32 protein-coding genes (1 of these 32 cut by a window edge) are annotated in these 42,440 nt (G+C 56.1%); 16 read left to right on the top strand and 16 right to left on the bottom strand.

Annotated features, from left to right (window positions below; all coding sequences use genetic code 11):
* The coding region (locus tag RDV48_00795) for an alpha/beta hydrolase-fold protein (GenBank protein MDQ7821307.1) at positions 1-1,269 on the bottom strand (1,269 nt) is incomplete at its 3' end.
* Between the two features lie 302 nt (positions 1,270-1,571).
* On the opposite strand from RDV48_00795, the gene RDV48_00790 reads away from it, so the two are divergent.
* The 4 genes from RDV48_00790 to RDV48_00775 are packed head-to-tail and all read left to right on the top strand — an operon-like array spanning position 1,572 to position 5,584.
* Positions 1,572-2,288: a thermonuclease family protein gene (locus RDV48_00790; protein MDQ7821306.1), complete on the top strand. Its 717-nt coding sequence runs from the start codon at positions 1,572-1,574 to the stop codon at positions 2,286-2,288.
* An 18-nt stretch (positions 2,289-2,306) separates the two neighbouring features.
* Entirely contained in the window at positions 2,307-3,266 is a 960-nt protein-coding gene (locus RDV48_00785; GenBank protein ID MDQ7821305.1) for a DUF2950 domain-containing protein, read from the top strand.
* 41 nt (positions 3,267-3,307) lie between these two features.
* Entirely contained in the window at positions 3,308-4,609 is a 1,302-nt protein-coding gene (locus tag RDV48_00780) for a DUF3300 domain-containing protein (protein ID MDQ7821304.1), read from the top strand.
* A 15-nt stretch (positions 4,610-4,624) separates the two neighbouring features.
* Positions 4,625-5,584 carry a DUF2950 domain-containing protein gene (locus RDV48_00775; protein ID MDQ7821303.1) on the top strand — a complete coding sequence of 320 codons (960 nt, stop codon included), beginning with the start codon at positions 4,625-4,627 and terminating at the stop codon, positions 5,582-5,584.
* A 4-nt stretch (positions 5,585-5,588) separates the two neighbouring features.
* Here the strand turns inward: RDV48_00775 and RDV48_00770 are convergent, their stop codons facing one another.
* From RDV48_00770 to RDV48_00760, 3 genes are all read right to left on the bottom strand, one after another.
* On the bottom strand, positions 5,589-10,667 hold the full coding sequence (locus RDV48_00770; protein ID MDQ7821302.1) for a response regulator: 5,079 nt from the start codon (positions 10,665-10,667) through the stop codon (positions 5,589-5,591).
* Between the two features lie 54 nt (positions 10,668-10,721).
* Positions 10,722-11,900, bottom strand: a complete 1,179-nt coding sequence (locus RDV48_00765) for a SpoIIE family protein phosphatase (protein ID MDQ7821301.1) — start codon at positions 11,898-11,900, stop codon at positions 10,722-10,724.
* A gap of 101 nt (positions 11,901-12,001) precedes the next feature.
* Positions 12,002-12,970: a tetratricopeptide repeat protein gene (locus tag RDV48_00760; GenBank protein ID MDQ7821300.1), complete on the bottom strand. Its 969-nt coding sequence runs from the start codon at positions 12,968-12,970 to the stop codon at positions 12,002-12,004.
* A gap of 223 nt (positions 12,971-13,193) precedes the next feature.
* Between RDV48_00760 and RDV48_00755 the strand changes: the two genes are divergently transcribed.
* Positions 13,194-13,586, top strand: a complete 393-nt coding sequence (locus RDV48_00755; protein MDQ7821299.1) for a zf-TFIIB domain-containing protein — start codon at positions 13,194-13,196, stop codon at positions 13,584-13,586.
* Positions 13,587-13,629: 43 nt separating this feature from the next.
* Positions 13,630-15,219 carry a Tim44-like domain-containing protein gene (locus RDV48_00750; protein MDQ7821298.1) on the top strand — a complete coding sequence of 530 codons (1,590 nt, stop codon included), beginning with the start codon at positions 13,630-13,632 and terminating at the stop codon, positions 15,217-15,219.
* A 1-nt stretch (position 15,220) separates the two neighbouring features.
* Here the strand turns inward: RDV48_00750 and RDV48_00745 are convergent, their stop codons facing one another.
* The 7 genes from RDV48_00745 to RDV48_00715 form a co-directional block, all read right to left on the bottom strand.
* Positions 15,221-15,961 carry a hypothetical protein gene (locus RDV48_00745; protein ID MDQ7821297.1) on the bottom strand — a complete coding sequence of 247 codons (741 nt, stop codon included), beginning with the start codon at positions 15,959-15,961 and terminating at the stop codon, positions 15,221-15,223.
* 13 nt (positions 15,962-15,974) lie between these two features.
* Positions 15,975-17,648, bottom strand: a complete 1,674-nt coding sequence (locus tag RDV48_00740) for a TolC family protein (protein ID MDQ7821296.1) — start codon at positions 17,646-17,648, stop codon at positions 15,975-15,977.
* Positions 17,645-21,697 carry a multidrug efflux RND transporter permease subunit gene (locus tag RDV48_00735; GenBank protein MDQ7821295.1) on the bottom strand — a complete coding sequence of 1,351 codons (4,053 nt, stop codon included), beginning with the start codon at positions 21,695-21,697 and terminating at the stop codon, positions 17,645-17,647. Before RDV48_00735 ends, RDV48_00740 begins: the two co-directional genes overlap by 4 nt.
* Complete coding sequence (locus RDV48_00730) at positions 21,697-23,049, bottom strand: efflux RND transporter periplasmic adaptor subunit (GenBank protein ID MDQ7821294.1); 1,353 nt, start codon at positions 23,047-23,049, stop codon at positions 21,697-21,699. Before RDV48_00730 ends, RDV48_00735 begins: the two co-directional genes overlap by 1 nt.
* 96 nt (positions 23,050-23,145) lie before the next feature.
* Positions 23,146-24,579: an adenylosuccinate synthetase gene (locus RDV48_00725; protein MDQ7821293.1), complete on the bottom strand. Its 1,434-nt coding sequence runs from the start codon at positions 24,577-24,579 to the stop codon at positions 23,146-23,148.
* A 4-nt stretch (positions 24,580-24,583) separates the two neighbouring features.
* A complete protein-coding gene (locus RDV48_00720; GenBank protein MDQ7821292.1) occupies positions 24,584-25,531 on the bottom strand; it encodes a hypothetical protein in 948 nt (315 codons plus the stop codon).
* Between the two features lie 16 nt (positions 25,532-25,547).
* Entirely contained in the window at positions 25,548-26,696 is a 1,149-nt protein-coding gene (locus tag RDV48_00715) for a hypothetical protein (GenBank protein ID MDQ7821291.1), read from the bottom strand.
* Positions 26,697-26,964: 268 nt separating this feature from the next.
* Here RDV48_00715 and RDV48_00710 point away from each other — a divergent pair, with 268 nt between their 5' ends.
* Positions 26,965-27,861, top strand: coding sequence for a class I SAM-dependent methyltransferase (locus RDV48_00710; GenBank protein MDQ7821290.1), 897 nt, complete (start codon positions 26,965-26,967; stop codon positions 27,859-27,861).
* 66 nt (positions 27,862-27,927) lie between these two features.
* Here RDV48_00710 and RDV48_00705 read toward each other — a convergent pair whose 3' ends face one another.
* Positions 27,928-28,731, bottom strand: coding sequence for a histidinol-phosphatase HisJ family protein (locus RDV48_00705; GenBank protein MDQ7821289.1), 804 nt, complete (start codon positions 28,729-28,731; stop codon positions 27,928-27,930).
* Positions 28,732-29,058: 327 nt separating this feature from the next.
* Between RDV48_00705 and RDV48_00700 the strand changes: the two genes are divergently transcribed.
* From RDV48_00700 to RDV48_00675, 6 genes are all read left to right on the top strand, one after another.
* Complete coding sequence (locus RDV48_00700) at positions 29,059-30,288, top strand: 2-hydroxyacyl-CoA dehydratase family protein (protein MDQ7821288.1); 1,230 nt, start codon at positions 29,059-29,061, stop codon at positions 30,286-30,288.
* A 49-nt stretch (positions 30,289-30,337) separates the two neighbouring features.
* Positions 30,338-31,360 carry a hypothetical protein gene (locus RDV48_00695; GenBank protein ID MDQ7821287.1) on the top strand — a complete coding sequence of 341 codons (1,023 nt, stop codon included), beginning with the start codon at positions 30,338-30,340 and terminating at the stop codon, positions 31,358-31,360.
* Between the two features lies 1 nt (position 31,361).
* A complete protein-coding gene (locus RDV48_00690; protein ID MDQ7821286.1) occupies positions 31,362-31,904 on the top strand; it encodes a hypothetical protein in 543 nt (180 codons plus the stop codon).
* Complete coding sequence (locus RDV48_00685; protein ID MDQ7821285.1) at positions 31,904-32,959, top strand: 4Fe-4S binding protein; 1,056 nt, start codon at positions 31,904-31,906, stop codon at positions 32,957-32,959. Before RDV48_00690 ends, RDV48_00685 begins: the two co-directional genes overlap by 1 nt.
* A gap of 168 nt (positions 32,960-33,127) precedes the next feature.
* Entirely contained in the window at positions 33,128-34,417 is a 1,290-nt protein-coding gene (locus RDV48_00680; protein MDQ7821284.1) for a PAS domain S-box protein, read from the top strand.
* A gap of 176 nt (positions 34,418-34,593) precedes the next feature.
* Positions 34,594-36,231 (top strand): hypothetical protein, encoded by a 1,638-nt coding sequence (locus RDV48_00675; protein ID MDQ7821283.1) that lies wholly within the window; start codon positions 34,594-34,596, stop codon positions 36,229-36,231.
* 6 nt (positions 36,232-36,237) lie between these two features.
* Here RDV48_00675 and RDV48_00670 read toward each other — a convergent pair whose 3' ends face one another.
* The 3 genes from RDV48_00670 to RDV48_00660 all read right to left on the bottom strand — a co-directional run bounded on the left by RDV48_00670 (position 36,238) and on the right by RDV48_00660 (position 38,284).
* A complete protein-coding gene (locus RDV48_00670) occupies positions 36,238-37,296 on the bottom strand; it encodes a radical SAM protein (protein ID MDQ7821282.1) in 1,059 nt (352 codons plus the stop codon).
* Between the two features lie 12 nt (positions 37,297-37,308).
* Positions 37,309-37,746: a hypothetical protein gene (locus RDV48_00665; protein ID MDQ7821281.1), complete on the bottom strand. Its 438-nt coding sequence runs from the start codon at positions 37,744-37,746 to the stop codon at positions 37,309-37,311.
* A gap of 232 nt (positions 37,747-37,978) precedes the next feature.
* Positions 37,979-38,284, bottom strand: a complete 306-nt coding sequence (locus RDV48_00660; protein MDQ7821280.1) for an RNA-binding protein — start codon at positions 38,282-38,284, stop codon at positions 37,979-37,981.
* A 268-nt stretch (positions 38,285-38,552) separates the two neighbouring features.
* Between RDV48_00660 and RDV48_00655 the strand changes: the two genes are divergently transcribed.
* The 3 genes from RDV48_00655 to RDV48_00645 are packed head-to-tail and all read left to right on the top strand — an operon-like array spanning position 38,553 to position 41,703.
* Positions 38,553-39,269 carry a DUF4253 domain-containing protein gene (locus RDV48_00655; protein ID MDQ7821279.1) on the top strand — a complete coding sequence of 239 codons (717 nt, stop codon included), beginning with the start codon at positions 38,553-38,555 and terminating at the stop codon, positions 39,267-39,269.
* 1 nt (position 39,270) lies between these two features.
* Positions 39,271-40,398 (top strand): hypothetical protein, encoded by a 1,128-nt coding sequence (locus tag RDV48_00650; protein MDQ7821278.1) that lies wholly within the window; start codon positions 39,271-39,273, stop codon positions 40,396-40,398.
* A gap of 9 nt (positions 40,399-40,407) precedes the next feature.
* Entirely contained in the window at positions 40,408-41,703 is a 1,296-nt protein-coding gene (locus RDV48_00645; protein MDQ7821277.1) for an ankyrin repeat domain-containing protein, read from the top strand.
* 3 nt (positions 41,704-41,706) lie between these two features.
* On the opposite strand, the gene RDV48_00640 is transcribed toward RDV48_00645, so the two are convergent.
* Positions 41,707-42,440: the 3' portion of a hypothetical protein gene (locus RDV48_00640; GenBank protein ID MDQ7821276.1), read on the bottom strand. 208 nt of this gene lie beyond the right edge of the window; 734 of the gene's 942 nt are visible here — the last part of the coding sequence; its start codon lies off the right edge, out of view; the stop codon is at positions 41,707-41,709.

Raw genomic sequence — 42,440 nt, 5'->3', positions numbered from 1 at the left:
GGGAGCCTTTGGCGCGGGAGCCTTTGGCGCGGGAGCCTTTGGCGCGGGAGCCTTTGGCGCGGGAGCCTTTACCGCGGGAGCCTTTACCGCGGGAGCCTTTGGCGCAGGTGCCTTTACCGCGGGTGCCTTTACCGCGGGTGCCTTTAACGCGGGTGCCTTTACTACGGGAGCCTTCTCCTGCTTCGCAGCTTGAGCTCCTTCAATCATTGATTGAGGGAATGCGCGCTTCATATGGGTCCTCCTCACCCTTCCTGCGAAGAGCTGGAACGGGATATGAAGCCTTGAGGCCCAGGCGTTCTCGTCATGGGCGGCCATCGGGAATGCCAGGTGGATTACCTGCCCGAGCCTGAAGCCTCTCCCCAGCATGGTGAAAACCATCCTCGCAGTCCTCTCGTAGTTGTCGCCGGGCCACCCGCTGTCCATATAAACTCTCAGGCCCGCCCTGTTCTCGATGGGATCATTTTCAACGCGCTCAAAGAGATTGTCTTTCCATCCGAAGGTGCTTGACAGGCACACGGCAGCGCCGAAGACTTCCGGGTACTCCCAGCCCAGGTAAAAGGAGACCACGCCACCGAGCGACGAGCCCATCACGCAGTTGTTCCAGGGGTTGCTGCTGGTGCGGAAGTTCTTGTCGATCCAGGGCTTCACCTCCTGGACAAGGCTTTTGCCATAGCTCTCATAACCGGGCTTCGTGTACTCAAACTCCCTGTTGCCGGCATAGACACCTACGACTATAAACGGCTCAACAAGGCTCATCTTGTTGAGGAGCTCCAGGTTCTCATCGACGGTCCATTCTCTTCCCAGGAAGGCTTCCTGGGGGAAAAAGAGGTTCTTGCCGTCGTGCATGTAGATGGTGGGATATCGCGTGAGGGAGTTCTCCTCGTAGCCTGCGGGGAGGTAAAGGCGCAGCAGCACGTCCCTTCCGAGAATTTTTGAAGGCACCTTGAAAATCTGGGTGATGGAGCCGCTGGCGCGGGGAATAAACATGGGATAGACATCCTCTATGATCTCGCCATCAAGCATCGTCACCCTGTTGCCGCCGTGCTCCCACTTCATCTCGTGCCCTTCCCTGATGCAGGGCTTATACACAATATTGTTGTGGTCGTTGGTGACGGTAAATTCATAGGTGTGGTTTTCCCTGTCTACATGGTCAGGCTCGATATCGCTGTTCCAGTCCTTCTCGGTCCTCAGCACTATGGTCCCCTTCTCGAGAGGATAGTGCACCCTGATTACTCCTGAATACGTCGCTTCTTTCACTTTTGTTGCCATCGTCTTCTCCTTTTCTTATGGATTTATAATAACATCTTATTGCATGGGCGCTGCTTCTCGTCGCGTATGCCCCCCGGGCTGGTTCGTGGGAGGGTCTGTATGGGCTTCCCGGTGGATTTACAGAAAGGATTCTCTCTTTTCAATGACTCTCCTCTTGGAAATTCCCCCTGAGAAATGTCAAGAAGCGAGATGGTCAATGCATGCTACCTGGACCAAGGTCCAGGTAGCCACGGCAGATATCCAAAAGGATTTCACCATTGTCTTCCCTAATTTTACAAAGAGAGAGAAAAGGAGGGATTCACTTGAAAAAAGCTGCTCTGTTGATTTTTGTTTTTCTGATCGTTCTCACCTTTCCCGCCTGTGCCCAGTATTACACAGGGAAAGTCATAGCGGTGACGGGCACCAGCGACATTTCCGTCACCTCCGATAAGGGCGCGGCTACCGTGAAGCTGAACTGCGCGGCGAGCCCCGTCGCCGGGCAGCCCTTTGCTGCCGAGGCCCAGAAGAGTCTTGAAGATCTCATACTCAACAAGAGTGTGGAAGTCCAGGTGGCGTGGATGGATCACAGCAACCGGCAGGTAGCAAAGCTTCTCGTTGACGGCAAGAATGTGGGCGCCCTCCTTGCCGCCCAGGGACTCGCATGGTATGACAGCCGCCACGGCCAGGACGCTGATATCGCCACGGCTCAGGCCCAGGCGCAGGCCGGTAAGCTCGGAGTGTGGTCGCAGCCCAATCCCGTTGCCCCCTGGGACTTCGTGACAGCCCAGAGGGGTATCATCCCCAATACCTCGGGCTCGCCGGTAGGAGCCTCAAGCGGCGGCTACGGCTTCAATCCTCTCCAGAATACCGGCGATGCGGGAACCTCGTGGGACAGCGGCACCGACGTTCTCAGCACAAGCCCCTATTATGGCGGCGGCTATTATGGCGGTGGCTGGGGAAGCTACGGCAGAGGAGCTGTCGTCAATGCCGCGAGCAACAGGGGTGCGGCAGTCCGGGGCGGCGGCGGTGGAAGGCGATAAGAGAAAGGAGATGACCTCATGAGAAAGATTTGCCTTTTCATAATGATATTCTGTGCATCGACAATATTTGGAGTGCTTCTGACCGGGGCACCGGGCCCGGCAATGGCCCAGGGACAGCAGAAAATGTTTTCCTCTCCCGATGAAGCAGCCCAGATGCTGCTTGAAGCATGCAGAAACGACGATGAGAAGAAACTCATCGAGTTCTTCGGTGAAAAGAACAGGGATCTCATGGTCACCCAGGACAGGGCCATGGATACCTATATCAGAAAAAAGCTCCACCGCTTTGCATCGGAGAAGCTGGTGAAACAGGAGAAGGGAAAGGATACCATCATATTTGTGGTGGGAAAGCTTGAATGGCCTTTCCCCTTTCCCCTTGTGAAGGAAGGCGCGAAATGGCGCTTCGACAGTGTGGCGGGGAGAGAGGAGATTATAAACCGCCGTGTAGGCCGCGATGAGCTCAACGCCGTCGCCCTCTGCCGCCACTATGTGCAGGCCCAGCGGCGCTATGCGGAAAAAGCAAGGGAAGGTGACGACATCATCCAGTACGCCCAGAAGTTTGGAAGCTCGCCGGGAAAGAGGGACGGCCTTTACTGGTCAGCTGATCCTTCCAAAAAAGATGATATAAGCCCTCTGGGGCCCGCTCTTGCGGAATCCCAGGAATATGCTTCCAGCCGTAAGCAGGGTGAGCCTTTCTGGGGCTATCATTACAGAATCCTCACAAAGCAGGGTAGAGAGGCCCCGGGAGGAGCTTACAGCTATATCATCAACGGCCATATGGTCGCAGGCTATGCCTTGATAGCCTATCCCTCCGACTACGGCACCTCGGGCATGACCACCTTCATAGTGAATCAGAGCGGCAAGGTGTACGAGAAAGATCTCGGGAAAGACACCATAAAGGCTGCCCAGCAGATAACTGAATACAATCCCGATAAGACCTGGAAACTTGTCAAGGAGGAAGGTATTCTCGCAACCGATTAGGAGGAATTCAGAATTTCTAAATACTGCGGGAGGTGACTATTTTGAGACAGCACTTTATCTGTCATGGCAGGCTTTGCCGGCCTGCCCTTATTGCCCTTCTCCTGCTCTTGCTGGGCTTCGGTGCCATGCCTGCGGTATGGGGTCAGGAGGCGGCTTCTCTCAACCCGACCCAGCTTGAAAGCATTGTTGCGCCCATTGCCCTCTATCCCGATGACCTGCTCACCAATGTCCTCACGGCGGCGACGGTTCCCGGCGAGGTGAACGAGGCAGCCCAGTTATTGAAGTCGAGCGGCGGGAAGGTCTCCTCAATGCCCGACAACGACTGGGACCCGAGCGTGAAAGCCCTGCTCTCCTTCCCCGATGTGCTGAACAAGATGAATGACGATCTCAACTGGACGCAGAACCTTGGGAATGCAGTCATCAACCAGATGAATGATGTCATCTCGGCGGTGCAGGCTTTCCGCAGCAAGGTGCTGGAGGCAGGGAATCTCAAGTCCACCGAGCAGCAGAAAGTATCGCAGGATCAGAGCATCATCACGATTGAGCCCACAGACCCTGAGGTAATCTATGTGCCTCAGTATGACTGCAACGAGGTCGTCAATACGGGCTACCCGGGACTCGCCTTCGCGTCAGGCGTCGCCGTGTCGAACTGGTGGCGCTACAGGAGCATGGACTGGGTTAACCACGGCATTAACGCTTATCCCCCCTATTTAAGCCACTATAACTACCGGCCGGGGGGCTATTACTACAACAATTTTGTCCCACGCCCCGGCTATACCGCGCCGGGCACCTGGCGCCCCGTTGCCACCCCTTATGGCGCAGGAAATGCTTACAGAGCCGGGAACGCTTACAACGCAGGCAACGCTGTAAGAACAGGAAATGCTACCCGGGCTGGAAACACCGTCCGTGCCGGGAACGATGTCAATATCAATACCGGCGGCAACAGGGCCGATTTCAACAGGAACACGGCGAATACGGCAAACAGGATGAACCAGTCATCCACAAGGATCTCCACGTCCGATCTCAACGCGCAGCTCAAGCAGGGCTTTCAGAATACGGGGGGAAGCGCCAGCGCCAGGATAAATTCCGGCAATTTTTCGGGCTCAGGGCTGCAGCGCCCGGGAGCGGGAGGCGCGGGGATTCAGAACACGGGATTTTCGGGCTCCCACAGCGGCTTCAATTCTGGCGCTTTCGGGGGCATGAACAGCGGATCCTCGGCGCGTCTTGACAGCGCAAGGGGAGCCTCAAGCAGGTCTTCGTTCCAGTCGAGCGGCGGCTTCTCAGGCGGCTCCCGCGGTGGCTTCTCAGGCGGCTCCCGCGGCGGCGGCGGCAGAAGGCGTTAGGAAAGGAGAATTACAATGAAACGTTTTATCAGGATATTCCCATTCACACTTCTTGTTCTCATGGCGATAGCACTGGTTTTCATAATCTCAGGACCGTCGCCACTCTGCACCGAGCAGGGAGCGAAAATATTCATCTCGCCCGATGAAGCCTCAAAGGCCCTCGTTGAAGCCTGCAATGCCAATGACGAAAAGGGCCTTCTCGAGATCCTGGGCCCCGCGGGGAAGGTCATTGTCGTTACTTCCGACAAGGCTGCCGATGAGACGGTGCGGAAGAAATTCAGTGAAGCCGCGGCCCAGTACCTGTACCTGGAAAAGGCAGGGGCCTCCAAGATGACAATGGTCATCGGGAAGAACAAATGGCCCTTTCCCGTGCCGATTGTCAAGAACAAGGAAGGATGGAGCTTTGACGCAAAAGCGGGACGTGAGGAGATAATAAACAGGCGTATCGGGCACAATGAGCGGAACGCCATTGCAGTATGCCATGCCTATGTCGATGCCCAGAAGCAGTACGCCAGCAAGGATCGCATGGGCAAGGGGATATTCGAGTATGCTCAGAAAGTGGCGAGCTCCCCCGGCAAGAAGGATGGCCTTTACTGGCCGGCCTTGGAGAATCAGGAACCGAGCCCCTTCGGCCCCTTTATGGCGACCTCATCGGAGTACCAGGCGGCACGCAGGCAGGGTGAGCCCTATTACGGCTATTATTTCAGGATCCTGAAAGCCCAGGGCCCCAAGGTTCCCGGCGGCGCTTTCAATTATGTCATCAACGGCCACATGCTGGCCGGATTCGCTCTCGTAGCCTATCCCGCCGACTACGGCACCTCGGGAGTAATGACCTTCGTGGTGAACCAGTGGGGCAAGGTCTATGAGAAGGACCTCGGAGGCGACACGGCCCGCCTTGCAGGCGAAATGAAGGAGTACAACCCTGACGGGACATGGAGCGCCGTGAAAGATCCCGGTTCCCTTGCCACGGAATAGACCCTCATCTCAGTGTCTCCAGCAGGCGTTCCACAATAAGCTGGGCTTCCTTGAACTTGTAGCTGTCCAGGGCCTTGCCCAGAGTGGTCATATCGCCGGCATATTCCGCAGGCCATGAATACCCCGAAAGCATGGCTTTCATATCCTTGCATGGCTTTGCCTTCTGCTTCTGCACATGAGGCTGAAGCTCCCGGAGAAGCTCGCCCAGTTTCAGGGCAGTGCCCTGAGGCAGCTCTCCTTTTTCCAGCACGGGCTTTAAAATCTCAGCGATCTCCAGGAGGCGCTCTTTCAATATCTCCAGGGCACTAGGCAGTGCCTCCTTATTGTCCTTTGCGATGGCGTTCTCCGCCTCAGCGGCGGCAGTGAAAACATCTGAAGCCCCTATGTTTCCTGAAGTCCCCTTTACGGTATGGGCCAGGCGCTGCGCGAGCTCGCGGTCATTCGCACCCAGGGCGTCAATGATCTGCTGGTGCACTCCGGCTGTATCCCTGACGAATTTTCCAAGAAGCTCGCGGTAGAGCCGCGCATTACCGCCGACCCGCCTCAGGCCCCCTTTACTGTCGATGCCTGGCAGCTCCAGCAGGCCTTCATCTTCGCTCTGCTTCTTTTTCTCCCCCAAGCTCTCCATGGAACCCTCAGGGGCCTCTCTTTCACCAGGTTTCAGCCATCGCAGAAGGGCCGAGAAAAGCTCATCAGGATCTATCGGCTTGGTCACGTGGTCATTCATCCCGGCTTCCAGGCTTCGCTCCCGGTCACCCGCCATGGCATTTGCAGTCATGGCGATTATGGGGAGCTTATCAATACCTGCCTTTCTGATCTGGCGCGTTGCCTCAAAGCCGTCCATCTCGGGCATCTGGATATCCATCAGCACGAGGTCATATTCATCCTTCACCGCGGCCTCTTTCCCCTCGCGGCCGTTAACCGCTATGGAAACCCTGAGGCCCGCACCCTCGAGGAGCTCTGATGCCACCTGCTGGTTAATCTCATTATCTTCCACGAGGAGGATCCTGGCATCCCTTATGGGCTTGAGCGATTCCCTGTCGAAGCCGGTCTTCCTTTCCTTCTTCCGTGATTTCTTTTCCTCATGGCCCATGACGCCTATGATGGTATCAAAGAGTATGGAGTTGCTCACGGGCTTGATGAGGAACCCCTGGATTCCCGCTTCTTCAGCCTCTTTCATGACCTCTTCTCTCCCGTATGCGGTGACCATGATGAATTTCGGGAGAGGGGAGACACGCTTCTTTATCTCCTTTATCGCCTCAGTCCCGTTCATTCCCGGCATTTTCCAGTCCATCAGGACAATATCATAGGCATGCTTCTCAAGTTCCGCTATTGCCTCGCGGCCTGAAGAGACTGCCGTTGCTTCAAAATCAAGGGAGCTGATGGCATTAATAAGGATGTCACGGGCAATCTTGCTGTCATCAACGATCAGTGCCCTCGTGCCGCGCAGGTCGGGGACAGGGGAGAGTCGCGGGGCCCTGGGCTGGGTGGAAATGCCAAAGACCACGGTGAAAATAAAACTGCTCCCTTTCCCGGGCTCGCTTTCAACCCATATCCGGCCGCCCATCAGCTCGCTCAGGCGCTTGCAGATGGCAAGCCCCAGGCCGGTGCCGCCATATTTGCGCGTTGTCGAGCCGTCAGCCTGGGAGAATGACTGGAAGAGGCGCCCTATCTGCTCCTTTGTGAGCCCGATGCCCGTGTCGCGGACAGAAAACTGCAGAGTCACCTTATCCTTCACCTGCTCCAGCAGCTCTATTGCGACGACCACCTCGCCCTTCTCGGTAAATTTCATTGCATTGTTGGTAAGGTTGATAAGAATCTGGCCCAGCCGGAGGGGGTCCCCCACGAGGGAGTCCGGCACGCCGGGGCCACGGGTGAAGAGCAGCTCAAGCCCCCTCTCCTCTGCCTTCAATGCCGCCAGGCTGCTCAGCTTCTCCAGCACATCATCAAGGTCGAACTCCACCGACTCAATATCCAGCTTTCCCGCCTCAATCTTTGAGAAATCAAGGATGTCATTGATTATCCCCAGCAGTGAAAGAGCCGATTGATGCACCTTGGTGATATAGTCAAGCTGTTTTTTATTCAGCTCGGTCTGAAGGGCAAGGTGGCTCATCCCGATTATGGCGTTCATGGGGGTGCGGATCTCATGGCTCATACGGGCAAGGAACTCGCTCTTTGCCCTGTTGGCCTCGTCAGCGACCTCCCTTGCTGCGGCGAGCTCAGCGGTGCGCTCCTTGACAAGCTCTTCGAGGTGATCCCTGTAGGCCGCCACCTCTACCCGCGCTTTTTCCGCATCCTCGGCAAGGCTCATGGCCGCCACCCGCTGCTGAAGCATTTCGTCGGCATGGCGTTTCAGCCTGTAATGGGCGGCATCAGACCGACGCTGCTCGATGGAAACCGAGGTGATCATCTTTGCAAAGTCTGTAAGAAACTGGAGAATGATCGGCAGTTTTTTTTCATCCATGACCGGTGCTTCACTGACGGCTTTCAGGTATTCGTCCTGGGGGAAACCGTATTTTGCCGCCTGCGCGCGGAAGAATTCAAGGTCCGGCGCATCGATATGGAACTGCCCGATAAAGACATTGGCGAGATGCCGGCCTTCTATTATGATCGGTGAGGCGCAGTCGGTCAGGCCGTTCTTGCAGCGGTACATCGAAAATTCCCGGCCCCTGGTGAGATTGACCGCGAGGTCCGTATCGCTCTCAATGCAGAGGGCACAGGTGGCTTCGTTGACTCGGTGAAAATCGGTACAGCATCGCTGCCAGCGTGAAGAGACCAGCACCTTGCCTTCAATGTCTATAATGGCAGCAGCCACACCCACGGATTCGCAGAAGTTCGAGAACAGGGTCTGCAATTTGCCAAGGTCCACCAGCTCGGCAAGTGCCAGCGGTGTATCGTTCTCAAGAGCTTCCACTTCTTCTGCATCAAAATCATCGATGCTGTCAAGCACTTCTGCGGCTTCCGGCGCTTCAAAGACCTTTGCCTTTCCCGCCCCGAGGGCCAGCTCATTAATCTGCCGCTTGAGCTCTGTGATGCGCTGCTCCCGTCCCTGGGCCAGTCGGTTAAAGCGCTCCACATCGACCATGCGCTCACGGAGCGCGAGGCTCTCCTGCAGCGCGCGCTCGGCCTTTTTGCGCTCAGTGATGTCGAGCAGCCATCCCAGCACGCCGCTCCGGCCTTCGTATTCCGTCTGCAGGTAAGTGGCCAGTATGTCACGCACTTCGTGTTCCGGGCTGTACATCTGTAATTCGAATCCATGCTTGATACCGTGCTTTTTCAGATCCGCCACGATTACCGCTCTGTCTTCTGGATTGACATAGCTGTCATTCACTTCCTTGCCGACCCTGAGATCGACGATCTCGGCGAACCGCGGGTTGTGAAACTGGATAATGCCATCCACTGAAATTCCCACACCAACCGGTGAGGTATCCAGAATCTCCTGCAGTTTCTGGCGTTCCTTCGCGAGCGTTTCACTCGCCTTCTTGGCCTCGGTGATATCAGAGAAAGCGACTACGGCGCCAATCACTGATCCATCCTGCAGCATGGGACTGCAGATTGCATTGACAGGAAAAGAGGTGCTGTCAGCGCGCCAGAACAGTTCATCTATGATGTTGCGGGCTTCGCCCGATTCCAGGGCCTGGCGCAGGGGGCACTCGCTCGCGGGATAGGCGCTGCCATCAGCACGGGTATGATGAAGCAGCAGGTGATTATCCCTGCCAAGGAGCTCTTCTTCTGACGGGTAGCCGAGGAGTAAGAGCCCTGCAGGATTGCAGAAGGTGATGCTGCCGCTTTGATCAACGCCAAAGACTCCCTCACCGAGGGAATGGAGGATTTTGCGGGTGCGCTCTTCAGTGCTTGTTACCTTGTCGAAGGCCTCCTTGAGCCGTTTTTCTTCACGGGCAAATACCATGGACGTCGCAATCGTGGCGGCTGCCTCTTCCAGCCATGCCACTTTATCGGCGGAAAGAGCCGATTCCGCGGCAACCTCTATGACCGCCACCACCTGATTGTTGTAAGCTGCAGGAATATGGTGCACCGCTCCCAGGGGGAGCGATCCGAGACCGCATTGGACTTCATATTCCCTCCCCGTGAAGGTGGTAATAAGCGTCCTGCCGCTCGCCGCCGATTGTCCTACGAGTCCCTCATTCAGGCGGAAACGAGGGGAATTTTTCTTTTCAACATGATATGCATAGGCGGCCAGCAGCTCGTAGCACGGATCACCGCCTTCGGCAGCATCGACGAAAAGAGCGGCCATGGGAACGTTCAGAAAGCCGGCGACGGTGTCAAGGGCTCTCCGCGCGATATCATAAGGGTCTTTTTCGCCATGGAGGGCGTGAGAAAGGGTGTTCTGCGCCTGCTCGAAGCGCGCCCGTTCCTCCGCCCCCTCCGTAAGCTTGTGGAGTTCCTCCGTACGGGCGGCAATGCGGGTTTCCAGCTCGGCATTGGAAGCTTCTATTCTCTTTCCCAGGTTCATCTGCCTTGCCATGTCGGTCCGCATGCGCCGGGAAAACGATACCCCGGCGAGGAAGACCAGCACAAAACCGAATACGCGAACCACAAGAGCTCCCTCCTGGATTTTTTTCATTCGGGCTTCGGAGATGGTGAAGTCGCTGATGATGCTCTCCTCTGCTTTCTGTATGCCGGCCCTGCAGGCTTTTTCCACCGACTGGTAAGTGCTGCCGACTATGAGATCCTGGGCCTTTTTCCAGTTCCCTCCCCGCATAAGCTCGACTGCCTCATTTCCCATGTTCATGAGTTGTTCCCGGGCAGTATCGGCAAGGGATAGTCTCTCCGAAACCACCTGGCTGCTGGAATCCCTTACCTGCTGCGTGGTCTTGCGAAGATCCCGCACTGCCTCATCATATCCATGAACCTGCTGGATGTCCTGTGAGATAAGGGCGGAGTTGAGCATGGCATCTATCTGCATGTCCACCTGATTAATCTTCTTCAGTGCGAGCCGGGTCTCAAGATACTTGCTTTGCATGGCCTCGGAGCTGCTTACAAGGAAATAGTTATGAACGGCAATAAGTGCCAGCAGGACCACGGTCACATAAAATGCCTGGATACTGGTAAAGATTCTCATGGATCACTCCTCCGGGTATTCATAGCCCTGCATGGCTGCCAGGCATAGATTGAATCAATCACTCTTTTCAGAAAAATTGATTTCAAGCAGAGAGAAGTCATCGACAAAGTGCTCCGAGCCCTGGAGGGCGCATACGGAGCTCACTATTTCATCGATTCCCCGGGGGTGCCCCGCCGGTACTCCAAGCAGCTGCACGAATTCATAGTAGGTGAGCATGGCGCCCGCGGGCTTCTTTATCTCGTATACCCCGTCACTGAAGACATAAAGGCGGGCGAAATCGTCGCACTGGCAGGAGTCATTCTCATAGACGCTCTCAAGCTCCCAGCCAATGGGCTGCCCGGGTGCCCTGAGCTTATGTACGAGGGCTTCTTTTTCTGAGGGCCCGTTGAAAAGCACGGGGGGAGGATGTCCGGCGTTTCCATAGGTGAGGAGCCCTGTTTTGCTGTGGTACACGCCGTACCATGCGGTAAAATACTTGTCGTGCTGGGTGTCCATCTGGAAGCGCTTGTTCAGGGCATCGAGCACTGCCGAAGGATCAGTGAAATCCGTCCCAGGAAGGCTCCCTGAGCGAATCACGTTCATGATTGAAATGGAGAGCAGGGCTGCACCGACGCCATGGCCGCAGACATCGAGGAGGAAGATCACAAAATGCTCATCATCGAGCCAATAGTAGCCAAAGGCATCTCCGCCGAGATGAGTGGAAGGTATGAAGCGCCACCTGGCGGCTACGGACCCCGATAAAGGCTCGGGGAGAAGGGATCTTACATATTCGGCAGCTTCCTTGAGATCGTCATTGAGGATTTCCTGGGTCTCCATAATGGTGCGCAGATAATCCTGCTCGGCATCATGAAAGCGCTTTTTTTCAAGTGATGCGCGAATACGGGCCCTGAGAAGCACCGGCTCAAAAGGCTTTTGCAGGTAATCCTCTGCGCCATGCTCGATGCAGTGCACGACGGTCTTCATCTCGTCCACGGCCGAGATCATGATAACGGGGATATGGCGAAGATGCAGATCATTTTTCAGCTTTTCAAGTACTTCGATGCCGCTCATACCGGGCATCATGATGTCCAGAAGGACCAGGTCAGGCGCCTGGTGCGCTATCTGCTCCATGGCGCTCAGGCCGTCCATGGCAACACGGACATCATATTCGTCTCCCAGCAGCTCCAGCAGAATATCAACATTTGTCTCCGTATCATCAACAACCAGCACGACAGGCTCCACGGTATCGCTCATCCTTCACCTCCGGTGTATTATTCCGCTTCAAGGAAGGCAACGCGAAAAAGCCGGTCCCGTACCGGGAGGCCGGCTCTTTTCGCTGTCTGGAAAGGCTGTCCCTATTTTGCTTCAAGGGTCCCCTTCAGTTCATAGAACACCATCTTCATGATCGCCGCCATGACAAAGAGCTTGTTCTCACCTTTCTCTGCGAGATCGAGGTACTTTTTGCTCTTCTCCTTGTCGCCCTTGATCTGATAATAGGAGGAGACAAAGAACTGGGCCTGCTGGATCATGGTGCCTCTCAGCTTGGCGGGCTCAGACTTTTCGGCGGTTTTCAGGCACTCATCGGTGGTAACCTTGCCAAGCATCATGCCTATGAGCTGGTAAACCATCTTGTCTTTTTTCGCGGCATCCTGGCCGTAGAATTTTGCAAGGTCATCGGTGGAAGGGTCGCCGTTTATCGCCTTCGCGGTGTAAGCGAGGAGCTGGTAATAGGCATTGGAGGGATCAATCTCGATGCCTCTCTTGAAGTCTCTCACCGCTGAATCGTAACTCTTCTTTTTCCAGTAGCACAGGCCTCTTATCACGTAGGGCTCTGCTTTCCTGGGGTTGGCGGAGATGGACTTGCTCACGTCGGAGATGGCGTCGTCAAGCTTGGCAATACGGAATGAGGCGATGCCCTTGAAAAGATGGGAGTAGGCGTTTTCAGGCTGTTTTCTCAGCACCCCGGAGAAATCAGGGATTGCCGACTTTGAGTCTCCTGCCATCAGGTATGAGGCTCCCCGCCAGAAGAGGGCGGTGGCGTTCTCGGGATCGCGCTGAATGGCCATGTTGAAGTCTTCAATGGCTTTCTTGTGGTTGTCGAGCATGAAATAGCACAGTCCTTTTCCCACGTATGCTTTCACAAACCCTTTGTTGAGGCCGATTGCTTTTTCGAAATCCTTGATGGCTTTCTCAAACTGCCTGTCCTGGATTTTCTTGACGCCGGCGACGTACAGCGTCTGGGCATCCTCAGCGTAGCATGCCGCGGTGAATGCAAAGAGCAGAATTACCGCCATTGCCGTCAAGATCATTGCCTTTCTTTTCATAACAGTACCTCCTTTAATTTGCTGGCACAAGCCAGATAAAGTATATTTTAGCAGGGTATGGGCCTTTTGTCTACTGGGACCTTGGTCCTATTTTCATCACCCGGCATACTGCCTGAGAAGGAGCACCGAGGGAGGGAGATGCCATTACCTCAAAGAAGTATATACTTCAGGGATGATCTGCCCCGCGGCGAAGTCCCCAAGAGAATGCAGGACAGGGGGAGCAATGAAACACGACGACCAGTACTATTCCCATACCAAGGCCTTCAAAAAGCTGGAGTCCGAGGACCGTTACTTCATGGAGCAGGACAGGGAGTACATCGAGGAGCAGAAAAAGGAGATCGAGCTTGAGCAGGAGCGCGAGGAGGAGTTTAAGAAGCGCCAGCAGGAGCTCCAGAAGCTCGAGGAGAGAAAACAGCTCCACTACATGAAATGCCCTAAGTGCGGCGCTGACCTCGAACCAAAGCCGTTCAGCAAGATCACCATAGACCGCTGCACGGAATGTTTCGGCATCTGGCTCGATATGAAAGAGCTTGAGAGAGTGAGAGAGAAGGGTGCCATCCTTGTGAAGGCACTCCTGAAGAACTTTTTCGACAGCTTAGGGGTAAAAGAGGAATAGAATTCTCCTCCAGGGCATTTTGTTGAGAGAAAGAGGCGCTCCCATGAAGATTTCCCGCCAGTTCATCAGTCTGTTGCTTATCGCAGTGATGGCCCTCCTGCTCTTCGCATTTTTTGCCGAGGAGGCCGACGGGAGAGCCGGAGGCGGCCACAGTTACAGCGGCTCTAAAAGATCGAGCGGGGGATCGTCCTCGCGCCGGTCGAGCGGCTCGAGCGGATCCCGAAGCTCAAGCGGCTCCCACAGTTCAGGAAGCAGCCATAGCACAGGCGGATACAACAGCCATAGCCGCAGCTCCTCGTACACCGGCGGGAGCTCCGGATCGGCAGACTGCTTCACCTGCTTTATCACGCTCATTGTGTTTGCCGTTATAATTGCCGTCATCGTCATCGCTGCGAGGAAAGGCATAAAATCCGTCTCGACGGGAGGCTCGGTGTTCTTTACCCCCGCGCAGAAGCTCAGCCTGGCGGAGCAGATTAAAAAGCTCAAGGAGAGCGACAGAAACTTCTCAAGACCCCTCTTCATGGATTTTATCCATGTCCTTTACGCCAAGTTCCAGACAGCGCGGGGCACAAAGGAATGGGGAGAGCTCCCCTCCTATATTTCCCGGCCCCTTCTCGAAGAAGCGGGAAAGTCATCCTCTTCGGTGTCCGCCGTTGACAACGTGGTGACAGGCGTTTCCGACATCCTGGAGATTGACCAGTCCCGGCCCGACGCCGACGTCATCAAGGTGCTTTTCGAGGCCAATTACACCGAGCATGGGGGAAGCGGCGCAAAGCCTGCCATTTATTATGCCAGGGAGCAGTGGATCCTTGAGAGGAAAAAGGGAGTGCTCTCAAAGCCGCCTGACCAGATTGCGTCCCTTCACTGCCCCTCATGCGGGAGCCCCGAGGAGCCCAGGCCCGACGGAACCTGCCCTCATTGCGACAGCGTCGTGAACAAGGGTGATTTCCACTGGCTGGTGACAGGTGTGGAGGTGATTGAAAAAATCCCCCGACCGCCTCTTGAGCTGTCAGGAGGCGGGGTAGAGGAGGGCACCGATGAGCCCACGGTGTACCAGCCGGGCCTTGCGGCAGAGAAGCAGGCCTTTGAGGCGCGGAACCCCTCGTTCTCCTGGAATGAGTTCGAGCAGCTTGTGAAGTCAACGTTCATTGCCATCCAGGATGCCTGGACCTCCTGCGCCTGGGAGAAAGCGCGGCCCTATGAGACCGAGCACCTCTTCTCGACTCACCGGTACTGGATCGACCGTTACCGGGCTGAAGGGCTGAGAAATATGCTGGAGGATATCCAGATACTCAAGGTGGAGACAGCCAAGATTGAGCCTGACGCGTACTATGAAAGCATCACGATGAGGATCTGGGCACGCATGAAGGATTACACCATAGATTCACAGGGAAAAGTTGTAGACGGGAACAGGAATACCCCCAGGAAGTTCAGTGAGTACTGGACATTCATCAGAAGAAGCGGCGTCGGCGCAGGGGAAAAGGCCCGCCATGAAGGATTCTGCCCCAACTGCGGCGCCGAGCTCAAGGTGAACATGGCGGGCATCTGTGAATTCTGTGAGAGCAAGATTACCTCAGGCGAGTTCGGCTGGGTTCTCTCGTCGATTGAGCAGGATGAGGCCTATGCCGGGTAGCTTATAACCTTGAATATCCCTGTATGGCGCTGTTCTGGAAGATGACCAGGTATTTGGGAGAGTCGCCCGGCGGGATGTTGAAAGTCACTATGACGACCTGCTTCTGCCCCGGCGAGAGCATGACCCTTGAATCGAGGGTATTGTCTCCATAGACAATCTCGTACTTCATGTTGTTGATGCTTGCGTACCTGCTGCCGCTCGTCCCTATGAGAAGAATATCGTAGTAGTTGAGCACGTACGGCTTCTGGGAGACGTTGACGAGGCTCACGCGGAAGAGCTGCGACACGGAGTTGACAGGCTCCGAGGAGACCCCCTGTTTCCTGGTGAGGATCTCCATTCTGATCGGCGGATTCTCGGGGACGCTCACGCCCTTTACCTGCTCGCGCTTGTCCACAAAGACTATCTCGAGCTTTTCCCTTATATACTTTGGCACCAGGTTGAGAGCCCCGGCAAACTGCCCGGTATCCAGGTAAAGATGGTTATAGTAATGGTAGATGTTCACCGCTTTGCCGTTGACCATATATGTGCCTTTCCCGGAATCGGAGATGTTTGCACGGGGGAAGAGGGTCCTTATGGAGTCGATTGAAAGATAAGGGTTCCCGTTGACCATCATCACCTGGCCCGGGATAGTGTAGTTGTTATAATAGAGATTCACGTTTATGGGGCTTTCCTGGGCACATGCCCCATGGGGTGCCGTCAGAAGGCATAAGGCGAGAAGGGTGATGATTCCTGAGAGTTTCATGGAGCCTCCTTGGTTATTTTGAAGGTGCGGGCGTTGGCGAAGACGATGAGGACGGTATGGATATCGGCGTTATTCTTGCAGTCGGCATAGGCACGGGCTTTGTCGGTGAAGGCGCCGCTGATTCTGTCGGTGTTGGTGTGGGTGCCGCCGTTGTCGGTGAGGGCGATGCTGCTGTTGTTGGCGCAGATGACGCAGGTGCAGCTGATGCAGAGGGTGTCGGGAGAGGCGATGGCAGCGGCGTTGGCAAAGGCGCCCCGGCCTGGTTCCATCCCCCGCCCAGGGCCGCGTATATGTTGACAATGTAAAGAAGCTCGTTGAGCTGGGCTTTTGCCAGGGCAAGCTCGGCGCTGAAATAGCGTGTTTCCGTGTCAAGGACCTCGAGATAGCTCGAGACACCTCCCTCGTAACGCATGTTGGCAAGATCGGACTGGTTTGAAAGCGTTGCAGTCTGCTCCTCCATCTGTTTTCTGTATATTTTTGACTGCTGGTAGGAGACAAGGGCATCCGAGACCTCTTTGAATGCGTTTAACACTATCCTCTGGTAGGTGAGAGCCGCCTGGCGCTTCACCGATTCAGCGATCTGCACGTTCGATTTGATCTGGCCCGCGTTGTAGATTGGCTGGAGGAGTGCAGCTATTCCGCTGGTGTTATAAGAGTTGACAAGGAACAGGTCGGTGAGCTGCTTGGTGAGGGACCCGCTCTGGGCCGTAAGGCTGATCTGGGGAAAGAACAGGGCCCTGGCGGCGCCGATCTGCAGGTTCGCCGCAACGATCTGAAGCTCAGCCTGCCTTATGTCGGGCCTGTTGATGAGCAGCGATGAGGGGAGGCCCGGCGGTATTGGCTCACCTTTCAGCTGCTCCAGCAGCGTTTTCCCCCTTGGGATATCCCGGGGGTTCATCCCGAGGAGGAAGGAGAGGTAATCCTCAGTGATGGCCTGCTGCTGCTGGATCTGGGTGATGGTGGCCTGGGCGGTGATGACGAGAACCTTTGCCTGGTCCACGTCGAGCATGGTGGCCACGCCGCCTTCCTCGCGGGCCGTCACAAGGGCGAGGGACTGCTCGCGGGACGTGAGGGTGCTTTTCGAGATCTCAAGCTCCATGTCCAGCTCGAGGAGCTGAAAGTATGCTGTTGCCACCTGGCTTACCAGGGTGAGAAAGACCACGTTTCTCGCCTCTTCCGTCGCCAGCAGGGTGGCCCGCTGGGCTGCCGTGGCATTGCGGTACTGCCCCCAGAAATCCACCTGGTAGCTTGACTGGAGCCCGATGTTGAAAGAATCCGACGCTGACTGGGCGCCATGGGCGGTCCATGTGGGCGAATATTCAGAGTACTTGTAAGTCGAATAGTTTACCACGCCTGACAGGTTGGGATACTGGGCCGAGCGGGCCAAGCCGACCTGGGCTCTTGCCTGCTCAATTTTCTCGGCGGCGAGCTTCACGTCATAGTTTTTCACCAGGGCCGTCGCGATGAGGTCCTTGAGGGTCTCGTCCTGGAAAAAATCCCACCAGAAGAGGTCCCCCATATAGGCCTTCACCTCGGCAATCTCGGCCTTCTCTGGCCCGAAGCGGAAAGTGCCCGGTATGTCCAGAGGAGGGCGCACGTATGCGGGGCCGTCATTGCAGGAGGTCAGGGTGAGCCCCAGAGTGGCAAGTAATAATGCAAGGGAAAGAACAGTCTGCCGGAGCCTCATTGCCTTTTCCCCCCCTTGCCTTCATCGGAAGAAGGCTTCTGGGGCTTTCCCTGCGGAGGCGGCGCCTTCTCTTCTCTTGCGGGAGGAGCGCCCTGGGCAGGCCCTTCAGGCTTCTTGGCCTTATCCTGGGGAGGTTTCTCAACGGTCCCGGGCGCAGATGGTTTTCCAGCCGTCTCACCGGCGGGTCCATGCATGGTTTCTCCGGCTGCCTTTGGGGGCTCCTGGGAAGGTTTCTGGCCCACGTTTCCGGCAGGCCCTTTTCCCTGTGCTTCCTGTGATGATCTCCGGTGAGTATCAGGCATCTCTGCCTTTTTCACCTGCTGTGGCAACTGACTTGCATCCGTAGCCTTTCGCGGGTCATAGAAAGGCTGAGGCTCAGGGCTTTTCACGGGCGCCTGCGGCTCATGGGGAACCTCTTCTTCATGGGCAATCTTCTGGATAAGCCCCTCGTAAGATTTCCTGAGGGCAGTGCCTTCGGGAAGGGGAGGCTTCTCCGCGGCCAACGGCGCCTTCGGGGGCACCTCGGCCTTTGCCGGCGCCTTCTCGTGAGGCGGCGTTTTTGCCGCTGGCTCAGCGGGTTTTGCTGCCTGCTCAGCGGCCCTGTCGGTCATCTTCACCGGCGGCTCAGGGGCACGCTCCGGCGCCTTGGCATCGGGCTGCTCTCTTGTGGCGGCTTTGGGAAGGGGCGCCGTTTCTTTCGGCGGCGGTGCCGTTTCCATGAGCACTGGCTTCTCCGCCGTCGGTGGTGGCGGCACAATTTTCACGGGAGGCGCTTCTTTGGGCACAGCAGGAACAGCAGGTGCCTCTTCCCGGGGAGGAACCTCATCACGCTTGATAATATCAACTGGAGCAGGAGCGGGCTCCGCAGCGGGCATTTTTTGCTCCGTAGCGGCTTCGGCATGAGGCTCAAGGGCTTCAGACTTCTTGTCTTTTTTCTTTCCCTTTGAGCCGAGCTCGGCGACTTTCTGGGCAAGCACATAGAGAAGAGGGATGAAGAAGATGCCTATGGCAGAAGCGGCAGTCATGCCGCCGAACACTGCGGTGCCCAGAGAGCGCTGCGAGCCAGCCCCGGCACCCGTGCATGTGGCAAGGGGCAACACACCCAGGATGAAGGCGAAAGATGTCATCATGATGGGCCTGAATCGGATCCGGGCGCCTTCCACGGCGGCATCGAAGAGGGACATGCCCTCCTTTTCGTAACGCTCCTTGGCAAACTCCACGATGAGGATGGCGTTCTTCGCTGCCAGGCCCAGGAGCATCACGAGGCCGATCTGCACGTAGACGTCATCGACGATTTTCACCGCATTGATGGCCAGAAAGGCTCCCATTACCGCCACGGGAAGGCCGAAAAGCACTGAGAAGGGTATTGCCCAGCTCTCGTACTGGGCGGCGAGGAACAGGAACACGAAGACGATTGCGAGGATCATGATGTAAATCTGCGCCGATCCCGCCAGTTTCTCCTGGAATGCCGTGCCGCTCCATTCAAAGCTCCATCCCTGGGGAAGAATCTCCTTCGCGATGCGCTCCATGGCTCCCATGGCCTGCCCCGATGAGTAGCCCGGTGTCGAGGAGCCTATGATCTCCGCCGTGGGATAAAGGTTATAGCGCTGCACCAGTGAAGGCCCCGAGCCCTCTTCAATCTTGGCGAAGGTGGAGATGGGGATCATTCTGCCGTCCGGTGACTGCACATAGAGCCTCTTGATGTTGTCGGGAATCTGGCGGAAGTCGGGATCGGCCTGGATTGACACCTTGTACACGCGGTCATAGAGGTTGAAATCATTGACAGGCACACCGCCCAGGTAGATATTGATGGTCTGGAACACGGAGTTGAGGGGGATGCCCAGGTTCTTAATCTTGTCGCGGTCGAGCTGCAGGTTGATCTGGGGCACCGTGGTCCTGTAGCCTGTATAGAGGCTCATCAGGGCCGGGTCCTTGCCTGCCGCGGCGATGAACTTCTTTGACATGCTGTCGAGCTCATCAAGCCCGTGAGCCTGGCGATCCTCGAGCTCGAACTGGAATCCCCCGGCGTTCCCGAGGCCGGGAATGGGCGGCGGGAGAATGACGACGCCCAGGGCGTCGGGAAACTGCGCCACATAGTCGCGGACATGCTTCATGATGTACCTGATGCTCTTTTCCTTTGTCTTGCGCTTCTCCCAGTCTTCGAGCATGACCACGAGGCTTGTAGTGTTGGAGTTCATCGTGTTGTTCGTGATGTTCATGCCGCCCAGGACGGTCACGTATTTCACGCCGTGGAGCGTTTTAGCGAAATCTACGACCTTCATGGTGAATTTTTCGTTCCGCTCATAGGAGGCGCCGTCAGGGAGGGTGAGGGACACGAAGAAATAACCCTGGTCCTCGTCGGGCACAAAGGCCGTGGGAGTCTTTGTCGCCAGGTGGAACACGGCATAATATATTCCTGCAAGAATGAGAAGAGAGATGGGGGCTATGCGGATGACGAGCTTCACCGTGCCCACATAGAGCCGCGTCACCACGGCGAATACCTTGTTGAAGGAGCCGAATATGAAGCCGAAGATGCCTTTCATGTCAGAGCGGTGCTTCAGGATCATCTTGCAGAGCGCAGGGGTGAGCGTGAGGGCGACGCCGGCCGAGAGGCACACTGAGACGGAGAGCGTGAGGGCAAACTGCTTGTAAAGCTGGCCCGTGATGCCTCCCATGAAGGCTACGGGCACGAAAACTGCGCAGAGCACGAGGGCAATGGCGATTACCGGCGCTGTCACCTCATCCATGGCCTTTTCCGTTGCCTCCAGCGGGCTCATCCCCTGCTCGATGTGACTTTCGACGGCTTCCACCACCACGATGGCGTCATCCACGACGATGCCCACGGCAAGCACAATGCCGAAAAGGGAGAGGGTATTTATTGAGAAGCCAAGGACAAGAAATGAGGCGAAGGTGCCGATGAGGGACACGGGGACGGCAAGCATGGGGATCAGGGTGGCCCTGAAGCTCCCCAGGAAGACAAGGACCACGATGAGCACGAGGATCACGGCGTCCCTCAGGGCCTCGAGCACTTTTTCTATGGAGACGATGATAAAGTCGGTAGTGTCAAGGGTGACCTCGCATTTGAGGCCCGGGGGCATGTCTTTTTCCTTCTCCTTGAGAAGCTTATACAGCAGCTTCGTGGTCTCGACGGCGTTCCCGCCGGGGAGCTGGTAGACGATGATAAGGGCCGCCGGGCTGTCGTTCAGCTTGCCAAAGCTCGTGTAAGTCCTTGCGGCAAGCTCCACCCTTGCCACGTCGCGCATGCGGAGCACCGAGCCGTCAGGCAGTGATTTTATTATCATGTTGTTGAACTCTTCCACCTCGATAAGGCGCCCCTTCATGTTGACGGTGTATTGAATCTGCGTGCCAGTGTTTGCCGGCGGTTGGCCGATGGAGCCCGCAGGGGCCAGCACGTTCTGCTCGTTTACCACGGTGGAGATATCGTTGGCGGAGACGCCCAGCTTGGCGAGTTTCTCGGGGTCAAGCCAGAGGCGCATGGAGTAATCGCGCTGCCCTACGATTTTCGTATTGCCCACTCCCTTGGTCCTTGCGATGGGGTCAACCATCTGGATGGTCGCGTAGTTGCTCAGGAACACGTCGTCATAGACCCTGTTCGGCGAGTAAAGGGCGATAACCATCAGCATGTTGGGAGACTGCTTGGTGATGGTAATGCCCTGGCGCACGGCATCCTGGGGGAGCTGAGCCTGGGCCTTGCTGACGCGGTTGTTCACGTCCACGTTGGCCATATCGGGGTCCCTGCCTACGGCGAAGGTGCACGTGAGGTTATACTGGCCGTCGCTTGTGCTGTATGACGACATGTAGATCATCTGTTCGGCGCCGTTCACCTGCGACTCCAGGGGGATGGCGATTGACTGGGCGACCGTGGCTGCATCGGCGCCGGGATACTGGATGTTCACCTGCACCGAGGGCGGGGTGATATCGGGGAAGCGGGCGATGGGGAGCACCAGAATTGCAATGCTGCCGGCGATGAGGATGACAAGGGAGATGACGATGGCGACGATAGGGCGGTGTATGAAGAACTTGGCCATTACTTCACCCCTTTTTCGGGGGTGACAGGGCCCTCGGTGGGTTCCACCTCCATGTCAGGATGGACCTTGAGCATGCCTTCCACAATGACGCGCTCGCCGGCCTTGACGCCCTTGCGGACTATCACGTTGTTTCCTACCTGATCCCCCAGATCGAGGCTGCGCATTGCCACAATGTTCTTCTTGTCAACGACATAGACCACCTTGGCGTTCTGGTAGGTGATTATGGCCTTCTGAGGCATGAGGATGGCATTTTTCGCCTGAGCGATAGGGAGCCTTATTCTCCCGAACATACCCGGTCTCAGGAGCCGCTGGGGGTTGGGGAAGTCGGCCACCAGATTGAGGGTGCCCGTCTTGGGATCGATGGTAGGCTCGGTGATGGCGATCCTCCCATTGTAACGGTATTTGGTCCCGTCTGACAGGAAAAGCTCGAGGGGCGGCAGTTTCTCTCTCGATATTTTTCCGCCATGTATGAAGTTTTTCATTATCATGATATAGTCGGTCTCGCTGATGTTGAAGTTCACCCTCAGCGGATCGAGGTCCGTGACGTTGGTGAGGAGCGTCGCTTCACCATGGCCCACGAGGTTGCCCGGCGAGACAAGGCGCTTCCCGGCGATGCCGTCGATGGGGGAGGTGACGGTGCAGTAGCCCAGGTTGATCGTTGCCGTGGCAATCTGGGCTTTCGCTGACTCTATCTCGGCCTTGGCCTGCTCTATGGAGACCTTCTGCTGCAGGATGGTGTTTTTCAGGTTCGCCTGGGCCACCGCGAGGTTGGCCTCCATCACCCGCTCGTTGGCAAAGGCGTTGTCGTAATCCTGCTGGGGGACGGCTTTTTTCTCGGCCAGGGGCTTCTGGCGGTTCAGCGTGATAACGGCAAGGTTCAGGTTCGCTTTCGCTGACTGCACATTGGCCTTTGCACTTTCCACGACTACGGTGTCCACGGCCATGGTGAGATCGGCCTTTCCCTTGTCCAGGGCTGCCTTGGCCAGATCGAGATTGGCCTGGTAAGTGCTGGGGTCCAGCGAGAAAAGGACCTGCCCCTTCCTCACCTCCTGGCCTTCTTGAAAGTGCTGCTTGATAAGCAAAGCGTCAACGCGGGCCCTTATGTCAACTATCTCGGCGCCAGTAGTGGGATCGACTGTGGCCACGTATTCGCCGAAGATAGGCACCGTCTTCTGGATGATGGTCTGTACCTCGACGACAGGGGCCTTCGTGGGAGGCCCCGGGTGGATCGACTTGCCCTGGCCCTCTTTTTCCTTCTCGCAGCCGCCGAGAAAGGTGAATATGAGAAAAAGTGACGCCGTGACGGCAAAAGCTCTTTCAAGAAGTTTCAGGAACTTAGTCCAGGTGCCCATTAGATAGCCTTTATCTCTAACAAATACTTGTATTATTATGATGGAAATGACATGATTCTCTGCCTTATGGGATATTCCTTCCGTCATCAAGGGGAATTATGAGGTGAACTTGTGATCTGCCGTAGGGCCTGAGGATATTATCCTCACCGGAAGTGAGAGGCCATCGGGGGACTCAATATATTCTATGAGATCACGGGCATAAGAAGGGAGGTCACCGCGGCGGCGCGCACCGCTGATGTCCTTTGCAGGGCCGATGAATTCTATGAATTCATCGGGGACGCATTTAAAGAGAAGGCGCGAGCGCTCCTCTGACTTGTGGTGAGGGACGACTTTCAGCGCCTTTATGCGGATCGCCCCTCCCTGCATGCGTTCCCATTCAAAGTAATCATCGAGCTTATCCGTCACTTCCCCCGTGTATTCATAGGACGTGCAGACTTTGATCCTGTCGAGTTTTGTGAGGCGGTCGAGCATCGTGAGGGCAAGGGATTCGATGCCCCTGTTTATCGCGAGGGCGTAGCGCCAGGAGAGGAGGTCAGGCCATCCCGCCCTGGTGCCCCCCTGCCAGTCGGTGGCCACGTTGTGGCCCTCGTCCAGTTTTGAAGAAAGTTCCCTGTCCTCTGTCACAAGAGGGCCTGGACCATGGCGGTAGTTATATGCCCTTATGATGCCGATCCTTGACAGGTTGACCTTGCCGGCATAAGGTTTCATAAGGGCTTCGGCGTTGTCAATCGTGGTCCTGGTTTTCGTCACGTAAGGCCAGAAACCGTAATGATAGTCGATAAGGGCGCCCTGGGAGCCCTCGAAAACGGTGGAAGCTTCGCTCTCAACGAGCTTTTCCATGGCCTCTTCGTCCTTCACTAACTGAATGCCGCTGGAATTGACAAGGAACTTGTAGCTCCCAAGAGTTTCACTTACAAGGCCCTCATCGGCGAAATGCCTCACGAATGCATCTATGGCAGGATCGCTGCAGCGCTGAAGAAGCTCTTCGGCTTCTCTGAGCCTCTCAATCCTGTGAGCTTCAATTTTTTTCGCAAGGAGGGGACCGTCGAAGGCGTCACCAATGGTGAGGGAATTGTTCACCGGCCTCTCGCGCTCCATGGCTGCCTGCCCCACACCCATCCCCACGGTGCCGTGGCGCTCCTTTCCCCTGGAGAGCTCCAGGAGCTGCCCGATCATGGCATGCCAGGGAGTGACTACGGTGCAGCGGGGATCTATCGATACCAGTGAAAAGGGGCGTGCCACTCCTTTTTTCGAAAGCTCTTCAGCCTCGGCCACAAAGTTCTGAGGCTTGATGAGCATGTGCCGAGAGATGTGGGTTCTCACGCCGGGCACAAGGGTCCCCGAGCCGAACTGGCTGAAGCAGTGGCAGAGGCCTTCGGGCGTCACCACGTAGTGGGCCGCCTGGGGGCCCCCGCCGTAGCGTACAACATACCGGGCTCCATGGTGCCTCACCAGGAAATCCACCATGGAGCCCTTGCCTTCGTCGCCGTAACCCAGGCCGGCGGTAATTATGAAGGTCGCCTTTGCCACGCCTCTAGCTCGCTTTTTTCATAGGGAATGGCATGGGGAGGCGCCCCTTGACGGTCACTTTGGTGAGGGCCAGGCTTGAGCTGTAGTTCTCCAGGATTTTTTCCACGTCATTGAGGCGCTTCGAAGTCTGGCCCCTCTTCTTCATGTCAACAAGGTAGGAATCAAGATCGCGGGACTTGCTCGTAAGTGCCACGGCGCCCAGCATCACGTCGATTATGGCCTTGGGATCTGAGAGCATGAGGACCCGCTCTCCCAGCACTTCCTGCCACTGCCTCAGGATCTTGTTTTCCGTGTCGCTGCCACCCGCACCGTAGGGCTTGTGGATCAGGAAGACATTGAATTTTTTCCTGAGAGACTCGATAACCTTCCTGGAATCGCACTTCTCGATGTGGTCTCCGAAATGTTCCTTGACCATTTTGGGATCAATCTCCTTGTAGAAGCCCTCGTCGCCGCAGATGAACATAAAGGACTGCTCAGGCTTCTTGAGAATGCAGTGGTGAAGGTAGAAGTAAGCCATCAGCTCATAGGATTCGAAATACTGCCCGCCGCCGCCGCCCTCGAGCCAGATCCGTGAAAGGAAGTCGTCAAGCTCCTTGCTCTGCGAGAAATTACATATCTGCAGCGGTGCCCTGTCGGAGTATACGTCGCCTACCGCGGCAAAGCTGATTGCGGGATCGGGAAGGTAACCCTGCTTCTCGATCTCGCCGAAGAAGAGGGGGAGCTTGTCGTAGATGGTCTTGCTCCAGTTGCCCATGGAGCCCGTCACGTCAAGGATGCAGGCTATGGGGCTCCTGTGGAAGCAGTCTATATCCCGGCATTTCCGTTCGCCCTTCTTCTTTGGAAGAAAGGACTCGTCGGCATTGCTCGTCGAGAATGCCCTGTCCGATATGTCGGAGAACGCCCTGTTGCTTGTGGTGCTGAAGACGTCGCGGTCGTAGCATGAGCCTCCCATTATGTGTTCCTCCTTTTTAATGTGCCGCCTCAATGTTGAAAGGGTAGTACTCGTGCCGTGCACCGAATACTTCCTTGCGGAGATTCGAGAGCCTGTGATACATCTTCCACGCATCGTTGGCTCTTCCCGCGGGGTTCTTGAGCAGAAACTCCCCCAGGAACTCATTGATTCTGCTGTCCACGTGGTCAGGAACAGCCTCATCGCGCGGATCGCCGCCCAGCAGATACACCATCGACCTGCCAAGTGCAAAGAGGTCTGACGCGGGGTGGGGCCGGGTCCTGTGGCGCACTTCAGGCGCCGTGTAATCCCTGTGGATTTCCTCAAAGCTGTCGCAAGCGCCAGGGTTGATGATGCTCCTGGTAAAGTCCACAAGGAAAGCATTGTGATCGCGGGCGCGGACCATGATATTCCCGGGGTGGATGTTGCCGTGGAGCACGCCATGATAGTGCATATAGCCCAGGACCGACAGGAGTCTTTCGAGGATCCAGACCATGTTCCTTGCTTCTATGCCTGAAGGGTAAAGGGCGCGGACCTCCTCAAGGGTGATGCCGTCGATTCTCTTAAGGATAAGAGCTTTCTTCCCCTCTTCAGGGAAAATGAACTGGTCCTCAAGGCGGGGGAGCGACTGGTGGGTCACGTGGTCGTGGACAAGGGCTTCATTGATGATGAGGTGGTTGTCTTCAGCCGCTTTCACGGTCTTGATGACCACCTGCTTGATAGGGGCAACCCTGTCGTGGGGGTCGTCATATTCAGCGAGGTAAAGGTCACACCACTCGCCCTCCCTGAAGTATTCAAGGACCCGGTATTCCCTGCGGGCGGTGGTGATGACGCATTCAGCCTTGCCGGCCTCCATCTCGACAGGCTTCCCGTAAGTTCCGCCCGCGATTTTTTTGTCGGCTGCCATACGAAGGGCATTGACTGTCTTGGTAATGTTGTCGGCGTAAAGGCTTGCCTGCCTGTTGGTGCTGAAGAGGTCCGGGTGATAGAGCTTTATGAGGAACTTGTAAGCCTGGGAGAGCATCGCGGCCTGGCTTTCCGCCGTGGGCCCCAGGTCACCGAAGAGCTGCTCAGGGTGCTCGAAATGGCAGATCCTGTCGTGGACTTCCCTCAGGTGCTCGCTGCTCTTTTCTTTCGGCACGGCGACGGGACTGGTGCAGAGCGCCATCTTTCTTATCTCCCCTTCCGGATACCTGTGATCTCATCATAGCTTATGGAGAGCCGGCGGTCTGTACCCTCCAGTACAGAGGGGAGATTCTCCCCGGCCTTTCATTGAGAATGGTGAGCCGGCGGGATGGCAGGAATTGCTGTGGGAAACGGCTGTAAAGCCTCTTCAGCAGAGCGCACATGAGACGAAGAAGGATGGACCGGTCTCTTTTTCGAATAGATCTCAAGTGATCGAAAAACCTCGCGCCATGAGCGGTAAAGAGAAGTCTATGACAGAGCATTTTCATCAGTTCAGCAATGAGGAGCAGCGGCATGAGGTCACTGACACCAATTACGGTACGGTGGCCCTCAGATATTATTCTGATTATCCTTTCGGGAAGGAAATGTGCCGCGAGACAAGGGCCAGGGAGCACTTCGTTTTTCCGCCCATTCCCTCGATGGCGGCTTACATGGAAGCGAGAGAATGGGCAATAGATGCGATTGCCGTTGAGAGAGGGATAAAAAGAGGGGTTCGAAACTATATTGAATTTGCGGGAGGATTCCACACAAGGGCCCTCTGGATGACTGTCAGGTATCCTGAGATATCTTTTGTCGATACCGATCAGACAGGCCTTGTGCACCTCCATAAGAGAGAGCACATCAGGGCGATCCTGGGGTATGAGCCAGGGAACCTGCATTATGAGGTCCTTGATGTCGTTGAGGGAACAGGCAGGGAAGAGGTGAGAGCCCATCTGCTGCCGGATTCACTGGCAGTGGGGATGATTGCGGGGCTGCTGCGCTATCTCACCCATGAGCAGAAGGCCCAGGTGGCGAGGCAGACTTCGGCTCTGCTGGGAAAAGGGGGGATATGCATCACCTGCGATACCTTCACCAAGGCAGATCTTCACGATCCCGCCGCAACCCTTGACCCCAGGATAGTGCAGGAGCTCACCGTCGCAAAGCGTGGCGTTGATTATTATGCCACCATGCTTGACAACGTCAATCATTTCAGGGAGATATTTCAGGGCAACGGATACCGCTCAATCGAGTTCGTTGATACCGGGACACTGGTCCCTGATATAAGCTGCCTTCACAATGATGAGTTGTTCAAAAATGAAAGTGAGGGCGAAAAAGAAAGGGCCAGGGATTTCTACAGGAGAAGAAAGCTGGCCGTCATGACGGTTTAGGAGACCACCGTCACTTCTGCCGCGGGTCCCCTCCCGGGGAGCCCACGATGAGACCGGAGGCAAAGATCACGGCGTAAGGCTCAGTGACGAGCGCCGCCTCCCCTCGAAAAGGGCCGTGCTCCCGTAGCCCGACTCCCGCAGAAGTCCTGCTGCCTTATCGAAACTCCTTGTGATATGGGAGGGGTCGTGGGCGTCAGCAGTTATCACCACGGGTATTTTTCTGAGTGCGCACTCATTGATGAGGGAAGGCGATGGATAGAATTCTCCGACGGGCTTGTATGCCCCGGCGGTGTTGAGCTCAAAGGCAAGGCCATGGGAGACCATGGCATCCAGGGCTTCCGAGACGGGGCCGTTGATATCAACGGTGGCATAGTAACCGAACTTCTTGGTGAGATCCATGTGGGCTATGATGTCGCAGAGGCCGCTTTCGGCAAGCTCCCTGATGCGGCGCCAGTAAAGGACGATAACCTCGTTGCGCTCGTTTTCCGAGAGCGCCTCCCAGGTGCACGGATGGGCATCAACGCAAAAGCCGTCAACGATATGGACCGAGCCTATCACATAATCAAAGGGAAAGGCCTCCAGCATGCTTTTCAGGCGGCCCGCGGTGCCGGGGAAGAAGTCCGCCTCGATGCCGAGCCTGATGTTAAGACTCCCCTGGAGGCGCTCCTTCTCTTCAAGCACGGATTTCACATACTCTTCAAGCTTTTCGACGGGCATGCTCCAGGTATGGCTTGCTCCTGAGGGATCGAGGACCAGGTGGTCTGAAAAGCCAAGATCCCGGAGTTTATGAAGCGCCGCCATCCGTGAGTAATCGCCCATTTCCCCCGAGCCATCACTCCAGCGGGTATGGACATGATACGATGTTTTCAAGACTTTCATCCTCTCCATTTCACTTCATTTTTCATGCAGGGATTCTTTTCTCAGGCTCCCGGCAGGGCCGATCCTTAATGAATTATCCTGTGGCAGACGATCTCCTCCACAGAGGCCGGCCGTATTCCCGGCCTTTGAGAAAATGCGGGAGAGGGAACTTTTCCATGGCAAGGCAGGGGGATCTCTGAAAATGTAGCTGCCCCGTGAGAGGGAAACAGGGATAAAAGTAAGAATCGTTAAGAATATCCGTGAGCATAAACGGGCACGCGTGGACTGAGCTGAGAATCAAAACAAAGTACTCGACACCATTGCCCTGGAGCAGTGAATATGGCCTCTCAGGAAAAACCCGGCGACAAGTACGCGCAGGCACTGAAATCCCTTGGTGAGCTTGCCTCCCCGCCTGAGGCGCGTGGCCTTGGCGAGCTGCTGGAGCATTACAGGGAAAAGTCCCGTCTCAAGAGCTCAGCTTTCTTCTATGAAGTCCTTGCAGGGGGGATTCATGACAGCCGGAAGCGCGTGGGATACTTCTGCAACCTTGTGCCCGATGAGCTGATCATTGCCTGCGGCGCCCTCCCTGTGAGGCTCTGCAGTCACGATCCCTGCTGGGCGAAGTGCGGGGAAGCCCTTCTCTCTCCCGACCTCTGCCCGGCCCTGAAATCCACGGCAGGCGAATTCGCCGGGAAAGCAGTCGGCGACCTGGACCTTCTCATCGTGCCTGCCGCATGTGACGGGAAAGCAAAGCTTGCAGAGCTTCTCTCACCATTTGTGGAGATATGTTTCCTTGACATCCCCAGGGACAGTGATTACCTGGCGAGTGCCGGCCATTGGGAAGAGCGTTACCGGGCGCTTTTCGGCTTCCTCAGGAAGAGATACCAGGTGAAGGCGGGAAGGAAAGATCTGCTGCGGGCCTGTGATGCGGTCAACAAAAGGACATCAGTCTTCAGGAAGATTTACCGCCTCAGGGCATCTCAGGCGGGTGCCGTGAGCACCTTCGACTATTTCATCATGGCCCAGGCTTCCTTCCATGTCGATCCGCTCCTCTGGAGCGAGAAGGCCGGGGCCCTCCTTGAAGAGGCCCTCGGGGCCGGCAGGGAGGAAGAGAAGGGTAAAAGGATAGTGCTCGCAGGGTCGCCTGTACTCTTCCCGAGCTTCAAGGTCCTTGAGGTCCTCGAGGAAGCCCGGTGTCATGTGGCAGCCGATACGATCTGCAGCACCTATGGAAGGCTCTACGACCCCGTGCAGGTTGACGAGGAGACGGAGCTTGGGATTCTCCGATCCCTGGCCCTCAAGCACATTGCGGCGAGCATGTGCCCCTGCCTCATAGGCGTGAGCAAGCTCCTGGACCGCATCATCGACCTGACGGGTGAATACCGCCTGGATGGCGTCGTCTATCACAGCCTGCACCTCTGCCAGGTCTTTGAGATGCAGTCGTCCCTTGTAAGGCAGGTGCTCAAGGAGAGGGCCATGCCCTTTCTTTCCCTCCAGGCCGATTTTGCCCCTGGAGATAAGGAGCAGCTCCGCACAAGGGTAGAAGCTTTTATGGAGATGATTCCCTGAATATGGTATAATGAAAAGCGATACACCAAAAGGCGAAGGCGGTGCGAAGATGGCACATGGACGATCCCTCCCGGTTCTTGTAATGACGGCTCTGGTGATGCTTACCGGCACGGTGTGGCCCCATCTCTGCGACAATGTCTTCCGCCAGGCCGATATGCTTATCGTGAAGCCTGAGACTTACAACCTGGTGGTGCAGGACAAAGCCTCCTTCAAGGTCTTTCTGCAGAACAACATGGACCGCGGCATTGCCGAGATCAGCCTCCTGGCCTCAAGCCCCGCCTTTGATTTTGTCGTCACCCCCTCAAAGATGGCCATACCCAAGGACCAGCGTGTCTTTTTTGAGGTCTCCATGACGGTGAAAAAGGGGATGAACACGGGGAACTATCCCGTGAATTTCAAGCTTGTGGGGGGCGGCAGGGAATTCAAGAGCTTCAGTCTCAGCACCCAGGGCGGGGGAGGCTCGGCGGCACCTGGTGCCGCGGCAATGTCCTCGGGCCCTGCCAATCTCCTCATTGTACCGCAGTCCCGGGGAGGTATTAAAATCGATGGGGTCATCGATGACAGCGTGTGGTCCTCTTCGGCGGTTTTGTCGAATTTCTCCTCTTCGGCGGGGAGCAAGGCCCTCTACCAGTCCGTGGTGCTCGTGAGCTTTAACAGGGAGTGCCTCAATTTCGGCATCCGTTGCTCCGATGAGAGTGCCGAGGCCCTTTCGCCCGAGGACAGGGTGGACCTCTATCTCTCCCCGAAAGAACCTGGCAAGCTCAAGTATCATGTGAGCGTCTCACCCGATGGGAAGACGACCTTTGACACCCAGGCACACGGCGGCGCCCCGGCACCGTGGAATGTCGGAAATGCCAGGTGCCGCACCTCGAAGATGAAGAAAACATGGTTTGCCGAGCTCTCCATACCCTTTGCCGCCTTCGGGACTGCCTGCCCGACGGCTCCCCAGAAGTGGTCCATCAGGATAGAGAGGACCAAGGCCAGCGGGAAAAAGGAAAAAAGCTTCTGGGCAGCCGATGCATCAGGTTATAACAACGACAAGGGCTTTGGGCAGATTATCATCAACCCGTGACATGAAACATCCTCTCCTTTTCGTTGCAGTGGTGCTGCTTCTCTCAACGGGCCCTTCGCGGGCCGCAGAGCTTGGCATTGATTTCACCTGGCCCTCATATCCCGGTGATTTCTATGCTTCAGGGACCGTATCGTTTCCTCCCGGCGCCGTGAAAACTCCCCGGAATATCACTGTATTCGGCAGCGGGGGCTCGGGCGAGCAGCCCGTGAAGGTCTCAGGCGAGGAAACCTGGCCCGACGGCTCTCTCCTCTCATGCGAGGTCACCTTCGCGGCCAACTCGGGAAGGAAGGAGAGCTACGTGCTCCGCTTCGGGCCGGAAGTCAGGGGGACCAGGGTTCTCACCGAGACGGCGGTCCTTCCCACTATTTCATTTTTTACCGGCGGAGCTCCCAGGACCTCTGAAAACGTCAACATGGACGTGGGGCAGCTTAATGTGATGGTGGACAGGAGCCCCGCCGTTTTCTATTACTGGCATGTCATTCCCATAATGCTCCTCACTGTCATTGTCGTGATCCGCGGCAGGCGCGCGGGGAGGCCGCGGTGATGCCAGGGAAGAAAAGCATTTTCAGATGCCGGATCTCCATGATCCGGAGAATAGTGCAGGTTCTTTCCCTTATTCTGCTCGTGTACGGCGGATATCTCTTCAAGGAGTCCATAGAGGGGCCATCATTGGCCAGCGGCCAGGGGCAGTTCTTTCCTTCCCTCAAGGCTCCCCAGGGCGCCATCTCGACGACGCAGTTCCAGCAGGGGAGCATCCTGTGGCCCTCGGGGGCCACGCCGGTCCTGGAGAACTACCCTCCCGGCCTTATCTGCAGGTTCAATCCCAAAGGGGGCATGTTCAAGGCCTGCTTCCTCCACTTCATTTCCGAGAACCTCACATGGAGGACGGCCGTGAAATTCATGCTGCCCCATATCACGCTTTTCATGCTGCTGTGCTTTCTTCTCGGCCGCGCCTGGTGCGGCTGGACCTGCCCCATCGGCACCGTGGGCGACTTTCTTACGTGGCTCAGGAGAAAGATGAATATCCCCATGCGGCGCTTTTCTGTCCCCTTCAGGCATGGCCTCGTATTCTCCTCTTACGGCCTCCTTGCTCTCACCACTGCAATCTCGGCTTTCATCGGGATCCCGAAGTATGCCAGGTTCCAGTGCAACCTTTTCCTCCCTTACTGCCAGGTCTGCCCGGCCCGGATCATATGCCCTCTCTTCGGACTCATCAGGCCCAGCTGGAAGGATTTCACCTCCCTCACCACCACGATATTCACCCTGCTTGCCTGGGTGGTTCTGGGGCTTTTTGTGGCGGCCTTCTACTGGGGCCGCCGCGTATGGTGCCATCTCTGCCCCGTGGGGCTCATCAACTCCTGGTTCAACAGGGGGAGCGCCATGGAACTGGTAAAGGATCCCCTGAAATGCAACAAATGCGGCTCATGCGCCGATGCCTGCCCCATGGGCCTCACGGCAATGTACGAAGAGGAGAGGAATGTCATCTACAACCAGGGCGGCTGCATCATGTGCCTCAGGTGCGTCGAGATATGCCCCCGGAAGGGCTGCCTCTCAGCGCGTTTCCTGGGGCGGAAGATTACCGAGTCCAGGTTTGAGTGACCATGGTTTCTCACGTTCTGATTGAAATACCATGAGAAGGTGAAAGAGAAAGGGGAAAGAATACTAGTTATTGAATGGGGAGCAGTGTTTTCTGCGAAATAAGACAAATCCCCGTAAAAAAGATTGCCAGCACCGATCATACTAATTATCTCACTCAGGAGGGCTCACATGCCCGCACATAAAGCAGCAAGAAACAAGAAACCCCTGTTCACCGGCGATTTTCCCCACACGGAAGATTTTCTCCACAGCATCATCAACTCGATGGCCGAGCCCGTCTTTGTCAAGGACGACCAGCACCGCTGGATTCTCATCAATGAAGCTTATTGTGAGCTTGTGGGATACTCGCGGGAAGAGCTGCTAGGCAAGTCTGATTATGATTTCTACCTTAAAAGAGAGGCAGATGTATTCTGGAAGAACGACAGCGAGATGCTCTCCACGGGAAAAGTGAAAGTGAATGAAGAAGATTTTACCGACAGGAGCGGGAGATACCATGTGATAAGGACCAGGAAATCCCTTTACATTGACAGTTCAGGCAGAAAATTCATTGTGGGGATAATAATCGATATCACCGAGCGGAGAGTGGATGAAGAGAAGATAAGGAAGCTCAATGCCGACCTCGCCCAGCGCGTTGAGCTGCGCACCGAGGTGATTGAAGCCATCAACAAGAAGCTTGTAGAGGAGATAGCGGAGCGTATTGATGCTGAAAAGGCCCTCAGAGACTCCAGAAATTACCTGGATAAAATGATCAATACCATTGCTGATCCAATTTTTGTCAAAGACAAGCGACACCGGTGGGTGCTGCTCAATGACGCATACTGCGCTTTCATGGGATATACAAGGGAGGAGCTTCTCGGAAAAACCGACTTTGATTTCTTTCCCCATAAAGAAGCCAAGGTATTCTGGGAAAAGGATGAGGAAGTTTTCAGGACAGGCGTGGAGAATGTCAATGAAGAGCAATTCACTGACAGGGGCGGAAAAACCCACACGATTATCACGAAAAAGACCCTTTACAAGGACAGCTCCGGTACCATGTCCATTGTGGGGATTATAAGGGATAGTTCGGAACAGAAGCTTATTGAGGAAAAACTGAAGGAGAGCGAGCAGAAATACCGGGCCCTTTTCGAGTCATCTCCCGATGCAATCTTGGTGCTGGACGACGGGGGAATCATCAGGGATATCAATGTCCGGGGCGCCGCCATGTTCTGTTCATCAATCGATGAGCTGAAGGGAAAGCATTTCAAGGAGATTCGGAGACTTACTGAGAAGAGCAAGGATATGGTCATTGAAGCCTTTTCCCGGAGGATGAAGGGAGAGATAATCGCCCCCTACAGGATCGATTTCACTGACGCTGAGGGAAGGGCCCGCGTCGGAAGGGTCACCGCAGTAGCCCTCCTGAACGGCGACAATCTCATAAGGGGTATCGTGGTCATGGTTGCGGACATATCAGACATGGGATGACGTTCTGAGATGATCCTGCAATAGTTTTGTTACATATTTTTAACGCTGTTTACAGAAAATTTACTTTACAAGCCTTTCCTTTCTCCGTTTCTGCCTGATAATAGTAATTACAGGAACTCTTTCGTCCGTGCCTTGTTTCAATACCATGAGCTGTCCAACAAAAAGGAGGATGCGCCATGTCAGATGACAACACCATAACCGAAATAGAGGAAACCTCTTCCAGGAGCCAGAGTGCCCCTGTTCAGCCGCCACCGTCAACGCCCCCGCCTGCCCAGGCCGCTGCATCTTCAGCCCCTTCAGCAGAGAAGGAGGCCTCTGACCCGGTAAAAAAGCAGAGTGAGTCACAGACATCCCTGAGCAGGGAGGCTGAAAAGCCTCAGGTTCCCGGGGAGCAGCCATCCTCCTCGGTGTCCTCCTTCAGGGACGCCTGGTCGGTTGCGGTCAATGGAAAGAAGGAGTTCGGGGAGCCTTCGAAGTCTGAGCCGAAGGAGCCCCCGAAATATACCGGCGAGACGTCAAGCGCCAAGGATCCGAAGGAGCCCCCGAAATTTACCGGTGAGCCATCAAGCGCCAAGGATCCGAAGGAGCCCCCGAAATATACCGGCGAGACCTCCAAAAGCCCGCTCCAGAGCGCCGGTGAATACGTAGAGAAGGGCATGGACCTTGCCGGCATGGGCGGCCTGGGGAAAGCGGTAAAAGATACGGTCCTCACCGAGGGGAATGTGAAAAGCATCGGTGAGGATGTGCAAAAAGTGATGGACGGGCAGGCAAAGAAGGCGGAGGAAACCGGTGCTGCCGCCGATGGCGCGGGGAAGCCCAAGGAAACACCCCTGGAGAGGGCCGTGAATCTTGCCAAGCTTGGCCTCCATGTCCCGGAGCTCAGGAAAATAGGCGATGAGATAAAGGAGAAGGGCTTCACCAAGGAAAGCGTGGAGAAGCTCAAGGAGATTGCGCCTGATCTCAAGGGCGTCATCACGCCTGAAAATATGCAGGCATTCAAGGACCTCAAGCCTGAGACGCTGGACAAGGTGTTCACCCCTGAAGTGATGAAGGAGATGCAGGAGAAGTTTCCCAAGCTCGCTGAGAAGCTTAATTCAGGGAACCTCGACAAGTTCAAGCAGAACCTGGGGAACCTTCAGCAGAATCTCACAAAGGAAAAGATGGCCTCCACGATGAGCCAGCTTGAGCCCTGGGTAAGGACCGCCGGGGGCGAGGGGACCCTCAACATGCTTGACAGAATGATCGGTGATCCTTCCAAGCTCGGCGGCGGCGACAAGACCCTTTCGACGGAGGACTTCAAGGAGATCGCCAGAGGCGCCCTCAACACCGGGACGGGCCAGCAGCTCCGCGACCAGATGCTGCTGCAGAACGTGCCGCTCATCACTCACGGCATCCTGGGGAGGGAGCTGAAGAACCCGAACAGAGTGGAACGGCGCCTCAACTTTGCAAGGAACCAGGCGACACCGGAGCGCATCGCCAGTGAGGCCAAGGCCCGGCAGAATGTCCTTGGCTCAGTGGGCCTCCCTGACAGCACGGTACCGCGGAGCTTCACGGAGCAGGAGATCAAGGGCCTCGCCGACGCGGCCCGCCGCGCACAGAACATGGGCATGGGTTCGATGCAGTGCCCCCAGGGATCAAGCGACCAGGATGCCATGCACCAGATGCTCCAGAATGCCGTAAAGCCCCTCATGAAAACCTTGAGCCCGGAGAACGGCATCACCCAGCAGGAGATGCATAACCTGGCGCAAGTGGGAAACATGACCTATGACGTCCTCGGGAGCCTCTACCAGGCCCTGGGCGGCAGATACAGGTAAACCGCTTCACACCTCGCAGCGGAGGCCCATGAAAGCGGCCCAGGCATCGCGGGCGGCCTCCAGAACGAGGGGGCGGTGGGCCTCAATGAAGCGCATCTTTTCATACAGGGCGCAGCAATGGGGATCGGGCCCGTTGATGTCCCCTGAGTAATAGTAAGCCCTTGCCCTGCATCCTCCCCCCGAATCGGCAAGGGCCGGGCAGGACGCGCATTGCTTTGACGGCACGAACATCCCGCTGCGGGCCTGGTACTGCTCCCATAGCTCCATAAGGCTTGACTCCCGCACGCTCCCGCCCAGGAATTCCGTGCTGAAGAAGGCGCAGGTAGTGGCTTTCCCATAGGCATTTATCCCGAACTTGCTGCATTTCGCCGGGCAGCCGAAGCCATCCCATCCCCTGTCGGTAAAGTTCTCCAGGTGGAGGCCCCCATGGTCTGAGAGGTCCCTGATCTTCTGCTTGAGGTAAGGGATCATTGCGGGGGGGATGAGAAGCTCTCCATGGGCTGCAGCTCTTCCCGAGGGCTTTATGGTGCCCACGACGATATTTCTCACCGCCAGGCGGGAGAGGAGCCCTGGAAGCTCCGTCATCTCGGTAAAGTTTCCCCTGTGCACGGTGAAGTGCACCGAGAGGGCCTTGAGGCCCGAGGATTGAAGGAGCTCGAGGGCCTTGAGGGCAGCCCTGAAAGCGCCGTTCCCCCTGAGGGAATCATGGCTTGAAGCCTTTACGCCGTCCAGGCTTATCTTCACCCTGACTCCCTGCCTGGCGAGGCAGGCAGCGGCTTCTTCCGTCATGAGCACACCGCTTGTGAGAAGGGTGACTCCAAGGCCGAGAGCCCCGGCCCTGGCGAGGATATCCATGAGATCCTCGCGGAGCATGGGCTCGCCGCCAGAGATGACAAGGTTTTTCACCCCCATGGCATGGCACTGGTCAACGATACCCAAGAGCTCCTCACCGGTGAGCTCCCTGGCAAAAGGCTCGCCAGAGGAGGAGCAGCAGTGCAGGCACCTGAGCGGGCAGGCATTGGTCACATCGAGGTAGAGCCGTGATGGGAGGCGGCAAGTGCTCATCGGCGTGCCTGCCTAACAGCCTGTGGGCTCAATGTGGTATTGTACGGCATTCTGCTCGAGTGCCCGGGTGATTATCTCTTTAAAAGCGGGGTTGCCGTCAACAGGGCTGTTCATGACCCGGCCGAACAATCTCTGGTCGAGCATATCGGCTCCAGGTTCACGGCGGCCCAGGGTCTTCTTCACTTTACTTTTTGCTGCTGCAAGCATCTGGGGGAAGCCCCTGAACTCCATGAGCTCCTCTGCCACAAGCCTCTCGACCTTGTGAAGAAGGGCAGGAGAAGCTTCGGACCTCAATCTGTAGAGGTACGAGGGCTCTCCCGCCCTGTCCCATTTTTTGACTTCGAGGCAGTTGGCGGTAAAAAGCTCGCAGAAGGCGAGCATAACGGTCTTTTCAGCGCCATGCCGGCAATAGACGGATTTATACTTGTCGTAGAACCTGCTGGTATCCATGGGCTTCTCCCTCAGTCAGGTCGCCTCACCAAACCCGGCAGAAGACTCCCTCGGGGACCGTCCCGGTCCCGAATGATGTCCCTCATCCACCGGTATTCCTGCAGCCGCCGGAGAAAAGCAGAACCCCTATTAGGGCCGAAAGAAAGAGCATCTTCAACCCCTTCATTTCGCCTCCTTGGGAAGTTTTTGCCGATTTATGCCTTAAGAGGGAAGCAGAAGGCCTCCCTGGTTTTTAGTAACGGTTCTTCTTGAAGCCGCCGCCGCCCCTTGCTCCGCCGCCACCTGAATCTTTCCTGTCCCTTGCCTCGTTCACGGTAAGGGCTCTCCCGTCAATCTCCTTCTTGTCAAGACCCGCGATGGCCGCCTTGGCCTCTTCCTCGCTGCTCATCTCTACAAAGCCGAACCCTTTGGACCTCCCCGTGTCACGGTCAGTGATGATGCTCACCGATTCCACGGCGCCGAAGGGGGCGAAGAGCTCGCGAAGGTTGTCCTCCGTGGTGCGGTAGGCAAGGTTCCCCACATACACTTTTTTACTCATTCCTGAAGCTCCTTCTCCAGATTTGCTGGAATAATATCGGTACATACCGGCTGTCATTCACTATAAAATTCAGGACCCGCCGGCACACAAAACAGGAGCCTCAGGGAAGCCTAATTCTCTATTGAACAACTGCGTTGATTATTATACCATGGTTTGGCAAGTACGTGCAATAAATTGCCTTGAAAAAAAAACTTTTTTCTGGTACACTGTCCTCAAGTGGAGGACAAGCCTTCAGTATCAAATTTTCTGGGAAAGGTGCCCCATGCTTATGAGAGCTGACAGAAAAATTTTTTTTTCACCGGGACTGGGGGCGCTTCTTTTCATTCTCAGCATCATTGGCCTCTGCTGCGGGCGGAAAGCTCCACCCCCGGTAGTGGCGCCGTCCCTGAATGCTCCTTCCAAAGCGGCGCCGGTTCTCAGTGACGAGGAAGCAGTAAAAAGGATATCCCTTGACAGAGATGTGCTTGCCATGATCAGAAAGGAATCCAGGGAGCCCTTTTCTCCTCTCAATGGCTGGAGCCCTGACGGGGAGCAGGTTGAGGCGCCCGGTGTCATCCTCCCCATAGAGGGTCAGGACGTGGAGCAGCTTGTGGAGAAGATGCGCGAGCCCCTTCAGAAAAAGGGCTATCAGCCATATATCACTGATGTGGCAGGTGAAAAGGTAAAATGCCTCACCCTTGTGAAAGATACTGATCCTTATGCAATACTGGGGATAATGCAGACCAACGGCGTCAACTGCGATATCACAAATGAAAAGATAACAGAGAAGCTTATGGCATGGCAGGTGCGCTTCCCCATGGTCATCCTGGGCGCCGGGCAGGACTGGGTGGAGGTAAAGTTCAGAAAGCTTCCTTCATCGATGGATGCCTTTGCGAAGGAAGTATACGAATTCTGCCCCGACTGCGTGGATCAGGGCTGCGGATCGGTAGAGGCCCTGGCCTGTGAGATAAAGAAAACGGGAAAACTTTTCCTGTGGTGGGACTGACATGCGGTACATAAGTGCATTTATCATTCTTCTCGTATTTTTTGTGACGGGCTGCTCAAAGGATGACAACGGCGGCTGGACCGGTACCTCCGGCAACAGCTCCACGTCTGATGAGGATCTCTGGGGATCGCTGGGTTACTCAGGTTTTTCGGCAGGTGAAGTCGATTATCTCTCGTTTGATGCCAACGGGAGCGGATACTACATGGGCTACCGCGATATTGCCAACGGCAACAGGGCCACGGTAATGAAATATGACGGATGGTCGTGGTCCAATGTTGGCAATGCCGGGTTTTCACCAGGCACCATGGATTCTCTCTCCCTTTCTTTGAGCGATGCAATCCCTTATGTGGCATTCCGCGACCATGTAAACGGGAACGGCGTAACGGTGATGCGGTTTGACGGCGGGCAATGGAGCTATGTCGGAAGGTCGGGCTTTTCTGCAGGTGAAGCGGCATTTATATCGCTCAAAGTATACGGCGGGGTGCCCTATGTGGCTTACATGGACGGGGGTAACGGCAACAAAGCGACAGTCATGCGCTATCACGAAGGTTCCTGGCTTCCTGTGGGAAATGCCGGCTTTACCGAGGGAACTGCCGGTGACATATCCCTTTCAGTCTATAATTCTGTGCCTGGAATCGCTTATATGGACGGGACGCGGGGGAACAGGGCGACGGTGTCTCATTTCGTAAACGGCGCCTGGCAGTTCATGGGGAGTCCCGGTTTTTCCTCTGATACCGCGCAGTATACTTCGCTCTTTATTTACAGCGGTGTGCCCTACGTGGCTTACCGCGACGGCGGCTACAGCGCAAGGGCTACGGTGATGAAGTACACGGGATCATGGGAAAGTGTGGGCTCGGCGGGATTTTCCGACGGCCCCGTCGAGTACACTTCGTGCTTTGTGACGGGGGGGGGCGTCTATGTGGCTTTCAAAGACAGTGACCATGAGAATAAGGCTACGGTGATGTACTACAGCGGGTGGGGCTGGGAGGCCCTGGGAAAGAAGGGGTTCTCCTCGGGAGAAGTGCGCTCAGTCAATCTTCTCGTTCAGGACGGCTATGTCTTTGCAGGGTTCAGGGATGATGGATATGATGGGAAGGCGCGGGTTATGAGATACGACAGATGGCAGTAAGGGGGCCAAGTGAGCGATAATTATCTTGATAAGGCTCACGGGGAGTTTGACAGGGGCCTTGAGCATCTGAAGGCCGGCGAGTTCTGGGAAGCCCGGGAGTGCTTCGACAGGTCTCTGGAGATTTCCAAAAAGCTTCCCGGGACGGAGAGGCACCAGGCATACTGCCTTCTCAACATAGGCGTGGTCCTTGCAAGCAGTTCCTCCACCGAGCTCGAGGAAGCAGGAAGCTCTTTCCTAAGCGCCCTGTCACTCTTTAAATCCGTCAATGCCTTGGCAGAGGTGGCTCTCTGCCACTTTTACATAGGCAGGGTTCACAATGATCTGCACAGGCCAAAAGAGGCGGAAGCCTCCCTCCATGAAGCCCTTGAGCTCTTCGCATCACTCCCGCCGATGGATCTCCATCCCGGTGATCATGCCCTCTGTCATCTCTACTATGCCGATGCCATCCTGCGGCAGGGAGACATCGAGAAGGCCGAAACTCATTACCGTGAGGGCTTTTCACTGTATCAGCGCTCTTTCGGAGATGATGACATGATGGCTGATTATCTCATCGCCGCCGCGAGAAGGCTCAAGGCCGCACATGAGCCCCGGCGGGCCTCCCCCTATTTTGAGCAGGCTCTCGCGGTGCTCATGAGGCTCCCCCCCTCCAAGAAGAATGAATATCTCCAGCAGGTGTGCCGGCGCGAGCTGGGAAAGGAGCCTAAAAAGCCCGCAGCGGAGTCCCGTGAGATATCCTTCTCCGATGCCATTGAGAGGATGGACCTTGCGGCCCTGAAGCGTTTTGTGGACAGGGGAGGCGAGGAGCACATAGGCGAGAAGCTCGGTCTCGAGCGCCTCGTTTCCTACGAGTGTTCTGATGATATCTTCGGGATCTTCAGGAATGTCTCCACGGGTGATGCGAGGCGGTATTTTCTCGAGGTCCTCTCCAGGTTCTCCGAGGCTATAAAAAACAAGGACCACGAGACGCTCTCAAGGCTTATATCGGCAGGCACAGGCATCAATGCATGGAACGACAAGGGGCAGACCCCCCTTCACCTGGCGGCGTACAACGGCCTTGCCGATGTGGCGGGATTTCTTATCGCAAAAGGTGCCGATATAGATGCCCGTGACCACAAGCACCTTACCCCCCTTCACCTTGCTGCCCACGAGGGCCATGGGGAAGTGATAAAGGTCCTAATCGCGGCGGGGGCCATGGTAAATGCCCGCGATGGAGGCAACAGGACGCCCCTTCACTGGGCCATGGCCAAAGGCCATGAGAGCGCTGCAGAGATCCTTCGTGCCCATGGCTGGAAGCAGGGGCGGTAGCTCTCACTCTCCATGAGCCTGCTCCCCGGGACCTGCCGAAAGTTTCTCCCTCACGGCGGGAATCGACCTTTCAAAAAGCATCCTGAGGGAAGGATGGGTTTTCATGAAAGCCTTCAGGGCCTCTTTCCCCTTGAGAGTGAGCCACGAAGAGGGGAAAGTGTCATAATAGCTCCTCAAAAGCGATGAGAAGTGAAAGGCTGAAGCAAAAGATGCGATGGCGCTGGAGACAAGGAGCGCCATGAGGCGCAGAGAAATACCATCTTTTGTGAACGGCGAGAGGCCTTCGACAAGAAGGATGCCAAGTGCCGCAGTCGAGAGCAGGGCGGAGGCGGAGAAAAGAAGTGTCGTGCCGCGGCCTGTTGCGGGGAGGCTCATTGTCCTGACATACTCCTTGTACCTGTCCGAAAGGAGAAAGCCCATTTCCGTATAGTGCCTGACCATGCTCTCCCTGAAGGCCGAGAGCTCCTTTGAGAGCCGCGCCGGCCAGTCATCAACAAGCTCCTGTTGAAATTTCCCGTATGTCGTCTTCTTCCCGATGAGTCCCTTCGCAATGATAAGCTCTATGGGGTGGAGGGAGCGGTTTTTTTCATCGTCTGAGAGAAGCTCCTCTATGTCAGGCGCCGCGGTGATGGTGCGCCATTCGCTGCGCTTTTCCCTTGAGGTGTATTCCTGGATGATAAGAAAACGCTCCTCTATCAGGCGGTAAAGGGCCGCATCCCGTGCCCCCTGGAGGCCGT

This window comes from Candidatus Eremiobacterota bacterium, from assembly GCA_031082125.1.
GTDB lineage: Bacteria > Vulcanimicrobiota > CADAWZ01 > CADAWZ01 > Ess09-12 > Ess09-12.
This window is presented reverse-complemented; position numbering and strand designations above follow the sequence as displayed.

Coding starts and splice junctions, on each gene's coding strand:
- RDV48_00730 (MDQ7821294.1), bottom strand. CDS start 23,049: ATGGGCACCTGGACTAAGTTCCTGAAACTTCTTGAAAGAGCTTTTGCC.
- RDV48_00675 (MDQ7821283.1), top strand. CDS start 34,594: ATGTCAGATGACAACACCATAACCGAAATAGAGGAAACCTCTTCCAGG.
- RDV48_00680 (MDQ7821284.1), top strand. CDS start 33,128: ATGCCCGCACATAAAGCAGCAAGAAACAAGAAACCCCTGTTCACCGGC.
- RDV48_00665 (MDQ7821281.1), bottom strand. CDS start 37,746: ATGGATACCAGCAGGTTCTACGACAAGTATAAATCCGTCTATTGCCGG.
- RDV48_00760 (MDQ7821300.1), bottom strand. CDS start 12,970: ATGAAAAGAAAGGCAATGATCTTGACGGCAATGGCGGTAATTCTGCTC.
- RDV48_00750 (MDQ7821298.1), top strand. CDS start 13,630: ATGAAGATTTCCCGCCAGTTCATCAGTCTGTTGCTTATCGCAGTGATG.
- RDV48_00745 (MDQ7821297.1), bottom strand. CDS start 15,961: ATGAAACTCTCAGGAATCATCACCCTTCTCGCCTTATGCCTTCTGACG.
- RDV48_00690 (MDQ7821286.1), top strand. CDS start 31,362: ATGAAACATCCTCTCCTTTTCGTTGCAGTGGTGCTGCTTCTCTCAACG.
- RDV48_00650 (MDQ7821278.1), top strand. CDS start 39,271: ATGCGGTACATAAGTGCATTTATCATTCTTCTCGTATTTTTTGTGACG.
- RDV48_00770 (MDQ7821302.1), bottom strand. CDS start 10,667: ATGAGAATCTTTACCAGTATCCAGGCATTTTATGTGACCGTGGTCCTG.
- RDV48_00735 (MDQ7821295.1), bottom strand. CDS start 21,697: ATGGCCAAGTTCTTCATACACCGCCCTATCGTCGCCATCGTCATCTCC.
- RDV48_00740 (MDQ7821296.1), bottom strand. CDS start 17,648: ATGAGGCTCCGGCAGACTGTTCTTTCCCTTGCATTATTACTTGCCACT.
- RDV48_00655 (MDQ7821279.1), top strand. CDS start 38,553: ATGAGAGCTGACAGAAAAATTTTTTTTTCACCGGGACTGGGGGCGCTT.
- RDV48_00695 (MDQ7821287.1), top strand. CDS start 30,338: ATGGCACATGGACGATCCCTCCCGGTTCTTGTAATGACGGCTCTGGTG.
- RDV48_00660 (MDQ7821280.1), bottom strand. CDS start 38,284: ATGAGTAAAAAAGTGTATGTGGGGAACCTTGCCTACCGCACCACGGAG.
- RDV48_00710 (MDQ7821290.1), top strand. CDS start 26,965: ATGACAGAGCATTTTCATCAGTTCAGCAATGAGGAGCAGCGGCATGAG.
- RDV48_00775 (MDQ7821303.1), top strand. CDS start 4,625: ATGAAACGTTTTATCAGGATATTCCCATTCACACTTCTTGTTCTCATG.
- RDV48_00765 (MDQ7821301.1), bottom strand. CDS start 11,900: ATGAGCGATACCGTGGAGCCTGTCGTGCTGGTTGTTGATGATACGGAG.
- RDV48_00785 (MDQ7821305.1), top strand. CDS start 2,307: ATGAGAAAGATTTGCCTTTTCATAATGATATTCTGTGCATCGACAATA.
- RDV48_00720 (MDQ7821292.1), bottom strand. CDS start 25,531: ATGGGAGGCTCATGCTACGACCGCGACGTCTTCAGCACCACAAGCAAC.
- RDV48_00685 (MDQ7821285.1), top strand. CDS start 31,904: ATGCCAGGGAAGAAAAGCATTTTCAGATGCCGGATCTCCATGATCCGG.
- RDV48_00670 (MDQ7821282.1), bottom strand. CDS start 37,296: ATGAGCACTTGCCGCCTCCCATCACGGCTCTACCTCGATGTGACCAAT.
- RDV48_00700 (MDQ7821288.1), top strand. CDS start 29,059: ATGGCCTCTCAGGAAAAACCCGGCGACAAGTACGCGCAGGCACTGAAA.
- RDV48_00715 (MDQ7821291.1), bottom strand. CDS start 26,696: ATGGCGCTCTGCACCAGTCCCGTCGCCGTGCCGAAAGAAAAGAGCAGC.
- RDV48_00755 (MDQ7821299.1), top strand. CDS start 13,194: ATGAAACACGACGACCAGTACTATTCCCATACCAAGGCCTTCAAAAAG.